General features: G+C 36.5%; 59 protein-coding genes, 2 tRNA genes, 1 other RNA gene and 2 pseudogenes (2 of these 64 running past the window's edge). 54 read left to right on the top strand and 10 right to left on the bottom strand.

Annotation, left to right across the window (positions count from 1 at the left end):
* The 7 genes from trpB to nth form a co-directional block, all read left to right on the top strand.
* On the top strand, window positions 1–289 hold the 3' portion of the coding sequence (gene trpB, locus QKW49_RS02215; RefSeq protein ID WP_282865962.1) for a tryptophan synthase subunit beta. The gene continues 908 nt to the left of window position 1, outside the view; 289 of the gene's 1197 nt are visible here — the last part of the coding sequence; its start codon lies beyond the left edge, outside the window; it ends in the stop codon at window positions 287–289.
* Entirely contained in the window at window positions 276–1067 is a 792-nt protein-coding gene (gene trpA / locus QKW49_RS02210) for a tryptophan synthase subunit alpha (RefSeq protein WP_282865961.1), read from the top strand. The genes trpB and trpA overlap by 14 nt, the downstream gene beginning before the upstream one ends.
* A 375-nt stretch (window positions 1068–1442) precedes the next feature.
* Window positions 1443–2129: a response regulator transcription factor gene (locus tag QKW49_RS02205; RefSeq protein WP_282865959.1), complete on the top strand. Its 687-nt coding sequence runs from the start codon at window positions 1443–1445 to the stop codon at window positions 2127–2129.
* A gap of 1 nt (window position 2130) precedes the next feature.
* On the top strand, window positions 2131–3546 hold the full coding sequence (locus QKW49_RS02200) for an ATP-binding protein (protein ID WP_282865958.1): 1416 nt from the start codon (window positions 2131–2133) through the stop codon (window positions 3544–3546).
* Between the two features lie 96 nt (window positions 3547–3642).
* Window positions 3643–4995: a trypsin-like peptidase domain-containing protein gene (locus tag QKW49_RS02195; RefSeq protein ID WP_282865957.1), complete on the top strand. Its 1353-nt coding sequence runs from the start codon at window positions 3643–3645 to the stop codon at window positions 4993–4995.
* 145 nt (window positions 4996–5140) lie between these two features.
* Window positions 5141–6607, top strand: a complete 1467-nt coding sequence (gene glgA / locus QKW49_RS02190; RefSeq protein ID WP_282865956.1) for a glycogen synthase GlgA — start codon at window positions 5141–5143, stop codon at window positions 6605–6607.
* 41 nt (window positions 6608–6648) lie between these two features.
* Window positions 6649–7296 carry an endonuclease III gene (gene nth / locus QKW49_RS02185; RefSeq protein ID WP_282865955.1) on the top strand — a complete coding sequence of 216 codons (648 nt, stop codon included), beginning with the start codon at window positions 6649–6651 and terminating at the stop codon, window positions 7294–7296.
* Between the two features lie 148 nt (window positions 7297–7444).
* On the opposite strand, the gene QKW49_RS02180 is transcribed toward nth, so the two are convergent.
* The 3 genes and pseudogenes from QKW49_RS02180 to QKW49_RS02170 all read right to left on the bottom strand — a co-directional run bounded on the left by QKW49_RS02180 (window position 7445) and on the right by QKW49_RS02170 (window position 9830).
* Window positions 7445–7645, bottom strand: coding sequence for an alpha/beta-type small acid-soluble spore protein (locus QKW49_RS02180; RefSeq protein WP_282865954.1), 201 nt, complete (start codon window positions 7643–7645; stop codon window positions 7445–7447).
* A 206-nt stretch (window positions 7646–7851) separates the two neighbouring features.
* Window positions 7852–8382: pseudogene (locus QKW49_RS02175) on the bottom strand (manganese catalase family protein); the annotation flags it as partial.
* 2 nt (window positions 8383–8384) lie between these two features.
* Complete coding sequence (locus QKW49_RS02170; protein WP_282865953.1) at window positions 8385–9830, bottom strand: recombinase family protein; 1446 nt, start codon at window positions 9828–9830, stop codon at window positions 8385–8387.
* 164 nt (window positions 9831–9994) lie between these two features.
* On the opposite strand from QKW49_RS02170, the gene QKW49_RS02165 reads away from it, so the two are divergent.
* Window positions 9995–10150: a hypothetical protein gene (locus tag QKW49_RS02165; RefSeq protein WP_282865952.1), complete on the top strand. Its 156-nt coding sequence runs from the start codon at window positions 9995–9997 to the stop codon at window positions 10148–10150.
* Window positions 10151–10225: 75 nt separating this feature from the next.
* Here the strand turns inward: QKW49_RS02165 and QKW49_RS02160 are convergent, their stop codons facing one another.
* The 4 genes from QKW49_RS02160 to QKW49_RS02145 all read right to left on the bottom strand — a co-directional run bounded on the left by QKW49_RS02160 (window position 10226) and on the right by QKW49_RS02145 (window position 12488).
* Complete coding sequence (locus QKW49_RS02160; protein ID WP_282865951.1) at window positions 10226–10414, bottom strand: transcriptional regulator; 189 nt, start codon at window positions 10412–10414, stop codon at window positions 10226–10228.
* A gap of 113 nt (window positions 10415–10527) precedes the next feature.
* The gene (locus tag QKW49_RS02155; protein WP_282865950.1) at window positions 10528–10899 is read right to left on the bottom strand and encodes a L,D-transpeptidase; all 372 of its coding nucleotides are present in this window, start codon (window positions 10897–10899) and stop codon (window positions 10528–10530) included.
* Window positions 10900–11289: 390 nt separating this feature from the next.
* Window positions 11290–11706, bottom strand: a complete 417-nt coding sequence (locus QKW49_RS02150; protein WP_282865949.1) for a threonine/serine exporter family protein — start codon at window positions 11704–11706, stop codon at window positions 11290–11292.
* On the bottom strand, window positions 11703–12488 hold the full coding sequence (locus QKW49_RS02145; RefSeq protein ID WP_282865948.1) for a threonine/serine exporter family protein: 786 nt from the start codon (window positions 12486–12488) through the stop codon (window positions 11703–11705). Before QKW49_RS02145 ends, QKW49_RS02150 begins: the two co-directional genes overlap by 4 nt.
* A gap of 209 nt (window positions 12489–12697) precedes the next feature.
* Here QKW49_RS02145 and glyA point away from each other — a divergent pair, with 209 nt between their 5' ends.
* From glyA to QKW49_RS02010, 27 genes are all read left to right on the top strand, one after another.
* Window positions 12698–13933, top strand: a complete 1236-nt coding sequence (gene glyA, locus QKW49_RS02140; RefSeq protein ID WP_282865947.1) for a serine hydroxymethyltransferase — start codon at window positions 12698–12700, stop codon at window positions 13931–13933.
* Between the two features lie 106 nt (window positions 13934–14039).
* On the top strand, window positions 14040–15311 hold the full coding sequence (locus tag QKW49_RS02135) for a replication-associated recombination protein A (RefSeq protein WP_282865946.1): 1272 nt from the start codon (window positions 14040–14042) through the stop codon (window positions 15309–15311).
* Window positions 15312–15395: 84 nt separating this feature from the next.
* Window positions 15396–15707 (top strand): sporulation protein YqfC, encoded by a 312-nt coding sequence (yqfC, locus tag QKW49_RS02130; RefSeq protein WP_282865945.1) that lies wholly within the window; start codon window positions 15396–15398, stop codon window positions 15705–15707.
* An 11-nt stretch (window positions 15708–15718) separates the two neighbouring features.
* Window positions 15719–16954: a sporulation protein YqfD gene (yqfD, locus tag QKW49_RS02125; RefSeq protein ID WP_282865944.1), complete on the top strand. Its 1236-nt coding sequence runs from the start codon at window positions 15719–15721 to the stop codon at window positions 16952–16954.
* Between the two features lie 11 nt (window positions 16955–16965).
* Window positions 16966–17943 carry a PhoH family protein gene (locus QKW49_RS02120; protein WP_282865943.1) on the top strand — a complete coding sequence of 326 codons (978 nt, stop codon included), beginning with the start codon at window positions 16966–16968 and terminating at the stop codon, window positions 17941–17943.
* Between the two features lie 23 nt (window positions 17944–17966).
* Window positions 17967–20105 carry an HDIG domain-containing metalloprotein gene (locus tag QKW49_RS02115; RefSeq protein ID WP_282865942.1) on the top strand — a complete coding sequence of 713 codons (2139 nt, stop codon included), beginning with the start codon at window positions 17967–17969 and terminating at the stop codon, window positions 20103–20105.
* Window positions 20080–20583: an rRNA maturation RNase YbeY gene (ybeY, locus tag QKW49_RS02110; protein ID WP_282865941.1), complete on the top strand. Its 504-nt coding sequence runs from the start codon at window positions 20080–20082 to the stop codon at window positions 20581–20583. Before QKW49_RS02115 ends, ybeY begins: the two co-directional genes overlap by 26 nt.
* A gap of 18 nt (window positions 20584–20601) precedes the next feature.
* Window positions 20602–21309: a diacylglycerol kinase gene (locus QKW49_RS02105; RefSeq protein ID WP_282865940.1), complete on the top strand. Its 708-nt coding sequence runs from the start codon at window positions 20602–20604 to the stop codon at window positions 21307–21309.
* 199 nt (window positions 21310–21508) lie between these two features.
* Window positions 21509–21910, top strand: coding sequence for a cytidine deaminase (gene cdd / locus QKW49_RS02100; protein WP_282865939.1), 402 nt, complete (start codon window positions 21509–21511; stop codon window positions 21908–21910).
* 122 nt (window positions 21911–22032) lie between these two features.
* Window positions 22033–22926, top strand: coding sequence for a GTPase Era (gene era, locus QKW49_RS02095; protein WP_282865938.1), 894 nt, complete (start codon window positions 22033–22035; stop codon window positions 22924–22926).
* Window positions 22927–23052: 126 nt separating this feature from the next.
* Window positions 23053–23208 (top strand): YqzL family protein, encoded by a 156-nt coding sequence (locus tag QKW49_RS02090; RefSeq protein ID WP_282865937.1) that lies wholly within the window; start codon window positions 23053–23055, stop codon window positions 23206–23208.
* Between the two features lie 200 nt (window positions 23209–23408).
* On the top strand, window positions 23409–24182 hold the full coding sequence (recO, locus tag QKW49_RS02085) for a DNA repair protein RecO (protein WP_282865936.1): 774 nt from the start codon (window positions 23409–23411) through the stop codon (window positions 24180–24182).
* 166 nt (window positions 24183–24348) lie between these two features.
* Window positions 24349–27000, top strand: a complete 2652-nt coding sequence (gene ppdK / locus QKW49_RS02080; protein WP_282865935.1) for a pyruvate, phosphate dikinase — start codon at window positions 24349–24351, stop codon at window positions 26998–27000.
* 160 nt (window positions 27001–27160) lie between these two features.
* The gene (locus QKW49_RS02075) at window positions 27161–28162 is read left to right on the top strand and encodes a deoxyguanosinetriphosphate triphosphohydrolase (protein WP_282865934.1); all 1002 of its coding nucleotides are present in this window, start codon (window positions 27161–27163) and stop codon (window positions 28160–28162) included.
* Between the two features lie 169 nt (window positions 28163–28331).
* Window positions 28332–30110 (top strand): DNA primase, encoded by a 1779-nt coding sequence (dnaG, locus tag QKW49_RS02070; RefSeq protein ID WP_282865933.1) that lies wholly within the window; start codon window positions 28332–28334, stop codon window positions 30108–30110.
* A gap of 24 nt (window positions 30111–30134) precedes the next feature.
* The gene (rpoD, locus tag QKW49_RS02065) at window positions 30135–31211 is read left to right on the top strand and encodes an RNA polymerase sigma factor RpoD (protein WP_282868039.1); all 1077 of its coding nucleotides are present in this window, start codon (window positions 30135–30137) and stop codon (window positions 31209–31211) included.
* 133 nt (window positions 31212–31344) lie between these two features.
* Window positions 31345–31569, top strand: coding sequence for a ferritin family protein (locus QKW49_RS02060; RefSeq protein ID WP_282865932.1), 225 nt, complete (start codon window positions 31345–31347; stop codon window positions 31567–31569).
* Between the two features lie 143 nt (window positions 31570–31712).
* A tRNA-Asn gene (locus tag QKW49_RS02055) sits at window positions 31713–31788 on the top strand.
* Window positions 31789–31796: 8 nt separating this feature from the next.
* Window positions 31797–31873: transfer RNA gene (locus QKW49_RS02050), tRNA-Ile, on the top strand.
* A gap of 79 nt (window positions 31874–31952) precedes the next feature.
* Complete coding sequence (locus QKW49_RS02045; RefSeq protein WP_282865931.1) at window positions 31953–32714, top strand: class I SAM-dependent methyltransferase; 762 nt, start codon at window positions 31953–31955, stop codon at window positions 32712–32714.
* A gap of 12 nt (window positions 32715–32726) precedes the next feature.
* Window positions 32727–33836 carry a Nif3-like dinuclear metal center hexameric protein gene (locus QKW49_RS02040; RefSeq protein ID WP_282865930.1) on the top strand — a complete coding sequence of 370 codons (1110 nt, stop codon included), beginning with the start codon at window positions 32727–32729 and terminating at the stop codon, window positions 33834–33836.
* Between the two features lie 79 nt (window positions 33837–33915).
* An RNA gene (gene rnpB / locus QKW49_RS02035) (RNase P RNA component class A) lies at window positions 33916–34280 on the top strand.
* Window positions 34281–34400: 120 nt separating this feature from the next.
* Window positions 34401–34625, top strand: a complete 225-nt coding sequence (locus QKW49_RS02030) for a DUF1653 domain-containing protein (RefSeq protein ID WP_282865929.1) — start codon at window positions 34401–34403, stop codon at window positions 34623–34625.
* Window positions 34626–34812: 187 nt separating this feature from the next.
* Window positions 34813–35382, top strand: a complete 570-nt coding sequence (locus QKW49_RS02025) for a hypothetical protein (protein WP_282865928.1) — start codon at window positions 34813–34815, stop codon at window positions 35380–35382.
* 275 nt (window positions 35383–35657) lie between these two features.
* Window positions 35658–36956 carry a GGDEF domain-containing protein gene (locus QKW49_RS02020; protein WP_282865927.1) on the top strand — a complete coding sequence of 433 codons (1299 nt, stop codon included), beginning with the start codon at window positions 35658–35660 and terminating at the stop codon, window positions 36954–36956.
* Window positions 36957–37194: 238 nt separating this feature from the next.
* On the top strand, window positions 37195–37770 hold the full coding sequence (locus tag QKW49_RS02015) for a sigma-70 family RNA polymerase sigma factor (RefSeq protein WP_282865926.1): 576 nt from the start codon (window positions 37195–37197) through the stop codon (window positions 37768–37770).
* 32 nt (window positions 37771–37802) lie between these two features.
* Window positions 37803–38423 (top strand): hypothetical protein, encoded by a 621-nt coding sequence (locus tag QKW49_RS02010; RefSeq protein WP_282865925.1) that lies wholly within the window; start codon window positions 37803–37805, stop codon window positions 38421–38423.
* A 155-nt stretch (window positions 38424–38578) separates the two neighbouring features.
* Here the strand turns inward: QKW49_RS02010 and QKW49_RS02005 are convergent, their stop codons facing one another.
* Entirely contained in the window at window positions 38579–39265 is a 687-nt protein-coding gene (locus QKW49_RS02005) for a heparan-alpha-glucosaminide N-acetyltransferase (protein WP_282865924.1), read from the bottom strand.
* A gap of 211 nt (window positions 39266–39476) precedes the next feature.
* Here QKW49_RS02005 and QKW49_RS02000 point away from each other — a divergent pair, with 211 nt between their 5' ends.
* From QKW49_RS02000 to aroB, 14 genes are all read left to right on the top strand, one after another.
* Entirely contained in the window at window positions 39477–39719 is a 243-nt protein-coding gene (locus QKW49_RS02000) for a hypothetical protein (RefSeq protein WP_282865923.1), read from the top strand.
* A 398-nt stretch (window positions 39720–40117) separates the two neighbouring features.
* Window positions 40118–41557 carry a tRNA (N6-isopentenyl adenosine(37)-C2)-methylthiotransferase MiaB gene (gene miaB / locus QKW49_RS01995; protein WP_282865922.1) on the top strand — a complete coding sequence of 480 codons (1440 nt, stop codon included), beginning with the start codon at window positions 40118–40120 and terminating at the stop codon, window positions 41555–41557.
* Window positions 41557–41949 (top strand): YlbF family regulator, encoded by a 393-nt coding sequence (locus QKW49_RS01990; RefSeq protein ID WP_282865921.1) that lies wholly within the window; start codon window positions 41557–41559, stop codon window positions 41947–41949. The genes miaB and QKW49_RS01990 overlap by 1 nt, the downstream gene beginning before the upstream one ends.
* Before the next feature lie 14 nt (window positions 41950–41963).
* A complete protein-coding gene (gene mutS / locus QKW49_RS01985) occupies window positions 41964–44597 on the top strand; it encodes a DNA mismatch repair protein MutS (protein WP_282865920.1) in 2634 nt (877 codons plus the stop codon).
* Window positions 44598–44757: 160 nt separating this feature from the next.
* Complete coding sequence (gene mutL, locus QKW49_RS01980; protein ID WP_282865919.1) at window positions 44758–46587, top strand: DNA mismatch repair endonuclease MutL; 1830 nt, start codon at window positions 44758–44760, stop codon at window positions 46585–46587.
* 109 nt (window positions 46588–46696) lie between these two features.
* On the top strand, window positions 46697–47641 hold the full coding sequence (gene miaA / locus QKW49_RS01975) for a tRNA (adenosine(37)-N6)-dimethylallyltransferase MiaA (protein ID WP_282865918.1): 945 nt from the start codon (window positions 46697–46699) through the stop codon (window positions 47639–47641).
* A gap of 130 nt (window positions 47642–47771) precedes the next feature.
* Window positions 47772–48017: an RNA chaperone Hfq gene (hfq, locus tag QKW49_RS01970; RefSeq protein ID WP_282865917.1), complete on the top strand. Its 246-nt coding sequence runs from the start codon at window positions 47772–47774 to the stop codon at window positions 48015–48017.
* 153 nt (window positions 48018–48170) lie between these two features.
* Window positions 48171–49385 (top strand): HlyD family efflux transporter periplasmic adaptor subunit, encoded by a 1215-nt coding sequence (locus QKW49_RS01965; protein ID WP_282865916.1) that lies wholly within the window; start codon window positions 48171–48173, stop codon window positions 49383–49385.
* A gap of 10 nt (window positions 49386–49395) precedes the next feature.
* On the top strand, window positions 49396–50094 hold the full coding sequence (locus QKW49_RS01960; RefSeq protein ID WP_282865915.1) for a YggS family pyridoxal phosphate-dependent enzyme: 699 nt from the start codon (window positions 49396–49398) through the stop codon (window positions 50092–50094).
* A 19-nt stretch (window positions 50095–50113) separates the two neighbouring features.
* On the top strand, window positions 50114–50560 hold the full coding sequence (locus QKW49_RS01955; protein ID WP_282865914.1) for a cell division protein SepF: 447 nt from the start codon (window positions 50114–50116) through the stop codon (window positions 50558–50560).
* 65 nt (window positions 50561–50625) lie between these two features.
* Window positions 50626–50898 carry a YggT family protein gene (locus QKW49_RS01950; RefSeq protein ID WP_282865913.1) on the top strand — a complete coding sequence of 91 codons (273 nt, stop codon included), beginning with the start codon at window positions 50626–50628 and terminating at the stop codon, window positions 50896–50898.
* 9 nt (window positions 50899–50907) lie between these two features.
* Entirely contained in the window at window positions 50908–51693 is a 786-nt protein-coding gene (locus tag QKW49_RS01945) for a YlmH/Sll1252 family protein (protein ID WP_282865912.1), read from the top strand.
* 13 nt (window positions 51694–51706) lie between these two features.
* Entirely contained in the window at window positions 51707–52189 is a 483-nt protein-coding gene (locus tag QKW49_RS01940) for a DivIVA domain-containing protein (protein WP_282865911.1), read from the top strand.
* Window positions 52149–53261: a 3-dehydroquinate synthase gene (gene aroB / locus QKW49_RS01935; RefSeq protein WP_282865910.1), complete on the top strand. Its 1113-nt coding sequence runs from the start codon at window positions 52149–52151 to the stop codon at window positions 53259–53261. The genes QKW49_RS01940 and aroB overlap by 41 nt, the downstream gene beginning before the upstream one ends.
* A 30-nt stretch (window positions 53262–53291) precedes the next feature.
* Here aroB and QKW49_RS01930 read toward each other — a convergent pair.
* Both QKW49_RS01930 and QKW49_RS01925 read right to left on the bottom strand, forming a co-directional pair.
* Window positions 53292–53528: pseudogene (locus tag QKW49_RS01930) on the bottom strand (S-methyl-5-thioribose-1-phosphate isomerase); the annotation flags it as partial.
* Window positions 53522–54277: an S-methyl-5'-thioadenosine phosphorylase gene (locus QKW49_RS01925; protein WP_282865909.1), complete on the bottom strand. Its 756-nt coding sequence runs from the start codon at window positions 54275–54277 to the stop codon at window positions 53522–53524. The gene QKW49_RS01925 and the pseudogene QKW49_RS01930, both read right to left, overlap by 7 nt.
* Before the next feature lie 194 nt (window positions 54278–54471).
* On the opposite strand from QKW49_RS01925, the gene QKW49_RS01920 reads away from it, so the two are divergent.
* The 5 genes from QKW49_RS01920 to QKW49_RS01900 all read left to right on the top strand — a co-directional run.
* Entirely contained in the window at window positions 54472–55113 is a 642-nt protein-coding gene (locus QKW49_RS01920) for a TraR/DksA C4-type zinc finger protein (RefSeq protein ID WP_282865908.1), read from the top strand.
* 178 nt (window positions 55114–55291) lie between these two features.
* Entirely contained in the window at window positions 55292–55750 is a 459-nt protein-coding gene (lspA, locus tag QKW49_RS01915) for a signal peptidase II (RefSeq protein WP_282865907.1), read from the top strand.
* A complete protein-coding gene (locus tag QKW49_RS01910; RefSeq protein WP_282865905.1) occupies window positions 55751–56677 on the top strand; it encodes an RluA family pseudouridine synthase in 927 nt (308 codons plus the stop codon).
* 288 nt (window positions 56678–56965) lie between these two features.
* The gene (gene pyrR / locus QKW49_RS01905) at window positions 56966–57508 is read left to right on the top strand and encodes a bifunctional pyr operon transcriptional regulator/uracil phosphoribosyltransferase PyrR (protein WP_282868038.1); all 543 of its coding nucleotides are present in this window, start codon (window positions 56966–56968) and stop codon (window positions 57506–57508) included.
* A gap of 64 nt (window positions 57509–57572) precedes the next feature.
* Window positions 57573–57671: the beginning of a uracil-xanthine permease family protein gene (locus tag QKW49_RS01900; RefSeq protein ID WP_282865904.1), read on the top strand. Its footprint extends 1131 nt past the window's final position; only the first 99 of its 1230 coding nucleotides appear in the window; it begins with the start codon at window positions 57573–57575; the stop codon falls past the right edge of the window.

The following is a 57671-nucleotide window of genomic DNA, read 5'->3' as shown; positions in this document are numbered from 1 at the left end:
ATTGGATTATCCCGGGATAGGACCTGAACATGCGTATCTAAGAGACAGTAAACGGGCAGAATATGTTAGTATTACCGATAAGGAAGCTATAGAGGCGTTTGAACTTCTGTGCGGCATGGAAGGCATCATTCCTGCATTGGAAAGTTCACACGCTATTGCATATGCTATAAAGTTGTGCCCAACTACCAAGAAAGACGATATTATCCTGGTAAACTTATCAGGAAGAGGCGATAAAGATGTTTATACAATCGCAAATGTGATGGGGGTGAGTTTAAATGACAAGGATTGAGAAAAAATTCGAGATATTAAAACAAAATAGCCAAAAAGCGTTAATCACATATATTACCGCCGGAGATCCCGATGTGCAAACCACTAAGCGGCTGGTTTTGGAGATGGAGAGAAATGGTGCGGATATCGTTGAGATCGGAATTCCTTATTCAGATCCGGTGGCTGATGGTCCGGTCATTGAAAGAGCGGCACAGAGGGCACTTGAAAAGAAAATAAAGATTAAAGATATTATGAATATGGTAAGAGAATTGAGAAAAGAAACGCAGATCCCTCTTCTATACCTATTATATTTTAATTGTATGCTCCAGTATGGGATAGAAAAGTTTATTATCGAATGTTCTGAAATAGGGTTGGATGGGCTGATTATTCCCGATCTTCCCTTTGAAGAGAGTGAGGAAATACGAGAACTTGCGTCAAAATATGATGTTAATATCATTTCATTGATAACACCTACTTCAAAAGAAAGAATCAAAAAAATTGCCCAGCATGCAAAGGGATTTATATATTGCGTATCGTCTACCGGTGTTACCGGTACACGCCAAAAGTTTGAAACAAACTTTTTAGATTTTATGAATGAAATCAGTAAATATTCCGATACGCCAAAAGCGATAGGATTTGGTATATCATCACCTCAGCAAGTGAAAGAGTTGAAGGATTATTGTGAAGGCGTGATTGTGGGCAGCGCTATTGTAAAAAGAGTGGAGGACTATGGACAGACCGAACGGCTTTTTGATGAAGTCGGGAGCTTTGTTGGTGAACTAAAAAAAGCAGTATTGTAAGAGGTGCCATTGGCACTTCTTTTTTAAATTATTTGTGAACTTTATTCATTTTGTATTGAACATAAGCATTTATAATATATAATAAGTATAGAAACAGACTTTTTCAGTAATATTACACAGTCTGGTAGTATAGATAATCAAAATTGAAGTTTAAAATATCCTGAGTGTAAGTCCGAAATAGAAGGGATTTAGATGGTTAGTTGTAGGGGCGGACGACCCTGTCCGCCCGATGCATTATTGCGTTATCCGCGGGCGGACAGAGTCGTCCGCCCCTACAAGAGCTCATATGATATATAAGTTGGTAAACTATAATCCTCAATTTGGTTATCTATAGCCTATAAATGGTTCAGGACTTAAATAACTGGAGGGAAAAACATGGCATCTTTTGTAAAGATACTGGTGGTAGATGATGATTATAATATTTGTGAATTAATCAGGTTATACCTTGAGAAAGAAGGCTTTACGGTAGTGACGGCATATACTGGAACAAAAGCGCTGGATTTATTTAAAGCAGAGACGCCTTCTCTTGTCGTATTGGATATCATGCTGCCTGAATTGGATGGATGGCAGGTGTGTAGAGAAATAAGGAGAATAAGTAATATTCCTATCATCATGCTTACTGCTAAGGGTGAGACATTTGATAAGGTACTGGGATTAGAGCTGGGTGCGGACGATTATATGGTAAAGCCTTTTGAAACCAAGGAATTGGTTGCACGAATAAAAGCTGTTCTTCGTAGGTATGAGCAGAAAAGCGCAGACGTGAAGGAAGTTGTATATCCTAATCTTCTAATTAACCTTGCGACATATCAGTTAAAGGTGAACGGGAAATTCATGGATATCCCGCCTAAAGAATTGGAACTGCTGTATTATCTTGCATCTCATCCTAATAAAGTATTTACCCGAGAACAACTATTGCAGGAAGTATGGGGCTTTGATTACTTTGGAGATTCCAGAACGGTGGACGTGCATATAAAGCGTTTAAGAGAGAAATTGGATTGCGGGGAACAGCCGTGGGAGTTAAAGACAGTATGGGGAGTAGGATATAAATTTGAGGTGAAATAGATTGTCTAAAAGTATATTCAGTAAACTGATGTCGGCATATTTTTTAATTATATTGATCACCTTTATCATAGTAGGGGTACTATTATTCGGTCTGCTCCGCGATTATGCCACCTCAGAGAAAGAAGAGTTGTTAAGATATACAGGTGAAAGAGTAGAAGAAATGACAACCGTATTGATCGATAATAGCAATAGCGTAGTTGAAAGGCTGTACAGGCTCAATCTGGAATCTTATGGAACCAATACGCATTCATTTATTTTTATAATCGACCAATCGGGGGATATATTTGCAACATCCAATCCTGCTTATAAATATATGGAGGGTGAAAATCTAACCAAAGAACAGTATGGAGATGTTCTGTTGGGAAAAAGCTATAAAAAGATCGGTAATTTTGGAGGAATGTTTAATCAGACGGTGCTCAGTGTTGGAATGCCCATTAAGTATCAAAATGAAATTATTGGAGGTGTTTTTTTAAATTCTCCTATTCCAGAAATTAATCGGTTGACCAATGATGTATTTAGATTATTTATGTTTTCGGTATCTATAGCTATTATTACAGCTTTTGTGCTTATCTACTTTTTATCGAGAAGAATTTCAAGGCCCTTAAAAATAATCAACAAAGCTGCAAAAACAATAGCGAACGGACAATTCGAAAACAGGGTATCCATTGAATCGCAAGATGAGATTGGTGAGCTTGCCAATACCTTTAATAGTATGGCAGAATCGCTGCAGAATTTGGAAAACATGCGGAGGAGCTTTGTAGCAAATGTATCTCATGAGCTTAGGACGCCAATGACGACCATACAAGGGTTTATAGAAGGTGTTATTGACGATACCATACCTCATGAAAAACAAAAACAGTATTTGAATATTGTTCTGGATGAAGCCAAGCGTCTTTCAAGGATGGTTAACGATCTTCTTGACCTTGCTAAGATGGAGGCTGGGGAAAGAGAATTGGATATTCGGGAGTTTGATATTAATGAATTGATAAGAATAAGTATAATAAAATTTGAAACGAGACTTATGGAAAAAAATATTCATGTCCATGCAAACTTTGAAGATGAGCATAGCTATGTTAAAGCTGATATGGACAGTATTCAGAGAGTTATAACCAATCTGCTTGATAACGCAATAAAATTTTCGGAAAATGAAGGCATTGTCGATATTACTGTAGAGACAAAAGGAAGTAAGGTATACGTTTCTGTACAAGACTATGGTATCGGGATCGACGCACAAGAGCTGAAATATATCTGGGATAGATTCTATAAAACGGATAAGTCTAGAAGTAAGGATAAAATCGGGACAGGACTAGGCTTGGCCATTGTAAAAAATATTATTAACCAACACGGAGAAGAAATATTTGTAGAAAGCGAACTAGAAAAATACACCAAATTTATTGTTACACTAAATAAGGCATAGACTTTTTAGATAGTTTACAGTCTGTTCATACTTTTTTAAAAAAGATAGTTTACAATATAGTTAGAGTAAAACAAGATTCATGAGGAGGTAATTTACATGGATGAATTTAATAACTATAAATGGCATCGGGATGATTTTGAAAAAGATGCGGTAAATAAGCAGCCTACGATATTTAATAATACACAATCCTACTATACTGAAAATTATTCACAAAAAAAGAAAAAGAAGAAAAAGCTGTCTTTAAACTATATTACGGTAGCTATTATCAGTGCAGTAATTGGAGGAATGATATTTGGCTCTACATTCGCATTTTTAAGTCCCATGTTGAATAATACGCTATCAAGTGCACCAAATTCCGCAGTGTTGGCCGATAAAGACAATGACGCTCAAAATAATGAGCAAACTGATGAAAACAATGAAAGTACCAATAATAATGCTAACGAGAATAACAGCGACAATCAGGAAAAGAATGTGGATTCGGTTACTCCTGCAACACCTAAAATAGTAGCCAATGAAAGTGGAAATATAGAACTATCAGTGATGGATATTGCAAAAAAAGTCGGACCTGCTGTAGTAGGAATTATTAACAGAGTACAGACGCAGGGTTTTATCCGTGAGACAGTAGAGCAAGGCAGCGGTTCAGGGATCATTATGAGTCCTGACGGATATATCATTACCAATAATCACGTTATTGAAGGTGCTACAGAGGTAACGGTCATATTAAATACAGGTAAAAAATATGAAGCAAGGCTTATAGGAAAAGATGCCAAGACCGATTTGGCGGTCATTAAGATTGATGCGGAAGATTTACATTATGCACAATTGGGTGATTCTTCAAAACTGCAGGTAGGAGAGTTAGCGGTAGCTATTGGAAATCCATTAGGCCAGGAGTTTGCCGGGTCAGTGACAACGGGGGTTATCAGTGCTTTAAACAGAACTATCAAAGTGGAAGATAAAACTATGACGTTAATTCAGACAGATGCGGCAATCAACCCCGGTAATTCCGGAGGCGCATTGGTGAATTCCTATGGTAAAGTCATTGGGATCAACACCATTAAAATGTCTGCTACCGGTGTAGAAGGAATAGGATTTGCCATTCCGGCCAATGAAGCAAAGCCCATTATTGAGGAGTTAATACAGCATGGTTATGTGACAGGAAGACCTTTAATAGGCATTAGCGGTCGTAATGTTACTGAGGATATTGCAAAAATGTATGATTTGCCTGTTGGTGTTTATGTTGATCAGGTTGCACAGAACAGTGGTGCTGGGAAAGCAGGAATACAACCAGGTGATGTCATTGTCAAGTTTAACGGTAAGACAATAAAAACAATGGATGAACTAAATCAAGAAAAAGAGAATTTTAAAGCAGGCGATATTGTGGAAATAGAAGTCAGACGTGATATGAAAGCAATGACTTTTGAAGTGGAACTTATAGAAGAAAAAAATTAAATTATTTTAAAGTATTCTAATATTATTGTTATTAGGATACTTTTTTTGTATATATATAAATATAATACCGCAATTTTATATGTTTAAAAAATCAAAGTTTTGTGACACTAACTATTATGAGCATGATGAATGGAGGTATGAAGAATTGAATATCAAAAAAAAGCTTAAAATATTGGTAGTTTCCGCAGAAGTTGTTCCATTTGCAAAATCAGGAGGCCTTGCGGATGTAGCAGGATCTTTACCATTGGCATTGGCTAGAAAAGGAAATGATGTAAGGATTGCAATGCCGCGTTATAAAGAAATTGAACAGACAATGCATTATATTACGGATTTTCCGGTTCAGATGGATTGGAGAAAAGAAACCTGTATTGTAAGAGGGGCAGAGATCAATGCAGGTAGTGAGAAAAATACAGCAGCAGTTCCGGTGTATTTTATAGACAGCTATCATTATTTTGATAGAGAAGGAATGTATTGCCATTTAGACGATGGGGAGAGATTTGCATTTATGTGTAAAGCGGTGCTGGAAATGCTTCCTAAAATTGATTTCCAGCCGGATATTATACATTGCAATGATTGGCATACGGGGCCTATCACATTTTTATTGAAGAACAAATACGGTGACAATGGTTTTTATAAAGGGATTAAGACAGTTTTTACTATTCATAACCTACAGTATCAAGGGAATTATCCCAAAGATATATTAAAAGTATTTGGGATTGATGATTCCTTTTTTACACCGCATCAGTTGGAGTTTTACGGACAGTTCAGTTTTATTAAAACAGGGATTCTATATGCAGATGTAATCAATGCCGTAAGTGACACTTATGCGAAAGAGATACAAACAAAGGAATACGGTGAGTTGTTGGAGGGTGTTTTGGAAATTCGGGAAGATGATTTGTATGGGATTGTCAATGGTATCGGGTATGAGCACTTTAATCCCAGAATAGATAAGTTGATTTATAAGAATTATGATTTAGAGAACATTGAGGTTAAAAAAGAAAATAAAGAAAATCTTCAGCAGGAGGTTGGTCTTCCTATAAAGGATGTTCCGGTGATAGGCTTGATTCATCGGCTGGTAGACCAGAAAGGATTGGATCTAATTGAGAATGTTTTCGACAAGTTAATGAAACATGACCTTCAATTCATTGTGTTAGGTTTAGGAGATCCTTACTATGAAACAATGTTTAAAAAAATGCAGGAAAAATATCCTGGTCAAGTGGCTACCCGTATAGAATTTAATGAAAAATTAGCCCATAAAATTTATGCCGGGTCTGATATTTTTCTAATGCCGTCACGTTTCGAGCCCTGTGGATTAGGGCAGTTAATCAGTCTTAAATATGGAACTATTCCAATCGTTAGGTCTGTTGGAGGACTGGCGGATACGATACATGAATTTGATGCTGATACAAAAACGGGCAACGGATTTGTTTTCCAAAAATATTCAGCCAATGAATTTTTAGAAGCAGTTGAAAGGTGTCTGTTAGTATATAATCAGAAAAAAGATGCATGGGATTATTTGGTTAAATCTGCAATATCTTCTGACTATTCGTGGGATAAACAGGCTGAGAAATATGTAGATTTATTTAATGTGGCTGTAGATAAGAAAAAGTAATGAAGAAAATATGGTATAATAAACAAGAAGGAGGAAACATTATGAACAAAAAAACAAATGATATTCTCAATATACTGTATAAAACTTATCCTGATGCACATTGTGAGCTGAATCACGATAATGCATTCCAACTTCTTGTTGCTACCATTTTAAGTGCGCAAGCTACCGATAAAAAAGTGAATCAGGTAACCCCAAAATTGTTTGAAAAATATAAAACACCGCAGGATTTTCTTGAACTGACACAAGAGCAGTTGGAGCAGGAAATTAAGGAGATCGGACTATATAGAAGCAAAGCAAAAAATATACTGCAAATGTGCAGAACTTTAATACTTGAATATAATGGAGAAGTGCCGGATAATCGTGAAGAATTAATGAAACTTGCGGGTGTAGGAAGAAAAACGGCAAATGTAGTGTTAAGCAATGCGTTTAATGTGTCTGCAATTGCCGTTGATACCCATGTGTTTAGGGTTTCAAACAGAATCGGGTTGGTTAGTGCGGATGATGTAATAAAAACTGAACAGGAACTTGAGAAAACTATCCCTAAAGAGCACTGGTCCAATGCTCACCATTTGTTGATCTTTCACGGACGCCGCGCTTGTTCTGCGCGAAACCCCAAATGTCATCTGTGTCCTTTAACAGAGCATTGCAACTATTATAACGAGGCGAAAAGATGTCCTCCACCTCTATAGGTGACGAGTACCCATTAAATGAAACAGGCGATGAGCATATCTCCCGCTTCGTTGAAACGGTGTGAAGTAATTGCTTACGCAATTACTTCCGTTGTTATAACAATAAAAGGTAGGCCACAGCCTACCTTTTTATATTCAGATATACTGATTATTTACCAGCCATGCCTTGTTCAACCTGCTGGATCATTTTTTTAACCATCTGTCCACCAACAGAACCAGCTTGTCTAGCAGTGATATCTCCGTTGTAACCTTGTTTTAAGTTAACGCCAACTTCACTAGCAGCTTCCATTTTGAATCTATCAAGAGCTGCTCTTGCTTCTGGTACTAATTTTTTATTAGTATTTGCCATGATTATCACCTCCTGTTATTATGGTTACCAACTAAAGTGGTATTATTAGTTGAATTTTATGGTATTTTATTTAGAAAAAATATAGGAGGATGTGATAAAGTGCTTGATCGTTCGGAAATCGGGCTTTTTCACTGTTCCTAAGCATTTAAAAAAAGCTGATGCATCATATCATCAGCTTTGACTATAAGTATAGGTCTAATTTATGTTTACAGCATACCTTGAGGTTTTTTGACTTCGAACAATCTCGGACTGTCTAAGTAATCCTGTACGATTCTGAGCGCTTCACCAAATCTCTGGAAATGTACAACTTCTCTTTCACGCAAGAATTTTAACGGCTCTATTACATCCGGATCATCAGCAAGATTAATAAGGTATTCATAAGTTGATCTGGCCTTCTGCTCAGCAGCCATATCTTCTGTGAGATCGGTAATAGGATCTCCTTTTGATTGAATATAAGCGGCTGTGAAAGGAACCCCTGCCGCACTCACAGGATAAACTGCTCTGTCATGGTCAGCATAGTAAGCTCCCAAACCTTCTCTTTCAATTTCTTCAATGCTCGCTCCTTTTACAAGCTGTCTAACCATACTGCCTACCATTTCCAGATGAGCTAACTCTTCAGTGCCGATATCATTAAGTATCGCTTTTGCCTGCGGAGTAACCATAGAAAACCGTTGGCTCAAATATCTTAGTGATGCGGCTAATTCGCCATCAGGACCGCCGTATTGTAATAGGATATAATCTAATTGTTAACAAAATAATCGATCAATAGTACTTCGTTAGGCTTATCAAAAGTGATCTGCTTGATAATGGAACGGATAACATTGTTTTTGTCGTCTTTTGAAGCTTCAGATGTAAGTATCTTATAAGCATTCTTTAAATTATTTTTTAATATATTATTCATATCTTTCTTATATTTTTTTGACTCTATTTCTTTGATGTGCTCTCTAAGTTCAACCTCTTCATCTTGAATCATATCCTTGTTTTTCTTATATTCTTCCATTGAATCAATACCGGCAAGAAAAGCTTGTTTGGCCCGCTCATGTTTAGAAGATATTTTTTCTAGCTGTTTCTTTAATATTTCTATTTCATTTGCATGGTCTGATATGGCAACAATATCAAATTCAAGCTGATTTGGGCTATTCATGTCATGTTCTATCTTTTTGAAAATAGCGTTTTCGATTTTATTTACACTGATATAATGAGATACGCTGCATTTGCCGCCGGTATAATTTCTGCACTGAAATCCATTGTTTAAATGGACAAGTATGGCGCCGCAAGTACCGCAACGGATCATGCCGGAAAGCCAGTGGGCATATTCCTGGGCCGGACGCGATTTGCGTCTATATTGTTTTTTATGCTGCATGATCTTTTTTGCGGCCGCTTCAAATGCAGCTTCGTCAACAATGGGCTGGTGACTGCTATTCGCAACAATCAAATTAGGATGGTTGTAATTTGTTCTAGTCTTCTCAACAGGATTCCATCGTACTTTTCCTGCATATACAGGATTTTGCAATATATATGCTATCGTTCTATTTTCAAATCTATTTCCTCTATGGGTTTTTATACCCATATCGTTCACTAACTTTGCAATGGTAAAAAAAGTTTCATTCTCGTAGATGAACTTATCAAAAATGAGCTTGACGATCTTAGATTCCTCCGGATGTACCACTAGTTTTCCGGATTTCATCCGATAACCGAATGGGGGAGAAGTTTGATAGCCGCCGCGTTTGGCTTTTTCAGTCATCCCTTTTTTTACTTCATCGGCAAGGTTGAGAGAGTAGTACTCTGCCATAGCTTCAAGCATAGATTCAAGAATGATGGAAAATTTATCGTCTTCCAGCTGTTCTGTGATAGAAATTACCTTAATTCCGCATTCCTTACGGAGTAGAGATTTATAAACAACTGAGTCCTCACGGTTACGGGCAAAACGGTCAAATTTATGGACTAAGATCACATGAAAAAGCTTAGGCTTTTTTTTGGCGAGTTTAATCATTTCTTGGAATGCCGGTCTTTTTTCTGCTCTGCGGCCTGAAATGCCCTCGTCAACAAAAATGTGTTCATCGGATATGATGATGCGGTTCTTTTTAGCATATTCTCTTATAGCGCTAATCTGCGCGTCTGGAGAGTATTCTGTCTGATCATCGGTACTCACCCTCACATACACGGCTCCGTGTTGAGTATTCATATTATCACCTTTATTTTACTTGTTTTTAGTTCTTACTATTTTCAAAGTCTATTAGTATATTATTCTTATTTGTCAAAGATATGAACTGCAAGCTATATTTAAACTTACAATATGTAATAGGACAAAATTCGGAGCGAATATGCTTTATCAAGGAGGGGTAGTCAATGACACTCAAAGTCATATCCAGAGTTTGGATAAATGATGAGTTAAAGAATATGGATGACCTAACCCCAGAGGAAAAGGCTGAAGTTGCTGCCAAGTTAAATAAACAAGCATTAGAAGCATTGGGATACAAAGTAAAGGAAAAAGATGTCGGTTAGGAAAAATGTAACTCAGGATAAGATAAGAGGAAATAATTACTTATTAAAGCTGTCTCTGGATTTAAGGTTCATGTACTAATCTTCAAAAAACATAATTAAACTTGATTTAAGCGGTTCAGGGACATCTTTTAATTTCAAATAATCAACTTTGAGGATAAGAGAAGTGCTTATATTGAGTTTAGCAGCAAGCTCTTTAGCAGTATACATTTTGTCTTTCCGAAGTTCTTTTACAGTTTTATTCTTCATGCCGAAATTAAAAAACATATGATCACCTCTAGTATATTATATGGTTAGAATAGTCATAATTCAAGCAATAAAACATGAATTATAGTTTATGAAGTTGTTGTATTATGACAAGAGGATATTTAACAAATAGCTTAAATTATTTTCACTACAGTTCCAATAGAAACTAAATTATATAGTTCAATCACATTATTATTATGCATTCTTATACAGCCATTTGATACTGCTTTACCGATAGAAGATGGATTGTTGGTCCCGTGAATGCCGTAACCGCGTTTGGATAATCCTAGCCAGCGTACACCAAAAGCACCTCCAGGATTATATGCCTTATTTATAACTGTAAATGTTCCTTTAGGTGTTGGTGTTGAAGCTTTTCCAATTGCTATAGGGTAGGTTTTATATACCTTCCCATTTCTATATAGTACAAGGGTTCTGACGGTAGTATTAACAGTGATGCTGTATGTTTGCATGAAATACGCGAATGGAGCGATAGAATGATAATACATATAATAACCTCCTGATTTTACATAATATATATTATTCGAGAGAATAAACATGTGGGAACGTTTTAAGATAATTATTTTTTAACTATAGTTAACTATATATGTCACACTAAGTACATTACATACTCGTTCAAGAACGTGACACGGGGACGGTTCTCCTGTCACCCAAAATCGTTGTGACATGAAAACCGTCCCCATGTCACATTCTTTCTTTTGTGCCTGACTGTAATATACATAGTGTTATCTATATATATTTGATTTGATATTTGATTAGGATCTATTTTATGGGGCATGATCGCAAAACATTACAGTTATGGCATGATGTTCAATTTGACCATTTTTCCGCCCATAGCAGCGATGATGTTTTATTGGATAACCAAAAAGAAGGCCAGCTTACTTGTTTCTTTTTTTGAACAATGAAGCACTGATCGCTACTGCAGCAGCGATAGAACCTGCAATAAAGATTGTCTCTACACCTACCTGCATGGCGGAGGAGTACTGCTTCTGAACAAGATACAGCATAGTGTAGTACAACCCGGTTCCCGGAACCAGAGGGATGATGCCGGAGGTTAAAAAGATAGTAGCCGGCATTTTAAAATGGCGCGCTAAATATTCGCTTATGATACCCACTACAAGGGCACCGGTAAAACTGCCAAGCACTTCTGCCTGGTATGTATAATTTAAATATGAATAGATCAACCATCCTATGGAACCGTTCATACCGGTGATAAAAACCGATTTTTTAGGCGCATTAAAAATATAAGCAAAAAAAATCGTCGCAAAGTAGGAATATACGGCCTCAAGCATCATAACAAATACCCTCCTAAGAATACAATCCATATTTTCAAGATAATCCCTACGCCCGAAGCGATAGAAACAGCGATTAATAAAGCTTCTACCCCTCGTGTAGTGCCTGAAACGAGATCACCGTATATCGTATCCCTGATCGCGCTCGTAATGGCTAGACCCGGCAGTAAAGGCATGATAGAGCCTATAATAATTTTATCTATACTGCCGATGTGAAAAACATCTGCAAATAATACTGCGATGATTGCGGAGATTGAGCCGGCTATAAGATTAGTGATAAAATATGATAATCCTCTTTTTAGAGAAAAAATGGTAAAAGCTTGTATTAAGCCGCCGCAAAAAGTAGCAATCAATCCGTCCCAGATACTGCCGCTCAGTAAAAGGGCGAAGAACCCCGATGAGCATCCGGCGGACAATATATTAAAAACCATCTTTGGTGTATAATCATTTTTAACATTTTCTAAAAGATCTAGTGCCTCTTCAAAAGTAATCATATTTGTTACAAATTGCCGTGAAATATTGTTCACCTGATATACTCTTGAAAGGTTTGTGGTTCTGGATTTTACTCTTCTGATGGTTGTATAGTGTTCATCATCTTTTGCATGTATGGACACAAAAATGCCGGTGGGTGTCGCAAAGGTATTCACACTTTTTATATCGGCTGTCCTGCATATACGTTCCATCGTATCTTCAACTCTGTATGTTTCGGCACCATTTTCAAGCATGATTTGTCCGGCAAGGATGACTAACTTTAGAATATCTTTATTATCGATTGTTTTTGTCATAATTAACACCTATTTATTAGCAAAAATGCTTTTATTCGATTTTATTGTCATAAATGTATTGTAAAAAAAAAACTTTATAAGTATAATATGAATAAAAAATAACGCAAATTAACTTTGTTATTGATTTTACAGTTCATTATTTAGATTATATCCATTTTTCGATGAACTGTGAACCACTAAATATGAAAAACTGATGAAAGGGTGTTCGAATGTTTAGTACACAAGAAGTAAAAAAAATTGATCAGGAAGTAGCAGAAGCCATTGAATTGGAAATTGCGAGACAAAGAAATAAAATCGAGTTGATTGCTTCCGAAAATTTTGTTAGTCCGGCAGTGATGGAAGCAATGGGAACTCCGTTAACAAATAAATATGCTGAAGGATATCCCGGCAGAAGATATTATGGCGGATGCGAATGTGTAGATATTGTGGAAAATTTGGCGATAGAAAGAGCGAAGCAGATTTTTGGAGCTGACCATGCCAATGTGCAGCCACATTCAGGTGCGCAAGCGAATACGGCAGTTTATTTTGCGGTATTAAAGCCCGGCGACACTATACTTGGGATGAATCTCGCCCATGGGGGGCATTTAACCCATGGAAGTCCTGTGAATATTTCAGGATCATATTTCAACATCGTTCCTTACGGTGTTAGAGAAGATAATCAGATGATTGACTATGATGAAGTAAGAAGATTGGCCAAAGAAAATAAACCTAAAATTATTGTTGCCGGTGCGAGTGCATATCCGAGAACCATTGATTTTGCAGCTTTTAAAGAAATTGCAGATGAAGTGGGTGCATATTTTATGGTAGATATGGCGCATATTGCCGGCTTAGTGGCTGCAGGTCTGCACCCGAATCCTGTTCCATACGCCGATTTTGTAACGACTACTACGCACAAGACATTAAGAGGTCCTAGAGGCGGTATGATTCTTTGTAAGGAAGAATTTGCGAAAGCCATCGATAAAGCGATATTCCCAGGTATTCAGGGCGGCCCGCTGATGCATGTCATTGCGGCAAAGGCTGTAAGCTTTAAGGAAGCATTAAGCGACGGGTTTAAAGACTATCAAAAACAAATTGTCAAAAATGCAGCTGCTTTGGCTAAAGCGCTCATGGCAGAGGGATTAAACTTGGTTTCGGGTGGAACAGACAATCATCTGATCCTCATAGATTTAAGAAATATGGATGTTACAGGTAAAGTGTTAGAAAAGATGTTGGATGAAGTAGGTATTACCGTTAATAAAAATGCAATACCTTTTGATCCTCAAAGTCCGTTTATTACCAGTGGTATCAGAGTAGGTACACCTGCTGTTACAACAAGAGGAATGAAGGAAGAAGATATGGCGGAAATAGCGAAGCTGATTAAGATGACGATTTCTGAATTCGATACAAAGAAGGAAGAAATTGAAGCCGGCGTAAAAGCTTTGTGTGAAAAGTATCCGCTTTATTAATTAGTGGGGAGTGGAAAGTGAGGAGTGAGGAGTTTTTTTCTTTTCTCCTCACTATCTACTCCCTGCTCCTCACTAAAGACGTTTTCCAAGAAGGATAGTGATATTTATGACTCAGCCATTGGCAGATAGAATCAGACCAAACAAAATAGAAGATGTGGTTGGTCAACAGCATTTGTTGGGGAAGGGTAAAATTCTTAACAGAGTATTATCTTCAGGACATATTACAAACATGATATTTTACGGGCCTCCAGGAACAGGTAAAACAACGGTTGCCAATATCATCGCTAGCATTACCAATCGGACGCTGCATAAACTCAATGCTACCAATGCTTCAGTAAAGGATATCAAAGAAATAATAAGTGAGTTGGATACATTCATGGGCTCCAATGGTGTACTGCTTTACTTGGATGAGATTCAGAATTTTAATAAAAAACAGCAGCAATCTTTATTGGAATTTATGGAGAATGGGAAGATTACGCTAATTGCAAGTACGACTGAAAACCCTTACTTTTATATCTACAATGCTATATTAAGCCGTGCGACTGTGTTCGAATTTAAACTGCTTACAAAAGAAAACATTATGGCTGCTTTAGAAAGGGCAATACAAATTGCTGAACAAGACTTGAACCATCAACATATTGTTTGCGGCCAAGGTGTCATTAACTATATTGCTGAGACGAGCGGCGGAGATTTGAGGAAAGCGATTAATACCATCGAGCTTGCTATTTATTCCGGTGATGTGGATGCACAGGGGAATGTCCATATCAGTTTGGAGACGGTAAAAGAATGTTCTCAAAAAAAGATCATCAATTATGATAAAGATGGAGACAGTCATTATGATATTTTAAGTGCTTTTCAAAAGTCCATCCGAGGAAGTGATCCGGATGCTTCACTTCATTACCTGGCAAGGCTGGTTCAATCAGGAGATTTAATCTCTATTTGCAGGAGGCTGCTGGTGATTGCATCGGAAGATATAGGGCTTGCTTACCCTAATGCCATTACCATTGTCAAAAGTTGTGTAGATGCAGCCATGCAGTTAGGGTTTCCCGAGGCAAGGATCCCGCTTGCTCAAGCAGTGATATTATTGGCAACCGCTCCAAAGTCCAATGCTGCCATTGTCGCTATCGATTTAGCAATCAGTGATATTAACAACAGAGACATCGGAGATATTCCGCTTCATTTAAAAGATGCGCATTACAGCGGTGCGGTCAAGATGGGTAGAGGTCTGGAATATAAGTATCCCCATAGCTTTAAAAACAACTATGTTGAGCAGCAATATCTTCCGGATAATCTTCGGGATGCGGTATATTATACCCCGGGTAAAAATAAGATGGAGGATCAAATATCGCAGTACCAGCATATGATTAAAAAGAAATAGGCATTAAGCCTTTTTTTTTTGCATAAATTTAATATGACGCAATCATATATATAATATTAAATTACCCAAAAAGGGGGCAACTCAATGAAAAGAAAAAAAAGTAATCAATCAAAAAATGAGATAAAAGAAAAGAAAAATATAAAAGAAAAAGTTAGTGATATATTGGAACTTCCTCAGGAAATTATGATGGATATTCCAAAGTTAGTTTTTATAGGCAATAAAACATTAACCATTGAAAATTATAAAGGAATTATTGAATACAGTGAGAACATGATTAGGATCAATACCAAGGCACATATGCTAAAAATTACAGGCAAAAGCCTTGAAATTAAAAACATTACCGCTGAAGAAGTGATGATTACAGGAGATATATTGACCTTTGAATTTATAGCTTAGGGGGTGGAAAAATGTTGCTGGTCAATTTATTTAGCTATTTTAAAGGATATGTTACTATCTTGGTTGAAGGATATTTTATTGAAAAATTTATTAATATATGTACAAGAAGACAAATATATCTTTGGGATATTAAAAAAATCAATAGCTGTGCAGTGAAAATGAAAGTAAGCATCAAAGGGTTTAAGGCACTTAAGCCGGTTGCACATAAAACGAAATGCAGAGTGAAAATTTTATATAAAAAAGGAACCCCTTTTATAATGCATAGGTATCGAAAAAGAAAAACCTTTATGTTAGGGGTTTTATTATTTTGTGCGTTACTATGGTATTTGACGTCGTTTATATGGATTATCGACATTTCCGGAAATAATGATATTAAAAGAGAAGAAATTCTGACATTGCTGGAACAAAGCGGACTTAAAGTCGGCTCTTTAAAGATGGGATTGGATACCGATCATATTGAGAATGAGATGATGATCAGATTAAACCAGCTATCATGGATTGGTATAGATATAAAAGGCACCAAAGCGGTTATTGATATTAAATTAAGAAGAATGCCGCCCAAAATTGTTGAAAAACATATTCCATGCAATATTATTGCAACCAAGGATGGGGTAATAAGAAGCATGATTGTAAAAAGCGGACAGCCAATGGTAAAAATAGGGGATACGGTCTCAAAAGGGCAGTTGCTGGTTAGCGGTATTATGGACAGTAAAGTGCAGGGCATAAGGTATAGTCATTCTGTAGCTTCGGTAAAAGCAAGAACATGGTACGAAAGGTCTAAAGAAGTTCCTTTAAAGAGGAGTAAAAGAATAAAAACAGGCAACAAAATGGAAAAAAACGTATTGAAAATACTGGATAAACAAATAAATTTGTATTTAAACAGTAGTATTCCTTATGCAAACTATGATAAAATGACCTATAGCAGGGAACTAACTCTTGGAAAAGAATATGTGCTGCCGGTTACACTTGAGACAAATGTTTATGAAGAAGTCCTTATAGAAGAGGAGAATATCAGCTTGGATGATGCTGTTTCACAAGCGGTAAATTCGATGAACGAAGAAATTAGAAATGAACTTGATGAAGGAACGGAGTTAGTAGACCGGCAGTCAGACCACATATTTATAGATGAAAATAACATTGTTGTTAAACTGACCGTAGAAGCCGTTGAAGAGATAGCCATTCAAGAGGAAATCATAAAAAGCGATCAAGAAATAGTTACTGATGAACAAGAATCAATAAAAAACTAGGAGGAATATTTTTGGGTAACATAATCGAAAAAACTCTTGAAGTAGATAGAATGGAACAAGTCATTAATGTATTCGGGAGCTTTGATGAAAATGTAAAAATCATTGAAGATAAATTTGATGTAAAAATATTAAACCGTGGTACCGAATTAAAGATTATTGGTGAAGAGCAAAAGACCGTTCATGCAGAAAAAGTACTCAGCAGTTTGTTAAATCTTTCAGCCAGGGGAGAAGTGATAAATGAACAAAATGTTAGATATATTATTTCGTTGGTTGACGAAGGACAAGAGGATAAGATCAATACGCTTGGAGAAGATTGTATTTGTCTCACGGCTCGCGGCAAACCCATTAAATCTAAGACACTGGGGCAAAAAAAATATATTGATGCAATCAAGAAAAATGTTGTTGTTTTCGGTGTGGGACCTGCCGGTACAGGAAAAACTTATCTTGCAGTGGCGATGGCTGTTACCGCTTTCAGAAATAAAGAGGTAAATAGAATTATCCTTACCAGACCAGCTGTCGAAGCCGGGGAAAAACTGGGGTTCTTGCCCGGTGATTTGCAGAATAAAGTCGATCCGTATCTTAGACCGCTTTATGATGCATTGTATGATATGCTGGGAATGGAAACCTATCAAAAGTATCTTGAAAGAGGTATGATTGAAATCGCTCCACTAGCGTATATGAGAGGTCGTACCCTGGATGATTCCTACATTATTTTAGATGAAGCACAGAATACAACACCGGAACAGATGAAAATGTTTCTTACAAGAATAGGTTTTGGTTCAAAGGCCATTATCACGGGAGATATCACGCAAGTCGATCTACCTAAAGGAAAAAAGTCCGGATTGAAAGAAGCAATAAAAGTGTTAAAAAATATAGAAGGATTGGATTTTACTTATTTAACAGACCGTGATGTAGTAAGACATCCGCTGGTTCAGAAAATTATTAGAGCATATGAAAGATTTGATGAGGGAACAGAAAACCACGAATGATAAAAGAATAGGGGGTCAATGCTGTGAAGTTAAAGAAGCTAAACCCAAAGACAAACTTTAAAATATTTGATTCAAAGCTACTGCACAAGATATTCATATTATTTGCTTGCTTTTGCATCACATTATTTATTGTGATCAGTGGAGCAGCACCGGAAAAATATGATTTGAAAGTTGATGAACCAAGTCCGGTGGATATTCTTGCACCGAGAGACATGGTGGACAAGCTTACTACTGAACGATTAAGGGATGAAGCGGAGGGTAAAATCACACCATTTTATGAACTGGATGATGACATTACTAAGCACTCTCAAGGAAAGATATATGATTTTTTGTCGGATATACATCTTGTAAGGGGAATGGACGGGCTCACTTTTAATGCAAGAGTAAAAAAGATAGAGGAAATAACCGAGTTTAAACTAAGTGAAGAAAATCTCTCTGCATTAATACAAATGAGCGACAGCGAAATTGCACAAATGCAAATTATATTGCAAAATATTCATAGTCAAGTAATGGACCAGGGAGTAACAACGCAGTCTGTGAATGATGCCATTGCTTCTGCAAAAGAGCTGTTGCAGAAAATGGAAGTTAATCAGCAGCTTAGGGATTTGTCATATAATATTATAGCAAATGTTATTGAACCTAATAAATTTATTAATAAACATAAAACCGATGAAGCAATAGAAATAGCACGTAACAGTGTAGAGGAAAAACAATATAAAAAAGGGGAAAAGATTGTCGGAAAAGGAGAAAGGGTTAAGCTTGAACATATAGAGATGCTTGATGAACTTGGACTTATAAAACATCAAAAAAAGATGATAGACTATAAATATATCATCGGAATTGTCGTCATTGTCAGTATTTCGTTTATGGTAATCATAGGATATTTGTATTATTTTAATCCCAAATTGCTGGATGATCGCAGCAGTTTGATCCTTCTTGCATTAATATTTATTCTAATATTAGTGGTTCCTTTTAGTTTTAAGCAAATTCCAAGCTATCTTATTCCGATTTCAGCCGCTGCAATGCTCATCGCGATATTGCTTGATACCAAATTAGCCATACTTGTGAATTTCATTTTAAGTATTCTGATAGGGCTCTTAATAAAAGGTGATACTAATTATATATATATATCTTTACTGACCGGTACTTGTGCTGCTTTTACCGTTACAAGAACCTATCAGCGGAACAAACTTGTATTAGCAGGCATCATCGTAAGCGCAGTAAATGCGCTGCTTATTATAAGTTTTGGGTTGTTGGGTACAAATGAATTGAGAATCACTCTTACCGATGGACTGAACGGAGTTTTAAATGGGTTGTTATCTATTATCATTGCAATAGGTACTTTGCCATTTTGGGAAGCTACTTTTAATATTATTACACCTTTGAAGCTATTGGAACTATCTAACCCTAATCAGCCATTGATAAAAAAGCTGCTGCTGGAAGCACCGGGAACCTATCATCACAGTCTTATGGTAGGAAATCTCGCCGAGTCTGCTGCCGAAGCAATAGGCGGAAACGCGCTTTTAGCGAGAGTGGGTGCCTATTATCATGATATTGGGAAATTGAAAAGACCGTTCTTTTTCAAGGAAAACCAATTTAATGATAATCCCCATGATAGAATGACACCCAATTTAAGTACTTTGGTGATTACCTCTCATACTAAAGACGGCTTGGAAATGGCGAAAGAACATAAAGTCCCGTTGGTCATAAGAGATATCATCAAGCAGCATCATGGTACGACAATGGTAGCATACTTCTATCATAAAGCTAAAAAAGAAGATGCCAACCAAACAGTAAAGCCGGAAGACTTCAGATATGAAGGGCCCAAGCCGCAAACAAAGGAAGCGGCGGTTGTTATGCTTGCAGATAGCATAGAAGCTGCTGTGCGGTCAATGTCGGAGAGGACAGAAGGAAAGATAGAAGGAATGGTTAGAAAAATAATAAAGGACAAATTAGATGACGGACAACTGGATATGTGCGATCTAACTTTAAAAGATCTTGATACGATCGCAAAAGCTTTCTTAAGGGTATTAAGCGGTTTCTTCCATGAAAGGATCGAATATCCCGAAGCAAAAGTAAAGAATGATAAGATGGTCATCGTAGAGTCGGAAAATACTTCTCAGGAGTTGGTAAACTTTGAGCAAAGCAGAGATAATCATTGAAAATAATCAGCAAAATATTGAGTTGGACAGCGAGCTGGAAGCATTAATTTGTGGGGCTGTAAAGGCTGTTCTTAAATTTGAAGTTTTTGATAAGGACGTAGAAGTTAGTGTAACACTTGTAGATAATGAACAGATCAAAGAAATCAATAAAGAATTCAGACAAAAAGATACGGTGACAGATGTACTTTCGTTTCCGATGTTGAATTTTGACGAAAATCACAATGTAATCGCTGAATATAATATCGGTGATTATAATCATGATGATGAGCTGCTGCTGTTGGGAGACATCGTTATATCACTTGAAACGGCTGTGGCACAGGCCGAAGAATACGGACATTCTTTTGCCCGTGAAGTGGGCTTTTTAACGGTGCACTCCATGTTTCATTTGCTTGGATACGACCATGAAGAAGAGAACGAAGCACAGGTTATGCGCACCAAGGAAGAGCAGGTACTAAATGACTTGGGGTTGATGAGATAATGGTTGCGGGGGCATGAAATGGGCGGCAGAAATATATTTAACAGCTTTAATTATGCAATTAGCGGAATAATATATGGTATCAAAACGCAGAGGAATTTGAAAATCCACTGCGCAGCAGCTTTAGGTGCGTTACTCCTCAGTCTTTTTTATGACTTTACGAGATTAGAATTATTGATCCTGGTTTTTACCATCGTTGTTGTATTTATCGCCGAACTGATCAATACGGCCATAGAAAAGGTTGTGGACATGATTGTAGACACTTACCACCCTTTGGCAAAAATAGCTAAAGACGTAGCCGCCGGTGCGGTTTTAATTGCTTCTGTGAATGCACTGGTAGTAGCGTATATATTGTTTTTCAGTAAACCTCGGGTTATTCACACTTTAATGAATCTGTTCGAAAGAGTAAGAGAAACGCCTGTGCATATTGCGTTTATTTCATTAATCATTGTACTCATATTGATTTTTTTAGTAAAAGCGCTTTATGGCAAAGGGTTGCCATTACATGGAGGGGTCGTCAGCGGCCATGCGGCAATTGCTTTTTCTATTACCACTGCGATAAGTTTTATTACCAAAAGCCCGGTCATTATTACGATGTCGCTGCTGTTGAGTTTTATGGTTGCACAAAGCAGGGTTGAGGGAAGAATTCATAGTGTGCTGCAGGTTACACTTGGTGCATTGCTAGGCATGGCCACTACATTGTTGCTATTTAGCTTGGCAAATATGTAATGTCGATTTTGGTACTGTTAATGAGAATAAGATAGGGGCAGGCCTTGTGTCCGCCTTTGATAGAGATATTGTGTGTTTTGGAGGGCAGACACGAGGCCTGCCCCTACAACATAATAACTAAATTAAGAATTAAAAATATGTAACTTGGTTATTTATATATAAAAATGACGTTTGTATAATCAAAGGAGTGATATCGTTAATGGACGAAAAAAAATTATTGGAATTAGCTTCCGAAGCAAGACAAAACTCATATTCTCCTTATTCAAAATTCAGAGTGGGTGCAGCCTTGCTCACTAAAAGCGGTAAGATATTTACCGGATGCAATATTGAAAATGCAACATATGGGGCCACATGCTGTGCAGAAAGAACAGCTATATATAAAGCAATCTCAGAGGGTGAAAAGGAGTTTGATGCGATTGCGGTTCAGGGAGACAATGAGGGACTTACTTTTCCCTGCGGCATTTGCAGACAAGTTATTTCTGAATTCGCACCGGATATTCAAGTGGTTTTAGGAGACCATAAGGGGAATGTTAAGAAATTTTCATTAAGTGAATTGCTGCCGCACGCGTTTTATAAAGAAAACCTGAATGTCAGTGAATAATTAATAATGAATAGTGAATAGTGAATAATTAATAATGGACAATGTACAGTGTACAATGGACAATGAAAAGAATAGTATATAATTAAAAGTGAACATTGAATGATTAAAGGAGCTTATGACGAATGACAAAAGAATTTAAATCGGGATTTGTTTCGATTATCGGAAGACCTAATGTGGGGAAGTCCACCTTATTAAATAATATGATAGGTGAGAAAATAGCCATTATGTCTAATAAACCACAGACAACAAGGAATAAAGTCCTTGCGATTTTATCTACTGAAGAATACCAAATTGTATTTATGGATACGCCCGGGATTCATAAACCGAAGAATAAGCTTGGTGAGTTTATGGTGAAAGCCGCCAGAGATACATTGAATGAAGTAGATACGATCTTATTTGTGGTAGAAGCCGATAAAAATATCGGACAAGGAGAATTAAAAATTATAGAAGAGTTGAAAGGTACCAACACGCCTGTCATACTAGTGATCAATAAAGTTGACCTGGTGAAAAAGGATATGATATTGCCCTTAATTGAGGAGTATGGAAAGGTATTTGATTTTCATTCCATGATTCCTATTTCCGCACTTAATAACGATGGAACAACGATGATTTTGGATGACATAAAAAAGATTTTACCTGAAGGTCCTCAATATTTTCCTGAAGATATGATTACCGACCAGCCTGAAAGGCAGATAGTGGCGGAAATCATACGTGAGAAAGTACTCCAGCTGCTGCAAAAAGAGGTGCCTCATGGTGTTGCGGTTGAGGTTCTTTCTATGAAAGATAATCAGAACAAGGATATTATTGAGATCACAGCGAATATATATTGCGAAAAAGATTCACATAAAGGTATAATAATAGGGAATAAAGGTGTTACGTTAAAAAGAATCGGAAGTTTGGCTAGAGCCGATATTGAGAAATTCCTCGGTTCGAAGGTATTTTTGGAAGTATGGGTGAAGGTAAAGAAAGATTGGAGAAATAAAGACTTTTTCATTAAAAATTTCGGATATCAATAAAAAAACTATATTTATACTGAAGCGCCATCTCGACCCAAGAATCCTATTTATTGCTTGTATATTAGAATCTTTTTAAGGATACCCTAATATTACATAATTTCACGATATGAGGGGGACTTAGAGAAAATGTTACAATCATTTATGTGGAATACTTTTGAAAAAACCGGTAATATCGATGCTTATCTTTCTTATAAGGAAATTGAGAAATTAGGTGCAAGAGAAGGAATAAATATCAACCCTATGGAAGAATCTAATGGTGATGATGTTATGAGAAGTATATAAAGAATCAGGACGTTTTATGTCCTGTTTTTTTATCTATAATAAGTTAAATTAAATAATTGGATATTGCAAGTCAACGGAACGCCACGGGGGGCGTTCCCTACGAATTGTAAATCATATATGAATGGACTTTGATATTTTATGTAGGGAACGGCCCCTGTGCCGTTCCGAGTTATGATATATACCAGTGAGGACGGATAGGAATGGCTTTAATAAAAACACAAGCGTTAGTAATAAAGGAAATAGGAGTTGGCGAGGCTGATAAAATTATAACATTATTTACGCCGAAAAACGGAAAAATCCAAGCATCCGCGCAAGGTGCCAGAAGACCTAAAAGCAGGCTGATTGCGGCCTGTCAGTTTTTATGCTATGGTGATTTTGTCTTGTATAAAGGTAAAGAGATTTATAGGGTCAGTCAAGCAGAAGTGGTTGAAAGCTTTTATAATATTAGAAATAGCATAGAAAAGCTAAGTTATGCGACTTATTTTGTTGAGCTTACTTCTGAAGTGATAGAAGAAAACTATGGAGGAAGCCAGTTATTAAAACTATTGCTAAATACCTTGCATATGCTTTCTGTATCCGATAAAAAGCCAAAATTATTAAAGATTATTTTTGAACTGAGATTAATGAGTATCATAGGGTACGCACCTAATCTGGTCGCCTGTACAAATTGTGGTTCACCTGAATCAAAAATGTATTTTAACAGTACAGTGGGTGGATTGATTTGTCTCAAATGTATGGCTGGTATGAAAAGCAGAAATAACTTTACCATCAGCGAAGGCGCTCTATATGCTATGCGCTTTATTCTTTACAGTGAGATGAACAAAATCTTTTCTTTTGAAGTGTCTGAAAAAGTCCAAGAGGAACTTGATGCGATTACGCAAGATTTTATATTGACGCATATTGGAAAAGAGTTTCGCTCGTTAAAATTCCTTAAAAATATGGCTAATGCAGGTGAATTGTATCCATTTATATGATAGTATGTTTAAATAACCGGACATATGGGAAAATTTTTTAATAAAATAGTAAAAAATATGATGAAAAAGATATATTTTGTGATATAATAATAGCCGCAATGTGGTAATAGGTTGTTTTAACAACTTACATACAATATATATATATAGCACATAGGAGGTAGAATTCATGAGTCAAAAGTATGTTTACCTTTTTAGCGAAGGTGACGCAAGCATGAAAAATTTATTAGGTGGTAAAGGTGCCAACCTTGCAGAAATGACTAAGCTTGGATTCCCGGTACCACAGGGCTTCACCGTTAGTACTGAAGCTTGTACAAGATATTACGAAGATGGAAAAGTAATTGCTGATGACATTCTTTCACAAATTGAAGAAAAATTAGCTGAAACTGAAAAAATCGTTGGAAAGAAATTCGGTGATGTAAATAATCCATTTTTGGTATCTGTCAGATCCGGTGCTAGAGCTTCCATGCCTGGTATGATGGATACAATCCTTAATCTTGGTTTGAATGATGAAGTGGTAGAAGGTCTTGCGAAACTTACCGACAATGAAAGATTTGCATATGACAGCTACAGAAGATTCATTCAGATGTTCTCTGACGTTGTAATGGAAGTTTCAAAACCAAAATTCGAAAAATTAATCGACGCTATGAAAGAAGAAAAAGGTGTTCAGTTGGACACTGAACTGGATGCCAACGATTTAAAAGAATTGGTTGTAAGATATAAGAAGCTGTTTAAAGATGAAAAAGGCTTTGACTTCCCACAGGAGCCTAAACAGCAGATGATCGAATCAATCAAAGCAGTTTTCCGTTCATGGGATAATCCCAGAGCGATCGTATATAGAAGAATGAATGATATTCCAAGCGATTGGGGTACAGCCGTTAATGTACAGGCAATGGTATTTGGTAACATGGGTAACGATTCCGGTACCGGTGTTGCGTTTACAAGAAATCCATCTACCGGTGAAAAGAAACTGTACGGTGAATTCTTAATGAATGCACAAGGTGAAGACGTTGTTGCAGGTATCAGAACTCCTCAGTCAATTTCTCAGTTGGAAGATATTATGCCTGAAGTTTATAATCAATTTGTTGAAATTGCTGAAAATCTTGAAAACCACTATAGAGATATGCAGGATATGGAGTTTACTATTGAAAAAGGTAAACTATATATGCTTCAGACCAGAAACGGTAAGAGAACTGCTGCTGCTGCATTGAAAATTGCAGTTGACCTTGTAAGTGAAGGTATGATTACAAAAGAAGAAGCTGTACTAAAGGTTGATCCAAAGCAGTTGGATGCATTATTACACCCAACCTTTGAACCAAAAGCTTTGAAAGCTGCTAAGGTAATCGCAAAAGGTCTTCCTGCTTCTCCTGGGGCTGCTGCCGGTAAAGTATATTTTACTGCAGAAGATTCGGTTGCTGCCGGTAAAGCTGGAAATAATGTAATTCTTGTTAGAATGGAAACATCACCTGAAGATATCGAAGGTATGGCAGTAGCTCAAGGTATCCTGACTGCCAGAGGCGGTATGACATCACATGCTGCGGTTGTTGCAAGAGGTATGGGGACTTGCTGTGTAGCCGGATGCGGAGAGATGAAAATCAACGAAGAAGAAAAATTCTTTGTTACGAAAGACGGTACAAGATTCAATGAAGGAGACTATATCTCTCTTGACGGAAGTACCGGTAATGTTTACGGTGAAGCTGTAACTACTCAAGAAGCACAACTGACAGACGACTTCAATACTTTCATGATTTGGGCTGATGAAATCAGAACATTAAAAGTTAGAACAAATGCGGATACACCAAGAGATGCGGAACAAGCTATGAGCTTTGGTGCTGAAGGGATCGGTCTTTGCCGTACAGAGCATATGTTCTTTGAAGAAGATAGAATCCCGGCTGTACGTGAAATGATTGTTGCAAAAACAGAAGAACAAAGAAGAAAAGCACTTACTAAGCTTCTTCCGATGCAAAGAGGAGACTTTGAAGGAATATTCAAGGCAATGAAAGGACATCCGGTAACCATCAGACTATTGGATCCTCCACTGCATGAATTCTTACCTCATGCTGATGAAGATATTGCTTCACTGGCAAAAGAAATGGGACTTTCTTTCGAAGAACTCAAAGAAACTGTTGACAGCTTGCAGGAATTCAACCCGATGTTAGGACACAGAGGCTGCCGTCTTGCAGTGACTTATCCTGAAATTGCTGAAATGCAGGCTAGAGCAATCATTGAAGCAGCTATCAATGTTAATAAAGATGGCATGAGTGTTATTCCGGAAATTATGATTCCTCTTGTAGGAGAAATAAAAGAATTAAAATATGTTAAAGATGTTGTTGTTAAGACTGCTGATGCGATCATCAAAGAAGCAGGCGTAGATCTTAAGTATATGGTTGGTACAATGATTGAAGTACCTAGAGCCGCTGTAACAGCTGATGAAATTGCCAAAGAAGCTGAATTCTTCTCCTTCGGAACAAATGACTTGACTCAAATGACATTTGGATTCTCCAGAGATGATGCCGGTAAATTCTTAAACGATTACTATGACAAGAAGATTTTCGAATCTGATCCATTTGCAAGACTTGACCAAACAGGTGTTGGCAAGTTGGTAGAAATGGCAGTTAAGCTTGGTAAGCAGACAAGACCTGACATCAAGTTAGGAATCTGCGGTGAGCACGGCGGAGACCCATCTTCCGTTGAGTTTTGCCACCATGCAGGATTAAACTATGTATCCTGTTCACCATTCAGAGTACCGATCGCAAGATTGGCTGCTGCACAGGCAAGAGTAAATGAATTAAAAGGTACTAAAGATTTAGGACAAAAATAATCAATAAAAGCAAAAAAGACTTGACGTGATGTCAGGTCTTTTTTCTATGAAAAAGATAATTTTAAAAAAGTGTTATAAAAAGAAGGAAATATTGCATATTTGTAGTATATATATTATAAGACTTTTTTATTAGCTTGAGTCAAACAAAAGGTGATGCGTGATGAATATTAGAGAACAAACTGAACGATTGGAACAAGAGGTATTGTCTTCATTTGCTCAATTATGCTCAAAAAGCAGGGGGAGATCCCGTGAAGAGAAAAAATGCGAGATACGAACCGATTACCAAAGGGATAGAGATAGAATTATTCACTCAAAATCATTTAGAAGGCTGAAACATAAGACTCAGGTTTTTATTACCCCGGAGGGTGATCATTATAGAACGAGATTAACACATACTTTAGAAGTGGCACAAATTGCAAGAACGATTGCCCGTGGACTACGATTAAATGAAGATTTGACTGAAGCGATTGCATTAGGGCATGATCTTGGACATACTCCTTTTGGACACGCAGGAGAATACGTTTTAAATAAGATTTGTCCACATGGCTTTAAGCATTACGAGCAGAGTTTACGTGTAGTAGATATTCTGGAAAATGGAAAAGGGATGAACTTAACCTATGAGGTAAGAGATGGCATCGTGAATCATACCGGAGATCATATGGCGTCTACGCTGGAAGGGCAAATTATAAAATATGCGGACCGCATTGCCTATATCAATCATGATATTGATGATGCAATTCGAGGTGGTATATTAAATATGGACAATATGCCCAAGCATTGCACCGAAATACTTGGTGAGAGTCATGGACGACGTATTAATACGATGATCACTGATATTATTTATCAAAGTCAAAACAAAAACTGTGTGAATATGAGTAAAGAGGTTTATCAGGCAACCATGGATCTCAGAAAATTTATGTTTGATACCGTTTATGTGGGCTCAACCGCAAAGAAAGAGGAACAAAAAGCACAAAATATTGTTATTGAATTATATGATTATTTTATAAAATATCCGGAGAAACTGCCGCAAGAGATGGGAATTTTATTTGATAAGGAAGATAAGCATAGAATAGTATGTGATTATATTGCCGGCATGACCGATAGATATGCGATTCAAAAATTCTATGAGATATTTATACCCGCATCATGGCGAAAAGTATAGAATGCATAAAATTGTAAATTATGGCTATAACTATTTAATGATTAATAAAAATTAAGTTTTATAAAATATATTTAATAAAAAAAGAAGGAATTTCAATGCTTTTGTCGAATAAATTAAGTCGTATGATTTTAAAGCATTGATGAATATTATATTCTAAGGGAGTTTTAAGATGGCTCAATTTTATCCTGATGAAGTGATACAGGAAGTAAGAGCTAATAATGATATAGTAGATATTGTATCTGAATATGTTCAATTGAAAAGAGTTGGTAATCGGTTTATGGGATTGTGTCCTTTCCATAAGGAAAAGACACCTTCATTCTCTGTATCGCCGGACAAGCAATTATACAACTGTTTTGGATGTGGAGCTGCCGGGACAGTGATCCATTTTATTATGGAAGTTGAGCATTTGGATTTTATTGAAGGATTAAAATTGTTGGCAGACAGAGCGAGGATTGTTTTACCCGAAGGAAATATGGATGGAGAACAAGCGAAAAAGATAGAGCAGAAACAGTTGATTCTAGAAATTAATAAAGAAGCTGCAAGATACTTTTTTAAATGCTTAAATTCTCCTGAAGGGCAAGAAGCCAGAATATATCTTAAAAACAGAATGATAAATAAAGATACTGTTAAGAGCTTTGGTTTGGGATATGCACTTAAATCCTGGGACGCACTCATAAACTACTTAACAACAAAAGGCTACAGCATTAACGATCTGCTGCAAGCAGGATTAATCATCGAGAATAAAGATAAAAAAACATATTATGATAGATTCAGGAATAGAATAATATTTCCTATTATTGATTTAAGAGGAAATGTCATAGGATTTGGCGGGAGAGTGCTGGATCATTCGCTGCCGAAATACCTAAACTCCCCTGAAACAATAGTGTTCAATAAAAGTCGGAATCTTTACGGTTTGAATTATGCCAAAAATTCCGGAAAAAAAGAATTAATTATTGTTGAAGGATATATGGATGTTATATCTCTCCATCAAAATGGAATAATAAATAGCATAGCGTCATTAGGTACAGCACTTACGCATGATCAAGCAAGATTGATCAAGAAGTTTTGTCAGGAAGTGATTATTGCCTATGACTCAGATGCGGCGGGACAGACCGCAACTTTGAGAGGACTTGATATTTTAGCTGATACTCAGTGCAGAGTTAAAGTTCTTACAATAAAAGAGGGCAAAGATCCCGATGAATATATTAAACTAAAGGGTGTGGAGAGATTTAAAAAGAGTATTCAGGAGTCTAAAAGCCTTGTTGAATACAAAATTGATTTGCTGAAAAATGAATATGATATTGATGATATTGAACAAAAAATTAAATTTGTAAATGAAATGGCAAAGATCTTTGTAGGCATTCAAAATGCAATTGAAAGGGATGCTTATGTTCAAAAGATCGCGCAAGAAACAGGTATTGCCAGTCAGGCTATTTTTGCCGAGATTCAAAAAATAGCGGGAAGAAAAGCTTACATCGAGCGAACGAATTTAATGAAAGTCCGTGATGAGACATATAAGAATACCAAAACAACTGCAGTAAAAAAAAGTATAAAAAATTCTAAACTGGTAAATGCTGAGAAAATGCTTTTAAATGTTCTATGTTATGATAAAAATACATTTAATAGAATAAGAGAAATAATAAGTCCGACTCATTTTACTGATGAATTGCATCAAAAGGTCGGGGCGATGATATATAGTGCTAGGAACAATCATGATGAGATAGATCCGACGCAAATCGTTACCGGATTTGAAGGAGAGGAAATGCAGATCGTTGCATCGATCCTTCATATGGAAACGAACTTTGAGGATAATTATCAAGCGGCAATCGAACTTGTAAATAGTATTAACAAGGAAAAGAATAAGCAGCAGATCAAATCAAGTTTACAAGAAGGGAATGTTGAAAAATTACATACATTACTGGAGGAATACAAAAAAAATATACTGTAATCAGGAAAGGAGGGACATCCGTTGATGAAAACAAATGAGAGTAAGAAAGCGATTGTGAAAGAGCTCTTGGATAGAGGGAAGACCAAAGGAATGCTAACCTATAAAGAAATAATGGATACACTTGAAGAAATTGAGCTCGATCCCGATCAGATTGAGAAAGTATATGAGACCATAGAACATATGGGCGTTGAAATTATAGGCGATATAGAACAGGAACTTGAAGAAATACAATTAACAGAAGAAGATCTGGATATAAGTATTCCTGAAGGTATTAGCATCGATGATCCTGTTAGAATGTATCTCAAAGAAATTGGTAAAGTCCCTCTGTTAACACCGGAAGAAGAGATTGACCTTGCACAAAGGATGGAGCAGGGCGATCAAGAGGCAAAAAGACGTTTGGCTGAAGCTAATTTAAGACTTGTTGTTAGTATCGCTAAAAGGTATGTAGGGCGCGGGATGTTATTTCTGGATCTTATCCAAGAGGGAAACCTAGGATTAATAAAAGCGGTAGAAAAGTTTGACTATAAAAAAGGTTATAAATTCAGTACGTATGCTACATGGTGGATAAGACAAGCGATTACCAGAGCGATTGCTGACCAGGCCAGAACAATTAGAATACCTGTTCATATGGTTGAAACCATTAATAAATTGATACGTGTTTCAAGGCAGCTGCTTCAAGAACTTGGCAGAGAGCCTCAGCCTGAAGAAATCGCTAAAGAGATGGGAATGTCTATAGAAAAGGTAAGAGAGATTATGAAAATAGCTCAGGAGCCTGTATCGTTGGAAACTCCCATTGGTGAAGAAGAAGACAGTCATCTGGGTGACTTTATCCCTGATGATGATGCGCCCGCACCGGCAGAGGCGGCCTCCTTTACATTGCTAAAGGAACAGCTGATTGATGTGTTGGATACCTTGACCCCCCGTGAAGAAAAAGTTTTGAGGTTAAGGTTTGGTCTGGATGATGGCAGAGCAAGAACGCTTGAGGAAGTGGGAAAAGAGTTTAACGTTACTAGAGAAAGAATTCGTCAGATAGAGGCTAAGGCTTTAAGAAAATTAAGACATCCAAGTAGAAGTAAAAAATTAAAAGATTATCTTGATTAAGAAGTTCGATTGACCATTTGTCAATCGAACTTTTCGTCTTTAATTGCACTTTTTTGAAATGTATGATTATTTCATATAAGTATATAATAAATGAAGATGTACAAAATATAACTTATCGGGAGGTGATTTTAAAATGGATGCTATAGATTGCCTGGAAAGAGCATGGCTTAATTCACAAGAAACAGTAAGAGATTTTGAGATGTATTCAAAGAGAATAAGAGAAGGCGAAATCAGCCAAGTTTTCAAACAATTTGCTGAAGAAGAAGGCATGCATGCAAAAAAATTACGTGAACTTTTAATCAAGTATAAAGGTGAACCTATGGATAGCGCTTTGCATAATAATGGAGAAGTAGAGTAGTTCACAGTTCACAGTTCACGGTTCACGGTTATTGAAGACTTTAATAAAGTCCGATTCTGTGAAAAGTGAACTGTTACTATTAAAAATTTATTTTTAAATATTGAAAAAATAAAAAGATAGTTGTATAATATTATATGCGACGTTCCTCAATAGCTCAGTCGGTAGAGCATGCGGCTGTTAACCGCAGGGTCGTAGGTTCGAGTCCTACTTGAGGAGCCATTATTTTTGGGCCTTTAGCTCAGTTGGTTAGAGCAACCGGCTCATAACCGGTTGGCCCGGGGTTCGAGTCCCTGAAGGCCCACCATATATGAAACATTGTTAATGCTGAAGGCCAGATAGGATGATATTCCTGTCTGGTTTTTTGGTTTGGAGGATTTGAAAAAATGTACAATGGACAACAAAAAATGGACAATGTACAATGTACAATGTACAATGATAAGGCATTTAGGCATAAACTTAAGATATCAACACGACTGCGTGTGATTGCGGATAAAGTGATTCCAGGGGCTAAAGTTGCTGATATTGGGACTGATCATGCATATATACCGATATATCTTGTGACTGGAGATATAGCAAAAAAGGTGATCGGATCGGATGTTCGAAAAGGCCCTGTACAGAAAGCCAAAGATAACTTAAGAAAATTCGGTTTGAATGATAAGATTGACATACGCTTAGGGGATGGTCTGGAAAAAATAAAGGTTGGGGAAGTAGATACTATTATTATTTCCGGTATGGGGGGGGTATTGATTTGTGATATTCTGTCTAAGGCATCCAAGGTGTTAGAAGGTATAACACGCTTGATTTTACAACCTAACATAGCGCATGAAGAGGTTAGAAAATGGCTTGTCTTGAACCATTATCACATTGTTGATGAAGAGTTGGTTGAAGAAGATGATAAGTTATATAATATCATCGTTGCCGAACATGGAAGAGAAGAAACAAGTGATCAAATAGATTATTATATAGGACGTAAACTGGTTGAAAAAAAAGACCCGCTGCTAAATAAGTTATTAAAACATAGAATTGATGAAATGAATAAAATCATTTCTCAAATAGAAGGTAAAAAAACCGATAATGTATTAAAAAGATTGGACGAATGCAAAACAAGATTAAATGATTATCAAGAGCTTTTGAAATTCATATGAAGGAGGAAGGATATGACCAAATGTAAAGACATCATGGGAATGTTAGAACAGCTTGCACCGATACGGCTTGCAGAGAATTGGGACAATGTAGGATTGCTTTTGGGAGATCGGGAACAGCCTGTCAATCATATGATGGTAACGCTTGATGTAACGATGGAAGTAGTACAGGAGGCTGTCAAAAAGAAAGTTAATATGATCATTGCGCATCATCCTTTTATCTTCAAACCTCTGAAAGCAGTCGTACAGCAAGATTATCTGGGTGCGATGGTACGTACGTTAATAAAAAACGATATAGCTGTTTATGCGGCTCATACCAATTTGGATATATGTCAAGGCGGGTTGAATGATATCCTCGCAGATAAGATGAATTTAAAAAATATTCAGGTTCTGGATGTATTAAGCAGAAAAAAGCTAAATAAAATTGTTGCATTTGTTCCGGTAGGATATGAAGACGCGGTTAGGCAGACGATGACAAGTGCAGGTGCCGGATGGATCGGCAATTATAGTGATTGTACATATATGACGGGCGGGACAGGGACATTTAAGCCGTTAGAAGGCACCAACCCATTCATCGGTAAACAAGGTAAAGTCGAAAAGACTGAAGAGTATCGGTTGGAGACAGTTGCACCGGCAGAAAAAGTGAAGGATATCATACAAGCAATGATTGAAGTCCATCCATATGAAGAGGTAGCTTATGACGTATATCCTTTAGAAGTGGAAGGTGATGCTGTGGGTTTAGGAAGAATAGGATATCTTGAAGAGCCGACGCCTTTTCATGCCTTTATTTCTTCATTAAAAAAGGTGCTGGGTATTCAGTATGTAAAATGTGTTGGTGATGAAAATAAATTGATATCAACAGTAGCATTGTGCACCGGGAGTGGCGGTGATTTTATTTCATCAGCTATTCAAAAAAGGGCGGATGTATATATTACAGGAGATATCAAATATCACCAAGCACAGCTTGCGCAGCAAGCAGGAATTAATTTGATTGATGCCGGTCATTATGAGACAGAAAATATTGTCGTCCCATATCTGATTGAATATTTAAGCAATAAGTGTAAAGATGCGGATGTTAAAATATCTGCTTCTGAAAGAAATGATAACATTCTTCAAGTAAAATGACTGAAAAAGAAATAAATTACATTTGACATCTAACTCTAAACGTGCTATTATAGTATTCCACGTTAAAAGTGAATATGAACGAGTAAGCCAGATGATCGCGGATGCAGTGCCGAAAGGCCGCATTTGAGGAAAGTCCGAGCTCCATAGGGCAGGGTGCTGGGTAACCCCCAGTGGAGGCGACTCTAAGGAAAGTGCAACAGAGATATACCGCCACTTGCATGCAAGTGGTAAGGGTGGAAAGGCGAGGTAAGAGCTCACCAGCGATTAGGTGACTAATCGGCTATGTAAACCCCACTTGGAGCAACACCGTATAGAGGAGAAGTACCTTCGAGGTACAACGTCGGCCCGGCGTCTCCCGGGTAGGTGGCTTGAGCTGTGCAGTAATGTATGGCCTAGATAGATGATTATCGAATACAGAACTCGGCTTATAGACTTGCTCGTTATAAATATGTGAAAAACGTCCTTAATGGGACGTTTTTCACATATTTATGATTTTTTGGGAAGGAATTTATAAATATTTATTGAATTATTATAAAAATTACATCAATTAAAGTGGAGGTTGTCATGAATAATAGACAAGTAAAAGTTGGCAAGAGATATAGACATTTTAAAGGAAATGAATACCTGGTCTTGCATATTGCAAAACACTCGGAAACGCTAGAGGAGCTTGTCGTATATCAGGCTTTATATGAAGAACATGGTATATGGGTCCGGCCGCTCGAAATGTTTTTAGATCAGAAGGAAGTAGACGGCACATTAATTAATAGATTTGAAGAGATTGATGAATGAACTTGCTATAATGAACATTCCAAAGAGTATCATCAAATTATATGATTGTGGTATCTACATGTCAATATATATAAGTAAATCGATAAAAATAGTTAATTTTTATTCAATACGCTAGTTGTTATATTTTTATCACATGTTATAATATACTTTGTGAGTATATTACATAATCAATTTTAGGAGGGTTTTTATGAAATTTAAATCAGTAGTGGTATCAGTAGCATTAGCAACTGCTCTATTAGCGGGATGCGGTGCAAAAGAAGCTGAAGAAAAGAAAGAAGTGCAAACACCACCGGCAGCTCAAGAACAGAAAGCAGAACAGGTGGATGTAGTGACTACAGCATCATTAGTAAATGAAGAAGCAGCGTTCTTAAAGGCGATCAGCAAAGACGGAACATGGATTGTATGTACATTAGAAGATATGAAAATTGATAAAGAGCTGGTATTGGAAGGTGAATTCCATAACAAAAACGATGCCGCTCAACCACTTTATCGTAAACTGGCTCTTTATGCTCAAGATGCAGATCATAAAGTAACAGCAAGATATACCTTGACTGCACCAAAATTAACAATTAAGAGTCCTAATGCCAAAATTCAAGGTGGTACTTTTAAAGGTGATGTATATGTAGAAGCAAATGGATTTATCGTACAAGATGCTAAAATTGAAGGAAATGTTTATTTTGCTAACGAAGAATTCAAATCTACATTCAAAACAGAAAAAGAAGGTACTGTAACCGGCACTACTGAAGTGAAACAGTAATAGTATATTCTAAATAAGCTTTATTTATTTACAAACAGTTAATCGATTGTAAAAACAATTGGTTAACTGTTTTTCTATTTAAAAAATTTATGTTTAAGCTTAAGCGAAAAGTGATAAATATCTAATATAATTGCAGTATAACGATAGAATATCACCAGATTATTCAAAGAATTAGAAAGACCATTTGTGATATCCTTATGCGCCTTTGATTTTGGAGCTAAGATATATCAGTATTCTAGCAACGTACTTTATTTGCAAAGACGGAGGGATAGATAATGGGGAAAGATTGCACATTTACAAAAAGTGTTAATGTTTTACTAATGGTGGCTATGTTGACAGCTCTTTATCTCAGCAGTTTATATAATTATTTGTTATTTCACTCCATTGCCGAAATATTTAGCATTTGCATAGCTTTCACTATATTTATGTTAACGTGGAACTCTGAAAAATATATCAAGAGCAACTATCTTTTGCTCATTGGAGTTGCTTATCTTTTTATTGGATTTCTGGATTTATTACACACGCTTTCATATAAAGGGATGAAAATTTTTACCGATTACGATTATTATGCCAACCAATTATGGATTGCTACCAGATATATGGAAAGCGTCACCTTGCTAACAGCGTTCATTTTTATCAGAGTAAAGAAGCATATCAGTGTTTATACGACTTTTTTCATTTATGTTTTTATTACGGCAATTATTGTATTTTCTATATTTATATGGAGAATATTTCCTATCTGTTTTATTGATGGTGTAGGATTAACATCTTTTAAAAAGATCAGTGAATATATTATTAGCGGTTTTTTAGTACTTTCAATATTTTTTCTATATAAAGGCAAGGCCAATTTTGATCATAAGGTATATCAATATCTATTATGGTCTATTATTTTTACAATAGGCTCCGAGCTTGCTTTTACTTTTTATATCAATAATTACGGAGTATCCAATCTAGTTGGCCATTATCTGAAGATATTTTCATTTTATCTTATTTATAAGGCAGTCATCGAGAAAGGGATCCGTGAGCCCTATGAGATTATATTCAGAGAATTAAAAGAAAATGAACAAAAGCTTTGTGCCCAGAACGACCAATACAGGAACCAAGCAATTATGGACGGATTGACAGGCTTATACAATCATAGATATTTATATGAAAAATTGGAAGAAGAAATGGAATGCTGCAATATATATGAAAGTGATTTGAGTATAGTGCTATTTGACATAGATTTTTTTAAAAAGGTTAATGATAGTTACGGACATGTGGTAGGCGATGAAATATTAAGGTCTATCGCTAAAATCATTGAAAAGAACATCAGAAGTTCGGATATAGCCGGTAGATATGGAGGAGAAGAATTTCTAGTCATACTGCCGAAAACGAATTTAGAGGGAGCTTATTTAGTTGCGGAAAAAATAAGATTGGCGATTGAATCAAACATATTTATAAATGGCATTAAAGTTACGATAAGCGGGGGTGTTTGTGAGTATAGCGGTGAAAAGGCCAGCGGATTAGTTCAGAGCGCTGATGAAAAGATGTATAAAGCAAAACATTCAGGTAGAAATTTAATAGTGATGTAACAAGTATCCTGAAAGTAAAAGATGATGACTATTTAATACCGGGTTAATTATTCACATAACAGCATGAGAATACATATCCTGTATTAAGTATACATAATATTATTACGTTATACCTTTGGGTTTTTAGTATAGTCGGCTATCCAAAATGCATTACTGGACTTTTGAACCATAATCTTGTATGATGTACAATTTCTTTAAATAAAAATGAGCCGGCTCTTCTTAATTACGAGGAGGTATAATGGAATATCAGTTAAAGAAATTAGTACAAAACACAAAAAATGGCAGCAATGAAGCTGCACAAGAGCTTTTGAATTCTTTAAGACCGCTTATTGTGTCATCAATCAAAAGATATGCATATCCGGATATGGATATGGATGAACTATTGCAAGAGGGATACCTTGAAGTATTACGTTTAACTTATGATTATGATGAAAGTAAAAAGACGCCTTACCTAGGATATGTAAAGAAATATTTAAAGTACTTTTATTTGAATTATTATAGAGGAGAAAGAGTGATTTATGATTCATTAAACCGAGAAGTAAGCATCGGAGATGAAGCAGTTGAAATAATCGATTTGATAGATGATAAAAATGCCGGTGTAGAAGATGAATGCGAAGGGAAAGAAAGAAGTAAGGAGCTTTATTGTGCTATAAACCGGTTAACATTGAAGCAAAGACGGATAATATACCAGTACTATTTTTGTCAAAAGCCATTAAAAGAAATTGCTAAAGATATGCACATGTACTATATGAGCGTAGTGAAGCTAAAGAAAAGGGCGCTATTAAAACTTGAAACCCTATTAAGAGCCCATTAATTAATCTGAAAAAAACCGGGAGGATTGTTTAGATGGATATGCTAGAAAACATACCGGCAGGGTGTATAGCTGCAATCATTCCTGAGTATGAACCAAACACAGGAAACGTCACGCGGATTTTAGATGTTGACGGCAATGAATATAAGATATATAAAAGAGTAAAAACCATATTAAAAAAGCTGGGGAGAATTTATGCTATCGACCTTCCTGCACTCCGGCTTAAATATGCGCCTATTCTAAATCAGCAAAATGTTATTCCTCTTCCGTTTAACGAAAATGTTATTCTTATACCGATTAAGATGAGAAAGCCTATTGCGGAAAACGACGGAAGCTTAGGATATGTTAATCTGTCAATGATTGAAAAAATTCAAAAGAAGAAAGATAACAACTATGCCGAGATCATCTTGTCAAACGCATTATGCATTCAAAGCATAGTGAATTATTCAACAGCTTGTAAGCATATCAAAAATGCGCAGATTGTTAAGCAGCATTATCTTAAGTTGCATGGTAAAATCCCAAATCATCATAAAGTTGAGGAGCTATATTCTCAGTATCAGCAGCTTGCAACTAAGAATGATATTGCTATTCTCAATGATCAAATCGCAGAGTTGAAACATTATATTAAAAAAACTATATTTTTCAGTAAGGAGTGAATAGTGGGGAGTGAGGAGTTTTTATTATCTCCTCAATATAGCAAACCATATGTAGAATTATAATTTTCAAACTTATATATCATGCCAGTTTTTGTAGGGATGGACGACTCTGTCCACCCGCAGATCATCCAACTAAAAATATTGGATATAGTATCCTATTTAAAAGCGTGCAGGACATATAATGTGGCTAATAACAGCGGCTGATGAAGTAAATAAATCAATAAAGAATGATTGCCTAAGAAAGACATGTAAGTATTTTCTAATGTGAAATTGAAAATGCTTTTTCTTTCTTTATATACGACTCTGCCTATAACAATACCAATAATAAATACACTAAGCCAAGGCATTAAAGGATAATAATCCATAGACCCAAAATTTTTATCTGTCAAACCGATAACAAACAAATAAGGAGATTGTACGGTCATTTTTAAAAAATAGTTTCCGATAATGATAATCAAAGTACTCGCTGTTAGCAATAGTTTGGTACTAAGCTTATTAATTAAGCTATATAATATCATACTAGTTCCTAGAAAATGCAAGATTCCGAAACGGATATACATTTCCGGTGAAAAAATATAAGTAACAGCAGTAAGGATTAGACCAAACGAAAAAACTTTTAAACCACGTTTCATATTACTTTTACTAAAAGTACAGCTAACTCCAGATACAAGCATAAATAATATCGCGGAGAGCTTACCTTCATAGCTCCAAAAGCCGCTTAAGTATTCTATATCATATGAATAAAAATCTTTTAAGTCTACAATCAGATGGAAGATTACCATCAGGATGATAGCTGTTCCTCTTATGAAATCTATCTCCCAGACACGGTTATTCTTTTGCATGTTATATCTCCTTTTAGTGAGGCGTAGGGAGAGGATAGTAAGGAGATAATATAAACTCCCTGCTTCTCACTATTCACTCCCCGCTAAATAAGTTACATATTATTATATTATCTTATTTTTTTTGAGAATGCTATATTTTGATGTATAATCGCATTGATTATTTATTATATTTCTTTTCAAAAAGGGGAAAAATACCTTTCGAGGTGATGAGATGAGAATTGAAATGAATGGGAAAGAATATCAAGGTGATTATGTAGAAATCATCAATCAACTAAAGAAAGATAATCTTATAGAAAAAGATATATCGACATATGAATATGCGAATGATTTGGCATATCTTATGATGAGGTTTTTTGATAAGGATGTGGATACTGAAACAACAGACCTTGAAAAGAAATGCGAAGGACTGGTGAAAGAATTGTTAAGAAAAGGCTTGGCTAAACGGCTTGATTAAATAGTCATAAAACACATTTAAAATATTAATTTCAAATTTTTAAAGCAGGGACGGTTCGAAACCTCTAAAAAGTCCGATTTAGCACGAAGAGAAAATCGGACATGGGGACTGGTCTGCTGTCCGGCCTGGTTTTTGGCCGGACTGTGGCCCTGTCCCCGTGTCCGATTTTCGAACGATAAATACTTTTTCAGTGTTTTCGAACTGTCCCTATGCTGTATGGAGAATAATGTCATAAAATATAGAATATTCTTAATTCCCAGGAAATAATTACAGGAAATAGGTTGATATTTATTTCATTGTTCAAAAAAGTATGATAATATATTTAGATATGAAAAGGTATATGATTACTACAATATAACTAATCTATCACTATAGATATGTCGTTAGAGGTGCAGTGAATGAGTAAAAGAGAGAAAATTAATATTCCGATAGAGGAGATAAATAAACAAAAAGAAGCAATCGCAAGAGTCAGGGAAAAAAATGATTTTGACATGCAGCGGTCAGGGAAGCAAAAACTTGCAATCATCATTACCTACGGTTGCCAGCAAAATGAAAATGATTCCGAACGTCTCCGGGGTATGTTGCGAGATATGGGTTATTCGTTTACCGAGGATAGAGAAGAAGCCGACTTGATTTTGTATAATACATGCTGTGTAAGAGAGAATGCCGAATTGAAAGTTTTCGGAAATATCGGTGCTCTGAAGCATTTAAAGGCGCGAAAGCCGCATCTTCTCATCGGGATATGCGGGTGCATGATGCAGCAGGAGCATATTGTTGAGCAGATTAAGAAAAAGTACAAGCATGTGGATATGGTTTTCGGGACACACACGTTGTATAAGTTTCCCGAAACACTGGAGAAAGCAATGAATGAGGCATATACCGTCATCGATGTTATGAATACCGACGGGTATATTGTTGAAGATATTCCTATTCATAGGGAAGGTACGGTAAAAGCTTGGGTTTCCATCATGTACGGCTGCAACAATTTTTGTTCATACTGTATTGTACCTTATGTACGGGGAAGAGAGCGAAGCAGAAATCCTAAAGATGTTATTTCGGAAGTATCACAACTGGTAGCGGAGGGATATAAGGAAATCACACTGCTGGGTCAGAATGTGAATTCATACGGCAATGATCTGGAGGCGGACATTGATTTTGCTGATTTATTACAGATGGTTAATGATATAGAGGGTGTTAAGCGAATTAGATTTATGACTTCCCACCCAAAGGATATCAGCGACAAACTCATTGATGTGATGAACAAGTGCAAGCATGTCTGCGAACAGCTTCATCTTCCGTTTCAAGCGGGAAGCAATAACGTTTTAGAACTGATGAATAGAAAATACACCAGAGAGAAGTACCTCGAAATTATTCGAAAAGTGAAGCAAGCTATCCCGGATGTAGCGCTAACCAGTGATATCATTGTAGGATTTCCCGGTGAAACGAATGAAGATTTTGAAGGTACTTTAGATATCATTAAGCAAGTGGAATTCGATTCTCTTTTTACTTTTATATATTCTCCAAGAAAGGGTACACCGGCTGAAAAAATGGACGATGTACTAAGTAAAAAAGAAAAACAAGCCAATTTCCAAAAGCTTTTAGATATTCAGAATGAAATATCATTAAAGAAAAACCAACAATATCTTGGAAAAAATGTTGAAGTATTAGTTGAGGGGTACAGTAAGAATAACCCCGATATGCTGACCGGTCGTACAAGAACAGGGAAAATCATTAACTTTTCAGGAAATGAGGAATTGATTGGGACATTTATTAACGTACTTGTTGAGGATGTTCAAACATGGTCTTTAACAGGCCGACATGTGAAGGAGGATATTTAATGGATACCATCATTGAAAAAGCAAAAAAATTAGGACAAATGATTGCCGGTTCTAAAGAATATATACGGTTAAAAGATGCGGAAACAAACCAAAAAAATGATGAGCAGGCGCAACAGATGCTGGCGCAATACACTGAATTGAAAAAGAAGGCTGCGATAAGAATGAAGCAGGAACAACTAGGCAGTGAAGATATTAGCGCTGTAAAAAAAGAAATACAGGATGAATTTGATAAATTGATGCAAAACGAAGTGATTAAAGAATATGTTGAAGCAAAGAAAGCTTTCGACAATCTGGCCCAATTAGTAAATGAAGGTATTTCTTATTATATAACGAGTCAGGAAAAGAAGGGCTGCGCCCCAAGCAAGTGCGGGGGCTGCAGCGGCTGCCAGTAACAAGGGGGGATACCATGGGTGCTTTAACACCAATGATGCAGCAATATCTAAATATTAAAGACCAATATAAGGATTGCATACTTTTCTTCCGTTTGGGAGACTTTTACGAGATGTTTTTTGACGACGCGGAAACAGCATCAAGGGAATTGGAAATAACATTGACCGGCAGAGACTGCGGTCAGCAGGAAAGGGCACCCATGTGCGGTGTGCCTTTTCATTCTGCCGATGCCTATATCGCCAAGCTCATAGGCAAAGGGTATAAAGTCGCAATATGTGAGCAGATAGAAGATCCGAGTGAAGCAAAAGGAATTGTACAAAGGGACGTAATACGTGTTGTTACACCGGGAACCGTTACCGACGCGGCCATGTTGGATGAAAAGAAAAACAACTTTTTGGCTTGCATATATAAAGATGATGAGGGAATAGGACTATCGGTAGTAGATGTGACAACCGGTGAGTTATATACCAGCCAATTTCAAAACGATGAGTTTAAAAGCAAACTTATCAATGAGCTTGCAAGATACTCTCCGTCAGAAGCTATTGCAAATACTGAAGTAATAGAAGATTCTGCTATAAGAAAGCTGTTAAAAGAAAGATTTAATTGCAGCGCAGAGTATTTTTATGACTGGAGTTTTGTGCAGGACAAGGCTGAACAGAAGATTACCGGTCATTTTAATATACATAATGTAGATGGGCTCGGGTTGAGAGACCATCCGCACAGTATAAAATCCGTTGGGGCATTATTGGAGTATCTTTATCAAACCCAAAAGATTAGTTTAAGTCATATCAATAGTATTAATTATTACTCATCCAATGAATTTTTGGATATTGATCTTTCTACCCGCCGTAATCTGGAATTAACCGAAACCATGAGGGAAAAGGCTAAAAAAGGTTCTTTGCTGTGGGTATTGGATAAAACTCAGACAGCCATGGGGGGAAGGCTGCTTAGAAAATGGATTGAACAACCGCTTACAAACTGCGCATACATCAGCAAGCGCTTGCAAGCAGTGAATGAATTGGTTCAAAATACAGTATTGAGATTAGATTTATCCGATTGCTTAAATAATATTTATGATATAGAACGGTTATTGAGTAAAATCATATATGGATCAGTAAATGGCCGTGATCTGGTTGCATTGAAGAAATCCATTGCCCACTTTCCTGAAATCAAAGCATATCTGTCAGGTTGCAATACTGGTTTGTTAAAAGAGCAATACAAACAATTAGATGAATTAAGAGATATAAATGAATTAATAGATGTATCCATTGTTGATGATCCTCCGTTTTCAGTCCGTGAAGGCGGTATGATAAAAGACGGATATGATGAGAATGTTGACCACTTGAGAAAAGCAATGGTTGAAGGGAAGCAGTGGATCGCAAGATTGGAAAACGAAGAAAAAGAAAAAACAGGTATCAAGAATTTGAAAGTGGGCTTTAATAAGGTGTTTGGATATTTTATCGAGGTAACCAAATCCCATTTGTCAAATGTTCCGGACAGATATATAAGAAAGCAAACGCTTGCCAATTGTGAAAGATATATTACCCCGGAGCTGAAAGAAATTGAGAACAGCGTGTTAGGTGCGGAAGAAAAGATTGTACAAGTAGAATACCATATTTTTTGTGACGTACGTGAAAAAATAGCCGCCCGGTTGGATAGAATTCAGAAAAGCGCTAAGGTGATTTCTATCATAGATGTACTATGCTCACTGGGAGAGGTTGCGCAAAAGAACAACTATAGTATGCCTGATATTGAATTGAGCGATAAGATTATTATAAAAGACGGAAGACATCCTGTTGTTGAAAAAATGTTAAATGATAATATGTTTGTTCCTAATGACACATCATTAGATAATGGTGAGAATAGGCTTTCTATTATTACCGGACCCAATATGGCGGGAAAATCTACTTATATGAGACAAGTGGCACTGATTGTCCTGATGGCACAGATCGGAAGTTTTGTTCCGGCCTCTTCGGCGCAAATCGGTGTAGTGGATAAAATCTTTACCCGTGTAGGAGCTTCGGACGACCTTGCATCAGGTCAAAGTACGTTTATGGTTGAAATGAGCGAAGTGGCAAATATCCTGAATAATGCAACACAAAAAAGCCTGCTGATATTAGATGAAATTGGAAGAGGAACAAGCACCTATGACGGTTTAAGTATCGCATGGGCAGTGATAGAGTATGTTTCTCAGTCAAAAAAGTTAGGTGCCAAGACATTATTTGCCACACACTATCATGAACTGACCGAACTGGAAGATAAGCTGCAGGGTGTAAAAAATTATTGTATCGCAGTAAAAAAACGCGGCGATGATATCACGTTTCTAAGGAAGATCATCCGTGGCGGTGCGGATGACAGCTACGGGATAGAAGTGGCAAAGCTTGCGGGCGTCCCGGATGATGTCATCAACAGAGCAAAACAGATCCTGAAAACATTAGAAGATGCCGATGTGAATAGGGGTTCCCTTGTACAAGTGAAGAGCAAGCCTCAAAAGAAGAATAATGCTGTCCAGGAGGACCAAATGGGCATGTTCGGTCTTGGAAATCATGAAATAATTGATGCATTGAAAAAAATTGAGGTTACGACCATGACACCCATTGAAGCGATGAATTTGTTGTATGAGTTACAGCAAAAGGCGAAGAAGTTTTAAATTTTAAATAATATTTTTATGTTAATAAAGATGAATATACGGTAGGGGTAGGCCTTGTGTCTACCCTATACCGAGATAGATATCGTTAAGGGTAGACACAAGGCCTACCCCTACAGGAATCTAGTAACTATTTAGCAGTAGTCTTACGATGGAGGTTTATATGAATAAAATCAACATACTCGACCCGAAGGTTGCAAATATGATCGCTGCGGGAGAAGTGGTAGAGCGTCCTGCTTCGGTGGTAAAAGAGCTTGTTGAAAATTCTATTGATGCAGGTGCACAAGCGATTACGGTTGAAATAAAAAATGGCGGCATCACATACATCAGAGTATCGGACGACGGCGGTGGAATTGATAGAGAAGATGCGGTGACCGCATTTCAAAGACACGCTACCAGCAAGATAATCAATGCTGAAGACTTGGATAGCATTTTGACATTAGGATTTCGCGGAGAAGCTTTGGCCAGCATAGCGGCTGTTGCCCAGGTAGAACTGATCACAAAAAGTATGAACAGCGATGAAGGAACACTTATACGACTGGATGCAGGTAAGATGATTAAAAAAGAAAGTATAGGCTGTCCGCAGGGCACAACAATAGTGGTGAAAAACCTTTTCTATAATATACCGGCAAGAATGAAATTTCTTAAAAAAGATGCTACAGAAGCAGGATATGTATCTGATGTTATCAATAGGATGATTCTTGGGCATCCGGAGATTTCATTTAAATACATCAACAATGGCAAAGAAGCGGTATTCACACCGGGAAATAATAATCTGATCAGTTGTGTCTACAGTATCTATGGTAAAGATTATGTCAGATCCATGCTTCCGGTGGAATATGATGAAAACGGGATTAAAGTATCGGGTCTTGTAGGAAATGCTGATGTTGCCAGAGCAAACAGAAACTTTCAAAGTTTTTTTATTAATGGAAGATATATCAAAAGTAAGACATTGACCTATGCAGTAGAGGAAGCATATCGGAACATGTTAATGGTGAATAAATTTCCCACAGTTATACTGCATCTAAATATAAATCCTGCTATGATTGATGTAAATGTACATCCTACAAAGATGGAGGTCAAGTTCTCTAATGAAAAACAGGTCTACCAAGCAGTATATTGGGCTGTTCAAAATGCGTTATATGCTAAGAAACATATCCCTGAAGTGACGTTGCCTAAAAAAAGTGCTTTTCATTACATACCGCCTGCATCTGAAAAGATGAAAATAAGTGAGGAGAATCAGCAACAAGAAATTAATTTTGTGAAAGAGAAAGTATACATTCCGGAAGTGAAGTTACAAGTTCCGAATTTTGAGAAGGTTCCAAGTTCCGTATCATCAGTTCCGAATGTGAATCATGCTCAAAACATCGAGCCAAAAGAGGAGATTTCAAATAAAAACCTTGAGGCTCCCAGATTAAGAGATTATAAAATTATAGGTCAGGTTTTTAGCACTTATATTATTGTTCAGAAAGAGGATGAAATGTTTGTTGTTGACCAGCATGCTGCCCATGAAAGGTTAAGATTTGAACGATTGTTAAAGGAATATAATAAAAAAAACATATACTCTCAATCTTTATTGATACCTGTTGTGGTTACTTTATCCGGTCCGGAGGTACAGGTTGTAAAAGAGAATATGGATTTTTTTAAGAATATAGGGTTTGAGGTAGAAGATTTTGGCAATAATTCAATTGTAATCAGACAAACACCTATTTCTATTGAAGAAAAAGTATTAAAAGATTTGTTTTTGGAAATAGTAGGAATAGTTCAATCCAATAAAAAAGATACGATTACAGATATGGAAATACATACGCTTTATATGATAGCATGTAAGTCAGCGATAAAAGCAAATAGAAACATGCAGCAAGAAGAAATAGAAAAACTGATAGAAGACATACTACAACTGGAGAATATTAATACCTGCCCCCATGGAAGACCTATTATGATCTCTATGAGTAAGTATTATTTAGAAAAACAGTTTAAAAGAATACAATGAATTTGGTTCACAGTTCACGGTTCACAGTTCACAGAACTTGTGAAAACAAATATTGATAAAATATGAACTCTGGGCCTTCAACGAATAGATGATAAGTGAAGGTGGGAACATGTGTCAGAAGCCGCTGGTTGTGATAGTAGGTCCGACTGCTGTCGGTAAAACAGGATTATCTGTTGAATTAGCTTCTCGTATTAATGGAGAGATCATTTCTGCTGATTCAATGCAAATTTATAGATATATGGATATTGGGACTGCGAAAGTTACCCTTGAGGAGCAAAATGGTATAAGACATTATTTAATTGATGAAATAATGCCGGATGAAGAATTTAGTGTAGCACAATATAAAGAGCTGGCAGACCGATATATTGATAAAATTCTTGAGAAGGAAAAGCTGCCTGTTATGGTTGGTGGAACGGGTCTATATGTGAATAGTGTTGTTAATAATGTGAAATTCTCTGAGACCGTTACCGACTGGGAATACAGAAATAAACTTAATGCTTTAGCCGAAACAGAAGGCAATGAATATGTTCATAAGATGCTGGAGGAAGTGGACCCGATTACTGCCCACCGTCTTCACGTAAATGATATCAGAAGAGTCATCAGAGCTCTCGAAGTACATCATTTTACCGGAATACCTATTTCTAAACACCAACAAGAATCTTTAAAGGAACCATCGCCTTATCGTTTGGCATTCATTGGACTTACAATGGAGCGCGAATGGCTCTATGAGAGAATCAATGAAAGAGTAGATTTGATGCTTGAGCAGGGTCTCATAGACGAAGTTAAAAAGCTAATGGATATGGGATATCATAGAGATTTAACTTCAATGAAGGGTCTGGGATATAAAGAAATGATTGATTACTTGGAAGGTCTCAGTTCCTATGAAGAAGCTGTTGAGATTTTGAAGCGCGATACACGCAGATATGCCAAAAGGCAGCTCACTTGGTTTAGGAGAGATAACAGAATACATTGGATTCATATTGAAAAGAGTGATCATAAAAAAGAACTAATAGAAAAATGCCTAAAACATATAGCAGAAATTGGTATAATATAGTATAATGATTGTTAAGGGAATGGAGCCAATTTAAAATGAGCACCATTAAACATACCGGAAATATTATGATATTATTAACCATTTATGGTTGTCCGGTTATATAAAATAAAATCACTAGGGGAGGATTAGAATGATGAAAGCAAATATTAACCTTCAAGATGTATTTCTAAATCAAGTGAGAAAGGAGCACGTACTTGTCACCATTTATCTTACAAATGGTTTCCAGCTCAAAGGTATGGTAAAAGGTTTTGATAACTTTACAGTAGTACTGGATACTGATGGGAAACAGCAGCTTGTATACAAGCATGCAATATCCACCATTATTCCTGCAAAACCTATGAATCTTACTGCGAATAATAACGCAAACGAAGATTGATAACAGTACATAATCATATAAAAAAGGTTTCATATAAAGTAAGCGCTTCTTTCAGAAGCCTTTTTTATTTTTTTCATATTTTATCATATAAAAGAAGGATTTTTTCTGTTAATGTAGAAATATACATGGTGTGTGTTTCTAGGGGGAATATATATGAGTAAATTTATTAAAATTGTTTTAGCAGGTGTTGTACTATTATATGGCTGGTGCTTATATATATATTTGAATACTCCAGTGAGGACAGAAATAGTAAAGCATGGGATGCTGGAAGATGTAGAAAATGTAGATGCATATGTAATCAGGGAAGAAAAACTTTTGTATTCCAATGTAGCCGGAAGCTTTGACGGGATTGCAAGAGAAGGGGAAAGAGTTGCAAAAGGTGCAAAAGTAGCCACGGTTTATAAAGGTCAAGTTGATGAAAAGATACAGGAAGAACTAAAGAAAGTAAATGAACGTATTGCAGAAGTTAGCAGCAATCAGGGAAAATCAAGTATCTTTTCAAAAGATATTGAAAAGCTTGAAATACAAATGAATGCGAAAGTAAATGATATTATAAATATTTCTGCTTCCGGGAAAGCTGATAAACTTTCACAAATTAAAGCGGATATGAATAAAATTCTTGATAAAATGTTGGTCATCAGTGGTGAAAAAGGCGCTAGTGGAAATAATCTTGAAGCATTAAAAAAAGAAAGAGATAAATATGAAGAACAAATTCAATCTAACAAGATAGATTTATCTGCTGAGGCTTCAGGCGTTATATCTTATAATATTGATGGTATGGAGCAAATACTAAATCCTGAAAAAATTAATGAGTATATGCCTTCTCATTTTGCCAATCTTGACAATATACCTTTGAGTAATAATTCAGAGGTTAAACCCGGACAACCTGTAGCCAAGATTATTAATAACTTTGAATGGTACGTCGGTTTTCTAATTGAAGTAAAAAAAATGTATCCGCTGAACTTGGGTGACCGAGTAGATATAAGATTTAGGGATTTGGATAACACTACTATTAATGCAGATATTATCTATATTTCACCTGAAGAAGACGGAAAAGTAGTAGTAGTTGCTTCGTCTAATAAATATATTGAGTCTATGCATGAGATAAGAAAAGTAGATTGCGATATTATAAAACAATCTTATTCAGGCTTTAAAATTCCGGTATCGGCCATCAGGGTAAAAGACGGAAAAACCGGTGTTTATATTGTAAAGGAAAGAGTAGCTAGGTTCCGTGAAATTGAGATCTTGTATAAGAATAATGATTTTGCGATTATAAGAGAGAACAATATGAAAGATAACAGTGTCTTGTTATATGATGAAGTAATCGTCAAATCAAATAATATAGAAGATGGTAAATTAATTCGTTAGGGAGGTTAAGATGACAGATTTAGAAAAGAATATTTGTAATATTACAGAAAATATTTCCGATGCCGCTCAGCGCTCAGGAAGAAAGCCTGAGGACATTATATTGGTGGCAGTAACAAAGACCGTTGACGCGGATATGATAAACCGGGCAGTCGCATCGGGGATCACCAATATAGGAGAGAATAAAGTCCAGGAAATACTTAATAAGTATGATAAAATCCAATATGAGCATGTAAAATGGCACTTGATTGGGCACCTGCAAACAAATAAAGTTAAATATATTATTAATAAAGTACATATGATCCATTCGGTAGATTCCATAAAACTTGCCGAAGAAATCAATAAGAGAGCTGCAAAAATTGGCCGGACCATGGATATATTGGTTCAAGTAAATGTTTCAGGTGAAGAAAGCAAGTATGGGATAGATGTTGAAAGCTGCGGGCATTTAATAGAACAGCTTTCACAGTTATCAAATATCAGGGTAAAAGGACTTATGACCATCGCGCCATTAACGGAGAGCCCTGAAGAAGTAAGAGTGTTTTTTAGAAAATTAAGACAATTGTCCATTGACATAAACAAGAAAAACTACGATAATATTAATATGGAATATTTATCTATGGGGATGACAGGTGATTATGAGATTGCTATAGAAGAAGGGGCAAATATTGTAAGAATAGGAACTGCGATATTTGGACACCGTCAGTACAAATGATTTTGATAGGGGGCTTATCATGAGTAGTATCATTAATAAAATGCTGCATTTTGTTGGATTAGAGAATGAGGAAGAGTTAGATGAGGAAATAATAAACCAGAAGGAACATACAGTTGAACCGGAGTTAAGCAACTATGTTTCAAAGAAGAGCAAGGTTGTAAATATCCATACTACTACGCAGTTAAAAGTTGTTGTGATGCAGCCTGAAAGCTTCGATGAAGCAAAGGATATTGCAGATCATCTCAAAAGCAAGAAACCTGTTGTTATTAATCTGGAACAAGTTGAAAAAGAAGTTGCGAGACGAATTGTTGACTTCTTAAGCGGCTCGGTATACGCATTAGATGGAAATATTCAAAAAGTAGCTAATGGCATATTTCTTATAGCGCCCTATAATGTAGATATTATGGGGGATTTTAAAGACGAGCTGAGAAGCAAAGGGGTTTTTCCCTGGAACATGAATTTGTAATTACTATTGACAGATATATTGGAAGAACATAAATTTCAGACATTTGGATTTGATTGGAGGAACACATGCTAATACAATACTCTTTAAGGACACTATTGGATATTATTAGTTATCTGGTATTTGCTAGAGTAATAATATCCTGGTTGCCGATAGATAAACATAATCCTATTATACAGTTTATTTATCAGGTTACCGAACCGATTCTTGCACCTATCAGAAACCTTATTAACAGGTCATCAATGGGTGGGGGAATGATGATTGACTTTTCTCCAATTGTGGTTTGGCTATTGATTCAATATTTATTAGTACCACTTATCAGTACATATGTTAGGTTTTAGGAGTTTACCGTGATTAACAAGCAGCAAATATTGGATTCACTAAAAAAAAGAGAAGACAGATTGTTTGTATCAAAGATTATAGATCAGGCAATTCTGTCTTTAAAATATTATGAAGTGCGATTCACCAATTACTTAGATCCTTATCAACAGAAAGTAGTATCTGCAAAGCTTGGCAGAATTTCGGACCTCTGCATGGGATTGTCAAACGAATATGAACAGGCTGAAAGGAGAATAGTATCTTTCTTTCCTGATTATATGGCATCTGAGGATATTCAATATCCTTTTTCAGTATTGCAGATTTCCGGGAAAAATTTGGACCGGTTAAGCCACAGAGACTTTTTAGGTGCGATTCTTTCTTTAGGTATAAAGAGGGAAAAAATTGGCGATATTTTAATTACGAATGACGAGAGCTATATATTTGCAATGGATGATATTGCGTCTTATATTATTATGAACCTAAATAAAGTAGCGAATACAGGCATCATTATAGAAGAAAAAAGTATTAATAATATCAAAATTCCTGAGAAAAAACATAAGGAAATACAGTCCACTGTGGCATCTCTTAGATTAGATGCTGTTCTAAGTACAGCTCTGGCGGTATCAAGAACAAAGGTACTTCCTTTGATTCAATCGGAAAAGGTAAACGTAAATTGGGAGTGTATTGGCTCACCGTCTTTTATGTTAAAAGAAGGTGATGTTATTTCGGTACGTGGGCAAGGCAGGATGGTGTTAGACCGCGTCGGAGGCTTAACACGAAAAGGAAGAATAAGCATAACGGTAAAAAGATTTATCTAGGGGGCTGGTTTTCATGTTAACACCGTTGGATATAGAAAATAAACGATTTAAAAAGAAACCTTTTGGTTATAGTGAGCTGGAAGTAGAGGAGTTTCTTACAAAGGTCGTGGAAGACTACGAAAGATTGTATAAGGAAAACATCGAGTTAAAAGATAAAATTGCTGTACTGAATGAAGGAATTCAACACTATAGGTCCATAGAAGAAACCTTGCAAAATACCCTTATTGTCGCTCAAAGTACAGGCGAAGATATTAAAAAAAATGCTTATGCAAAAGCTGAGAATATTATAAGAGAAGCAGAAGTAAAAGCGAGTCAGATGATTGGTGACGCAAATCAGGAAGTAGCAAGGGTCAGCTATCAATATGAAGAAGCTAAAAGAAACTTCCGCACTTTTAAAGCCAAACTGGAAGCATTAATTAATGCCCAGTTGGATATGATGCGGGAAGTCAAGGACAATGCTGAAAACAGCAAGCAGGATGGTGAGATGGTTGGATAGTATTAAGATGGATTTTAATGAAAGAAGCTACTCAATATATTTTGAAGAAAACTTTTCGTCACTGCCGCAAGTTCTAAAAGAAAAAAAAATTACCTCAAAAATTCTTATTGTTACCGATAGTAATGTGGACAAGCATTATGGAAATCAGTTGTATGATTTGTTAATAAATGAAGGGTTTTCTGTATATAAGCATGTTTTTGAAGCAGGGGAGCAGAATAAGCATCTGGCTACCATTTCTTCCATTTATGATACATGCTTAGCTAACCGTCTGGATAGAGGTTCGGCTGTGATCGCATTAGGTGGTGGTGTAACGGGGGATATTGCAGGGTTTGCGGCATCTACTTACATGCGGGGGATCAAGTTTATTCAAGTTCCTACCAGCCTGCTGGCGCAAGTAGATAGCAGTGTGGGTGGCAAGGTAGGAGTGGATTACAAAGGAACTAAAAATATTATCGGTTCTTTCTATCAACCGTCTCTGGTATATATGAATTTAAGCGTACTGCAAACACTTCCGGAAAGAGAATATATTTCGGGTATGGCTGAAATCATAAAACATGGCATTATCTATGATAACGCTTTCTTTGAATATCTTGAACAAAATATGGGTGATATTCTTAATTTAGATATGAACACTTTAAAACACGTGGTGAGAAAGAACTGTTTGATAAAATCGCAGGTTGTGCAGCAGGATGAAACAGAACAGGGATTAAGAGCGATTCTTAATTTTGGTCACACCATAGGCCATGCGATTGAAACAGTGTTGGATTTTCGATTGCTGCATGGGGAATGTGTTGCTATAGGCATGATTGCTGCCGCATATATAGGATGCCGTAAAAAAATGTTCAGAGAAGATGAAATGGATAGGATCATTGCTTTATTAAAACGCGCAGGCCTTCCTGTTAATATTAAGGATATTGATTACGATAAAATCCATGATGAAATGCTTAAAGACAAAAAGCAGGTAGATAATAAGCTGAAATTTATACTACCGACGGAAATAGGAAAAGTGATGCAGACCACAGAAGTTACAAAAGAAGATATTTATAATGCATTAGAATATATATCCATATAAAAAAGGCTGCCGCGGCAACCTTTTTTATATTCATTTTAACTTGGGTATATTCTCATGGTATGGAGGATAAACGACTCCTTTTTCAGTAATAATCGCTGCCACATATTTATTTGGAGTTACATCAAAAGGAGGATTTGCCACTTTCACGCCATCCGGTGCAATTTGAACACCGCAAATATGCGTAACCTCACGGGAATTTCTTTCTTCGATGGGTATTTCCCGCCCATCTTTTAGATTAAAGTCAATGGTAGAGAGAGGTGCTACAACTCCATTTTTTCTATCATTGCATAAATTAGTTTTTTTACATTTTCTACATTATCATTAAACACTTTTAATACCGCTTCATGAGTAACCGGCTTAATGTCATCACGGCCTTCCAACCCGGCGTCATAGTCGGTTATTAATGAGATATTGACATATGGGATTCCCATTTCCAGCGCAAGGTAGCATTCGGGATACTGTGTCATATTGATGACTTCCCAACCCATCTTGCTGAACCATCGGCTTTCCGCTCTTGTAGAAAAACGCGGACCTTGGATCACAACCACGGTTCCTCGTTCGTGTACAGGGATGTTCAGTTCTTTGGCAGTATCGATCGCAAGTTTTCTCAACTTGGCATCATAAGGGTCGGCAGGACTTATATGCTTTACTTCAGGACCATCAAAAAAAGTATCTTTTCTGCCGGTAGTCCGGTCAACAAACTGATCGCATATTACAAATTCTCCCGGTTTCACATGGGGCTGAAGACTGCCGCAAGCATTGGGCGCAATAATTTTTTTTACGCCAAGTACTTTCATCGCATAGATATTTGCTCTATAGGGTACTAAATGAGGTGGATATTGATGATGTTTTCCATGTCGAGGTAGAAACGCCACTCTTTTATTTCCTATTGTGGCTATTGCTATTTTATCACTTGGTTTGCCATAGTGGGTGTCTATTTCAATTTCTTCTACATTTTGCAAAAAAGAATAAAAACCTGAACCGCCAAATACACCAATATCTGCTTGCTTGTCCATAATGAATCCTCCTAAGTGTAATATTTTGTCATACCTAAATTATATAGCATTATCTTTATTTTTCAATCATTTTAAGGAAATTTATACTTGCTTATTTGATAATAAGTGGTTTATATTTTGGGAAAGTTATTATTAAATTCATTGTTTACAGATAAAGTTAACTATACGTATAGCTATATATTGGAGGAGTTTGTATGGATAGGCAGAAGTTGGATAGATTTAAAAAGATACTTAGGGAAGAGAAAGAGCAGCATGACCGCGTGCTGAATGATATGAAAAAATTTGATATGGGAGACCAAGACCGGGATTCTGCAGGAGAGCTTTCCAATTATGATAATCATCCGGGAGAGTTGGGAACACAATTATTCCAGTTGGAACTTAACATGGGTTTAGAAGTGAGCGAGGAGCATCAAATTAAAGAAATACACGACGCACTTACAAGGATAGAAAAAGGAACTTACGGAAAATGTGAATTATGCGGTAAAGAGATTGACGAAGAAAGACTGGAAGTGATTCCATCGGCAAGGCTTTGTATTGATTGCGAAGAAGATAAGGAAATAGATATGGAGTATCTGATGAATAACCGCCCGGTAGAAGAGAAAGTAATAGATGCGCCATTTGGAAGAAAATATTTGAATGAACAAGAAGATGATGAATATGAAGGAATGGATCAGTTGAATGATGTAATGAAATACGGGTCGGCAAGCACCCCGCAAGATATGGGGGGATACCATGATTATGAAGAATACTACAGTAATGAGGATGATCAGCAGGGCATAGTAGACCCCATGGATAATATAAGTAATGAGCAGTATGAGAAACAACTGCCGGATTGATTTGTACTAGTTCACAGTACACGGTTCACAGTTCACGGATTTTATCAGACAAACTGTGAACCGCAAAAAAAAATTGCAATATTTCATACGGTATGATTTTTATTAATGCATAATATTGCTAACCCCATTAAGTAATGTTATAATTTACTAGATAATAATGTAGAAGGGGTTGAAGTTATTGCTTTGGTTTATCATTATAGCAGCTGTTATAGCGCTTGACCAATACACAAAATATCTGGCATTAACAAGGTTGGTAAATTATGATACTATTCCTTTGATTGAAAATGTCTTTCATCTGACTTTTGTTAAAAATAGAGGGGCTGCTTTTGGGATACTTCAAAATCAAAAGTGGTTTTTTATTGTTGTTACCGGTGCAATTATGATTGGAATCATTTATTATATTTATCGTGAAAAGCCTGAAAGTAAACTGCTTATGATCAGTTTATCCATGATTTTAGGAGGCGCTGTAGGCAATCTCATAGATAGGATCAGGTATAGCTATGTCGTCGACTTTTTTGATTTCACTCTGATTAATTTTCCGGTTTTTAATGTAGCAGACTCATTTGTTGTGGTAGGAACTATTTTTCTATCCTATTACCTTCTTTTTAAATATGATGCTAAAAAGGATGAAGCATAAATGACCACGCAAAACCTAATAGCGGTAGAAGATTCGGAGAGTACGAGAATTGATAAATATTTAAGTGACCACGTTGCGGATTTAACCCGTTCATATGCACAAAAGATCATCAATGACGGATTGGTTAAAGTAAATAATGCAATCATTAAACAGAATTATAAGGTAAAACTCAATGACATGATTTCATATGAAATACCCGAGCCACAGGTATTGGAAGTGAAAGCGGAAGATATCAAGCTGGATATTGTATATGAAGATAAGGATTTACTGGTAGTAAACAAACCGCAAAATATGGTTGTACATCCTGCGGCAGGAAATTATACCGGTACACTTGTAAACGCGCTGATGCAGCATTGCGGTAATAATCTTTCGGCTATTAACGGCGTAATACGTCCCGGTATTGTCCATAGAATCGATAAAGATACTTCGGGTTTGCTTCTTGTTGCAAAGAATAATAAGGCCCATGTCGGCCTTGCAAAGCAGATCAAGGACCATACATTGACCAGGAGATATATCACTATTGTACATGGCGTCATCAAGAATGATAGGGGACTGATCGATGCCCCTATCGGAAGACATCCTGTTGACAGAAAAAAGATGAGTGTAAATACACAGAACGGTAGAAACGCGGTTACCCATTTTAAGGTATTAGAAATATTTCATCAATATACATATATAGAATGTCAGCTTGAGACAGGAAGAACCCATCAAATACGGGTGCATATGAGCTATATCGGTCATCCTATTGTCGGTGATCCGGTGTACGGCTGCAAAAAAGAAAAGTTTAAATTAGCCGGTCAAGCACTGCATGCAAAATTATTAGGCTTTATTCATCCTATAAGTGGTGAGTATATGGAGTTTGAGGCCCCGGCTCCAGCGTATTTCGACAATATTTTAAATTTATTACGAAAAAATATAATGAAATGATAGACAAGTTCAAGGATTTAATATATAATGATTAAGAAAATTGAATATGACTCAACCTTTAAATTAGTCCCGTGAGGCTGGTAAGGTCGAAGTACAGATGATGTGTTTATGAACAGAATAATTATGCCTGTTTATGGCATACTATCATAGAGTATAACTTCTTACCAGTGGGTAAGAAGTTTTTTTTAATATGCAGACATTTTACTTATTTATCCTACGGGAAGGCACATGGGTATGCTGAAGCCGGCTTTAATGTATTTGAAATGAAAAGGAGGATGAAAGATGGATTTGATTGAAAAGGCAGAAATTATGGATGAACAGGCGATGCAAAGAGCAATCACCCGAATATCCCATGAGATTATCGAAAAAAATAAAGGCATAGAAGAAGTGGTATTGATCGGGATTCAACGGCGCGGTGTCCCGCTGGCAAAAAGAATAGCGCAAAAAATCAAAGAGGTTGAAGGAATAGAAGTTCCTGCAGGTATTCTTGATATTACGCTGTATAGAGATGATCTCAGTACATTAGCCGAACATCCTGTCATTAACGGAACCGAAATTGATTTCTCAGTTACCGGAAAGAAAATCATCTTAGTAGATGATGTATTATATACAGGCAGAACCGTCAGAGCTGCAATAGATGCTATTATGGACCTTGGAAGACCCACAATGATTCAATTGGCGATATTAATTGACAGAGGACATCGGGAGCTCCCGATCAGAGCGGAGTATGTAGGGAAAAACGTACCTACTTCCAAGAACGAAGTTATCCATGTAAAAGTAAAAGAAATCGATGAAATTAACAATGTAACCATCAGCAGTTACGACAATTAAAGTAAGTCTGCCATGGATATGGCTTAATAATATTTCTAATGATAAAACGAAAGGGGCTTTTCAAATGTCAAATAGCGCAAAATCTTATATTTTAGGTTTACAGCACTTATTTGCAATGTTCGGCGCTACAGTTTTGGTTCCGGCATTAACCGGTTTGAATCCG

This window comes from Petroclostridium sp. X23 (assembly GCF_030013905.1).
GTDB lineage: Bacteria > Bacillota > Clostridia > SK-Y3 > SK-Y3 > X23.
This window is presented reverse-complemented; position numbering and strand designations above follow the sequence as displayed.

Coding starts and splice junctions, on each gene's coding strand:
- trpA (WP_282865961.1), top strand. CDS start 276: ATGACAAGGATTGAGAAAAAATTCGAGATATTAAAACAAAATAGCCAA.
- QKW49_RS02205 (WP_282865959.1), top strand. CDS start 1,443: ATGGCATCTTTTGTAAAGATACTGGTGGTAGATGATGATTATAATATT.
- QKW49_RS02195 (WP_282865957.1), top strand. CDS start 3,643: ATGGATGAATTTAATAACTATAAATGGCATCGGGATGATTTTGAAAAA.
- nth (WP_282865955.1), top strand. CDS start 6,649: ATGAACAAAAAAACAAATGATATTCTCAATATACTGTATAAAACTTAT.
- QKW49_RS02180 (WP_282865954.1), bottom strand. CDS start 7,645: ATGGCAAATACTAATAAAAAATTAGTACCAGAAGCAAGAGCAGCTCTT.
- QKW49_RS02170 (WP_282865953.1), bottom strand. CDS start 9,830: ATGAATACTCAACACGGAGCCGTGTATGTGAGGGTGAGTACCGATGAT.
- QKW49_RS02165 (WP_282865952.1), top strand. CDS start 9,995: ATGACACTCAAAGTCATATCCAGAGTTTGGATAAATGATGAGTTAAAG.
- QKW49_RS02160 (WP_282865951.1), bottom strand. CDS start 10,414: ATGTTTTTTAATTTCGGCATGAAGAATAAAACTGTAAAAGAACTTCGG.
- QKW49_RS02155 (WP_282865950.1), bottom strand. CDS start 10,899: ATGTATTATCATTCTATCGCTCCATTCGCGTATTTCATGCAAACATAC.
- QKW49_RS02150 (WP_282865949.1), bottom strand. CDS start 11,706: ATGATGCTTGAGGCCGTATATTCCTACTTTGCGACGATTTTTTTTGCT.
- QKW49_RS02145 (WP_282865948.1), bottom strand. CDS start 12,488: ATGACAAAAACAATCGATAATAAAGATATTCTAAAGTTAGTCATCCTT.
- glyA (WP_282865947.1), top strand. CDS start 12,698: ATGTTTAGTACACAAGAAGTAAAAAAAATTGATCAGGAAGTAGCAGAA.
- QKW49_RS02135 (WP_282865946.1), top strand. CDS start 14,040: ATGACTCAGCCATTGGCAGATAGAATCAGACCAAACAAAATAGAAGAT.
- yqfC (WP_282865945.1), top strand. CDS start 15,396: ATGAAAAGAAAAAAAAGTAATCAATCAAAAAATGAGATAAAAGAAAAG.
- yqfD (WP_282865944.1), top strand. CDS start 15,719: ATGTTGCTGGTCAATTTATTTAGCTATTTTAAAGGATATGTTACTATC.
- QKW49_RS02105 (WP_282865940.1), top strand. CDS start 20,602: ATGGGCGGCAGAAATATATTTAACAGCTTTAATTATGCAATTAGCGGA.
- cdd (WP_282865939.1), top strand. CDS start 21,509: ATGGACGAAAAAAAATTATTGGAATTAGCTTCCGAAGCAAGACAAAAC.
- era (WP_282865938.1), top strand. CDS start 22,033: ATGACAAAAGAATTTAAATCGGGATTTGTTTCGATTATCGGAAGACCT.
- QKW49_RS02090 (WP_282865937.1), top strand. CDS start 23,053: ATGTTACAATCATTTATGTGGAATACTTTTGAAAAAACCGGTAATATC.
- recO (WP_282865936.1), top strand. CDS start 23,409: ATGGCTTTAATAAAAACACAAGCGTTAGTAATAAAGGAAATAGGAGTT.
- ppdK (WP_282865935.1), top strand. CDS start 24,349: ATGAGTCAAAAGTATGTTTACCTTTTTAGCGAAGGTGACGCAAGCATG.
- QKW49_RS02075 (WP_282865934.1), top strand. CDS start 27,161: ATGAATATTAGAGAACAAACTGAACGATTGGAACAAGAGGTATTGTCT.
- dnaG (WP_282865933.1), top strand. CDS start 28,332: ATGGCTCAATTTTATCCTGATGAAGTGATACAGGAAGTAAGAGCTAAT.
- rpoD (WP_282868039.1), top strand. CDS start 30,135: ATGAAAACAAATGAGAGTAAGAAAGCGATTGTGAAAGAGCTCTTGGAT.
- QKW49_RS02060 (WP_282865932.1), top strand. CDS start 31,345: ATGGATGCTATAGATTGCCTGGAAAGAGCATGGCTTAATTCACAAGAA.
- QKW49_RS02045 (WP_282865931.1), top strand. CDS start 31,953: ATGTACAATGGACAACAAAAAATGGACAATGTACAATGTACAATGTAC.
- QKW49_RS02040 (WP_282865930.1), top strand. CDS start 32,727: ATGACCAAATGTAAAGACATCATGGGAATGTTAGAACAGCTTGCACCG.
- QKW49_RS02030 (WP_282865929.1), top strand. CDS start 34,401: ATGAATAATAGACAAGTAAAAGTTGGCAAGAGATATAGACATTTTAAA.
- QKW49_RS02025 (WP_282865928.1), top strand. CDS start 34,813: ATGAAATTTAAATCAGTAGTGGTATCAGTAGCATTAGCAACTGCTCTA.
- QKW49_RS02020 (WP_282865927.1), top strand. CDS start 35,658: ATGGGGAAAGATTGCACATTTACAAAAAGTGTTAATGTTTTACTAATG.
- QKW49_RS02015 (WP_282865926.1), top strand. CDS start 37,195: ATGGAATATCAGTTAAAGAAATTAGTACAAAACACAAAAAATGGCAGC.
- QKW49_RS02010 (WP_282865925.1), top strand. CDS start 37,803: ATGGATATGCTAGAAAACATACCGGCAGGGTGTATAGCTGCAATCATT.
- QKW49_RS02005 (WP_282865924.1), bottom strand. CDS start 39,265: ATGCAAAAGAATAACCGTGTCTGGGAGATAGATTTCATAAGAGGAACA.
- QKW49_RS02000 (WP_282865923.1), top strand. CDS start 39,477: ATGAGAATTGAAATGAATGGGAAAGAATATCAAGGTGATTATGTAGAA.
- miaB (WP_282865922.1), top strand. CDS start 40,118: ATGAGTAAAAGAGAGAAAATTAATATTCCGATAGAGGAGATAAATAAA.
- QKW49_RS01990 (WP_282865921.1), top strand. CDS start 41,557: ATGGATACCATCATTGAAAAAGCAAAAAAATTAGGACAAATGATTGCC.
- mutS (WP_282865920.1), top strand. CDS start 41,964: ATGGGTGCTTTAACACCAATGATGCAGCAATATCTAAATATTAAAGAC.
- mutL (WP_282865919.1), top strand. CDS start 44,758: ATGAATAAAATCAACATACTCGACCCGAAGGTTGCAAATATGATCGCT.
- miaA (WP_282865918.1), top strand. CDS start 46,697: ATGTGTCAGAAGCCGCTGGTTGTGATAGTAGGTCCGACTGCTGTCGGT.
- hfq (WP_282865917.1), top strand. CDS start 47,772: ATGATGAAAGCAAATATTAACCTTCAAGATGTATTTCTAAATCAAGTG.
- QKW49_RS01965 (WP_282865916.1), top strand. CDS start 48,171: ATGAGTAAATTTATTAAAATTGTTTTAGCAGGTGTTGTACTATTATAT.
- QKW49_RS01960 (WP_282865915.1), top strand. CDS start 49,396: ATGACAGATTTAGAAAAGAATATTTGTAATATTACAGAAAATATTTCC.
- QKW49_RS01955 (WP_282865914.1), top strand. CDS start 50,114: ATGAGTAGTATCATTAATAAAATGCTGCATTTTGTTGGATTAGAGAAT.
- QKW49_RS01950 (WP_282865913.1), top strand. CDS start 50,626: ATGCTAATACAATACTCTTTAAGGACACTATTGGATATTATTAGTTAT.
- QKW49_RS01940 (WP_282865911.1), top strand. CDS start 51,707: ATGTTAACACCGTTGGATATAGAAAATAAACGATTTAAAAAGAAACCT.
- aroB (WP_282865910.1), top strand. CDS start 52,149: ATGCTGAAAACAGCAAGCAGGATGGTGAGATGGTTGGATAGTATTAAG.
- QKW49_RS01925 (WP_282865909.1), bottom strand. CDS start 54,277: ATGGACAAGCAAGCAGATATTGGTGTATTTGGCGGTTCAGGTTTTTAT.
- QKW49_RS01920 (WP_282865908.1), top strand. CDS start 54,472: ATGGATAGGCAGAAGTTGGATAGATTTAAAAAGATACTTAGGGAAGAG.
- QKW49_RS01910 (WP_282865905.1), top strand. CDS start 55,751: ATGACCACGCAAAACCTAATAGCGGTAGAAGATTCGGAGAGTACGAGA.